Below are 54,413 nucleotides of genomic sequence, written 5' to 3' on the forward strand. Positions count from 1 at the left end.
TCAGCACGAATCGTTCCATCAAAAGCTTGAATCACGACCAAGCCAAGATGGGAATCCTGAATATCAACAAACCTTAAGCCAATAGGCTTTTTCCCCAACGTTTCCCGGATTGCCATGCCCCAGCCAGATCTTGTCATTTTCGATTGCGACGGGGTGCTCGTCGATTCCGAAATCATCGCCGCGCGGGTCGAGGCCGAGCTTCTGACGTCGGCCGGATTCGAGATTTCGGCCGAGGAGCTTGCCGAGACCTATGCCGGTCTCACCTTCAAGGACATCATGCTGCGGGTCGAGGAGAAGTCGCAGATTCCGTTCCAGGCCTCGCTGATCGACCGCGCCGAGGAACTGGTCGACCGCAAGCTGCGCGCAGACGTGCGCATCATCGAGGGTGCCCGCGAGGCGGTAGCCGCAGTCACCGCGCCGCGCGCCGTCTGCTCCAATTCGCGCACCGAACGGGTCGAATTCATGCTGGAGAAGGTGCGGCTGCTGCCGTTCTTCGCCGGCCGCATCTTTTCGGGGCTGGACATTCCCAGCAAGAAGACCAAGCCGGCGCCTGACGTATTCCTCTACGCCGCCGAGCAACTCGGCGCCAACCCGAAGAACACTTTCGTCATCGAGGATTCCGTGCATGGCATCGCCGGCGCCAGGGCGGCCGGCATGCGCGTCATCGGCTTCACCGGCGCGGGACACAGCTATCCGGGCCATGCCGACGCGCTGACCGAGGCCGGCGCCGAGACGGTCATCCGGCGCTGGGCGGAACTGAACGGCACCATCGCCGCGCTGTCGGAGTGGTCCGAGGACGCCTAGGCTAGTTCGTGGCCGGAGCGCGCTTCTTCCTCTTGCCCTTGGACCTTTCGGCGGCCGTAGCCGGCGTGTTCTCGTCATAGCCGGCATAGGCCTGATAGTCGCGCGCGGAAGGCTCCGGCACCACGACATTGCTGTCGACGAAGACGAACTGGGTAGCAGCCGAAGGGTCGGTGACCTGCACCTGGTACTGATGCAGCTGGGAATAAAGCACCTCGTCGCCCCGCTGAACCGCGATGCGGATCGGCATGGTGACGGTGCCGGGCGCGAAGACTGGCCCTGGCACGACCTTGCCGGCGACGGCGATCTTCATCGACATCTGGCCGTTGGCATGGGTGCAATCGCGTGTCACGTCGGTGATCGAGGCCTGGTAGATGACCTTCGACGGATCGTGATCGGGGTCGATCGGCTGGCCGTTTGGTCCGGTCTGGGCGGCCGTGGCGGCTGCCTCGGCCTCGGCTTGCGCCGCGGGATCAAGCTTCTTTTTCTTCGGCTTCGCCGCGGTGCCCTTGGCGTAGGTGTTGAAATAGGCGGTGCCGTCGCGCAGCGTCACTTTCGGGCAATAGGCGCGCAGCTGGCTGGCGAGGATCTTGGGATCCGGCGGCGGTGGCGGCGCGGTCGGATCCGTTTTCTTGCCGAAACCGAGGTCCAGGATGCCATTGTCGCTCGATTGGCAGCCGGCGGCGGCAAGCATAAAGCCGGTGAGCGCCAGACCCGCGACAAAACGACGGTTGACCGAATAAAACGCCATGAAACTGCACTTCCCTCTCACAAAGCCGGTGACGTATAGCAACCGCGCGGCAAAAATGCGACTGAGCCGGCTCGGAAAATTAACCAATTGCCGTGGATGACGCGACCGGCAACAATGGGCCTTTGAAGATGCAATATGTGAGTACCCGCGGGGATGCGCCCGCGCTTGGATTTTCCGACGCGGTGCTGGCCGGCCTGGCGCGCGACGGCGGGCTTTACGTGCCGCGCGAGTGGCCGCAATTTTCGGTCGCCGACATCCGCGCCATGCGCGGGCTTGCCTATCCCGACCTTGCCATTCGCGTGCTGACGCCGTTCCTCGGCGGCGAGATCGCGACGCCCGTCTTCGAGCGGCTGGTGCGGGAGGCTTATGCGACCTTCCGGCATGAGGCCGTCTGCCCGCTGGTGCAGACCGGGAAAAACACCTTCATCCTCGAGCTGTTCCACGGCCCGACGCTGGCCTTCAAGGACGTGGCGATGCAGTTGCTGGCGCGACTGATGGACCATGCGCTTGCCGAACGCGGCCAGCGCGCCACCATCGTCGGCGCGACCTCTGGCGACACCGGTGGCGCCGCGATCGACGCCTTCGCCGGCCGCGACCGCACCGACATCTTCATCCTTTTCCCGCACGGCAAGGTCTCGCCGGTGCAGCAGCGGCAGATGACGACGTCGAGCGCGGCAAACGTCCACGCGCTGTCGGTCGAAGGCAATTTCGACGATTGCCAGGGCCTGGTGAAGGACATGTTCAACGACCACGCCTTTCGCGACCGGGTGTCGCTGTCGGGCGTCAATTCGATCAACTGGGCCCGCATCATGGCCCAGATCGTCTATTATTTCTCGTCGGCCCTCTCGCTTGGCGCGCCGGATCGGCCGGTTTCCTTCACCGTGCCGACCGGCAATTTCGGCGATATTTTCGCCGGTTACGCCGCCAAGCGCATGGGCTTGCCGATCGAGCGGCTGATCATCGCCACCAACGACAACGACATCCTGGCGCGCGCATTGGCGAGCGGCGAATACCGCACCAAGGGCGTGTTCGCCACGACCTCGCCGTCGATGGACATCCAGGTGTCTTCGAATTTCGAGCGGCTGCTGTTCGAGGCGGCCGGTCGCGACGCCGAGACGGTCAGGCGCTATATGAACGGCCTGAAGCAGTCGGGCGCCTTCACCATCGAGGAAGGCCAACTCAAGCGCATCCGCGCCGAATTCGACGCCGGCCGCGCCAGCGTCGACGAGGTCGCCGCCACCATCCGCGCGACGCTGGAGGCGAGCAACTACCTGCTCGATCCGCACACGGCCGCCGCCGTTCATGTCGCGGCCGCCCACGCCTCCGGTCCGGTGCCCATGGTGGTGCTCGGCACCGCGCATCCGGCGAAATTCCCGGCAGCGGTCGAGGCAGCGAGCGGCGTCACCCCTGCCCTACCCGCATGGCTAGGCGGCTTGATGACAGCCGACGAAAAATACACGATACTTCCATCCGACTTGAAAATGGTGGAAGATTATGTGAACCGCCACTCGCGGGCGGCGCGTTAGGGAGTACTTGCCATATGGGTGTTGAGGTAAGCCGTCTGTCGAACGGCCTGACAGTCGCCACCGAAACCCTTCCAAGCATCGAATCGGTTGCCCTCGGAGCCTGGGTCAAGTCAGGCGCCCGCAACGAGCGCGACGAAGAGCATGGCATGGCCCATCTGCTCGAGCACATGGCGTTCAAGGGCACAAAGCGCCGCAGCGCCTTCGAGATCGCCTCGGAAATCGAGAATGTCGGCGGCGAGATCAACGCCGCTACCAGCGTCGAGACGACGTCCTATTATGCAAGAGTGTTGTCCGGCGACGTGCCGCTGGCGGTCGATATCCTGGCCGACATCCTGCAGGAGTCCGAATTCGATCCGGAAGAGCTGGAGCGCGAGCAGCATGTGATCCTGCAGGAGATCGGCGCCGCGCACGACACGCCCGACGACATCGTCTTCGACCGCTTCACCGAAACGGCCTTCCGCCACCAAACCATCGGCCGCTCGATCCTGGGCACGCCGGAGACGGTCAAATCCTTCACTTCCAAGCAACTGCACGACTTCATCGAGCGGCAATATGACGCCGAGCGGATGGTCATCGTGGCCGCCGGCGACGTCAAGCACGACAATTTCGTGCGCGAGGTCGAGAAGCGGCTCGGCGGCTTCCGCGCCAAGGCAGCCGGCAACATCCCGCAATACGCGCAATATGTCGGCGGCGACTTCCGCGAGGACCGCGACCTGATGGATGCGCAGATCGTGCTCGGCTTCGAGGGCCGCGCCTATCATGTACGCGATTTCTACGCCTCGCAGGTGCTGTCGATGATCCTGGGCGGCGGCATGTCGTCGAGGCTGTTCCAGGAGGTGCGCGAAAAGCGCGGCCTCTGCTACTCGGTCTATGCCTTCCACTGGGGTTTTTCCGACACCGGCATCTTCGGCGTGCATGCCGCGACCGGCCAGAGCGACATCGCCAAGCTGGTGCCGGTGATCATCGGCGAGTTGCAGAAGGCCGGCGAAAGCATCCTGCAGGAAGAACTCGACCGGGCCCGGGCGCAATATCGCGCCGGGCTCATCATGTCGGCCGAAAGCCCGGCCAGCCGGGCCTCGCAGATCGCAAGGCAATTGCTGTTGTTCGGACGGCCGATCGCCAAGGAGGAATTGATGGAGCGGCTTTCGGCGCTGACCGTCGAGCGGCTGACCGACCTCTCCTCGCGGCTGTTCTCGACCAAGCCGACGCTTACCGCGGTCGGCCCCGTGGGCACGCTTGCGCCCTACGAGGCGATCCTCGAATCGCTTGCGGGCCCGCAGACGACGGCCCGCCGGCTCGCCGTCTGACCCCTAAGCAGGTTCCGCAAAAGTGTCCCATTTTGCGATCAGAGCCTGCGAAAAACCAGGGAATCTAATCGGATATTCGTGGGGCATCCCACGAATATCCGCTTAGAACAAGCGCCGTGTTCGCGCTCCCTTTCTTTCGCCGTGACCTGCCGGCACTGAAGGGCGACAAGGTCACGCTGCGCGTGCCCTTGACCAACGACTACCGCGAATGGGCGGCGGTGCGCGGCGAAAGCCGCGCTTTCCTCGAACCTTGGGAGCCGCGCTGGCAGCCGGACGAGCTCGACCGCACCGCGTGGCGCCTGCGCATCAGCCGCTACCGCGAGGATTACGCGCAAGGCACGGCGATCGCCTTCTTCATCTTCGAGAAATCGAGCGGCAAGCTTGCCGGCGGCATCACGCTCGGCAACATCCGCCATGGCGTCGCCCAGAGCGGCCATATCGGCTACTGGATCGGCGAACGATTCGGCGGCCGCGGCCTGATGACCGATGCGGTCAAGCTCGTCTCGCGCTTCGCCTTCGATACGCTGCGGTTGCACCGGATCGAAGCTGCCTGTATTCCCGAAAACGCCCGGTCGATCCGTGTGCTTGAAAAAGCCGGATTCCGGCGCGAAGGACTTCTGCGATCCTATCTCAGGATCAACGGCATCTGGCAGGATCACTACCTCTACGCCCGGATCGCGGACGATCCGCCGGGCGATGGAACGAAGGGCTGACTGTGACGAATTTTCCGCGATTAGCGTCGCTGTTCGCCCTCATCATGACGGTCGTCGTCACGCTTTTTTCGGCCATGCCGGCTTTCGCCGTCGAACCGATCAAGATCGCGCGCGACGACAAGGCGCTGGACCTGTCCGGCGCCGTCGAGATCTACCGGAACCAGGGTGAGAATTTCCAGGTCTCGACCGCGCCCGGCCCCGACGGCATCGTGCGGCGCATCGAGGTGGAGGCCAATGACGCGCGATCGAGCGGCGACTGGGCCGTGTTCGCGCTCGCCAACACCACCGACCAGCAGCTCGACCGGCTGATCGTCGCGCCGCATTTCCGCCTGGTGAATTCCGGCATCTTCTGGCCCGACCTCGGCTCGACGCGCATCGCCGCGATCACGCCCAGCGAGGGTTTCGCGCTCGACCGCCAGACAAGCCCGGACGCCGACGTGTTCCGGGTGACGCTGAACCCCGGAACGGTGGTGACCTTCATCGCCGAGCTCGCCTCGCCGAAACTGCCGCAGGTCTATCTCTGGGAGCCGGACTCCTACAAGGACTCGGTCAATTCCTACACGCTGTTCCGCGGCATCGTCATCGGCATTTCGGGGCTTCTTGCGCTGTTCCTGACGATCCTGTTCGTGGTCAAGGGAACCTCGATGTTCCCGGCGACCGCGGCGCTCGCCTGGGCGGTGCTGGCCTATATCTGCGTCGACTTCGGCTTCCTCAACAAGATCATCGAGATATCGCCCGGCAACGAGCAGATATGGCGGGCCGGCACTGAGGTGGCGCTGGCCGCAACCTTCGTGGTGTTCCTGTTCGCCTATCTCAACCTCAACCGCTGGCACGGCCATTTCAGCTATGGCGCGCTGGTCTGGATCTTCGGACTGCTGCTGATCGCGGGCGTGGCCATCGTCGATCCGGCGGTCGCCGCCGGCATTGCCCGCATCTCGTTCGCCGCCACCGCGCTCACGGGTCTCGGCCTCATCATCTTCCTCGGCATTCGCGGCTATGACCGCGCGATCATGCTGGTGCCGAGCTGGGTGATGGTGCTGCTATGGCTATGCGGGTCGTGGATGGCGATCACCGGCATGCTGGACAACGACATCGCCCAGCCGGCGCTGGGCGGCGGGCTGATCCTGATCATCCTCTTGATCGGCTTCACCGTCATGCAGCACGCCTTTGCCGGCGGCGCGCTGCACCAGGGCCTGTTCTCCGACCTCGAGCGGCAGGCGCTCGCCGTCGCCGGCTCGGGCGACATCGTCTGGGACTGGGATGTGCTGCGCGACCGGGTGGTGACCAAGCCGGACATCAGCCTGCAACTCGGCCTTGCGCCCAACAGCCTTGGGGGTGCGGCGCGCAACTGGCTGCCGGTGCTGCATGCCGACGACCGCGACACGTTCCGCACCACGCTCGACGTGGTGCTGGAGCATCGCCGCGGCAAGGTGGCGCAGAACTTCCGCCTGCGCGGCGCCGACGGCCACTACCACTGGTTCTCGCTGCGCGCCCGGCCGGTTATCGGCTCCGACGGCGAGGTGATCCGCTGCGTCGGCACCATGGTCGACGTCACCGAACAGAAGAAATCCGAGGAAAGGCTGCTGCACGATGCCGTGCACGACAACCTGACCGGCCTGCCGAACCGCGAACTGTTCATGAACCGGCTGGAGGCGATCATCTCGATCGCCCGCACCGAGGAGAAGGTGCGCCCCACGGTCTTCATCATCGACATCGACCGCTTCAAGCAGGTCAATGACGGTCTCGGAATTTCGGCCGGCGACACCATTCTGCTCACCGTCGCGCGCCGGCTGCACCGGCTCTTGAAGCCGAAGGATTCGCTGTCGCGCTTTGCCGGCGACCAGTTCGCGCTGATGCTGCTTTCGGAGCAGGACCCTGCCCGCATCGCGGCGATCGCCGACGCCATCAAGCACGCAATCAACAACCCGATCACCTTCGCCAAGCGCGAGATCGTGCTGACCGCCTCGATCGGCCTGATCACCTGGACGACGGCGCAGACCTCGGCCGAGGACATGGTCAAGGACGCCGAGCTTGCAATGCACCAGGCCAAGCGCTTCGGCGGCGACAGGATCGAACCGTTCCGGCCCGCCTTCCGCACCGTCGGCACCGACCGGCTGCAATTCGAATCCGATCTTCGCCGCGCCATCGAGCGGCGCGAGTTCACGCTTGCCTACCAGCCGATCGTGCGGCTGGAGGACGGCAGCGTCGCCGGCTTCGAGGCGCTGCTTCGGTGGGACCACCCGCGCCGCGGCATGATCCCGCCGGGGGACTTCATCCCAGTGGCCGAGAATTGCGGACTGATCGTGCAGCTTGGCCTGTTCGCCATGCAGCAGGCGGCCGAAGACCTGGCCTCCTGGCAGAAGCAGATCGGCGACGCGCCGCTCTCGGTCTCGGTCAATTTGTCGAGCCGCCAGCTCATCCGCCGCGACCTCGTCAGCGACGTCCGCTCCGTCATCGCGCGTGCCAATCTGAAGCCGCGCTGCTTCCGGCTGGAACTCACCGAATCGCTGGTGATGGACAATCCCGAGCAGACTGCGCATGTGCTGAGCAAGCTGAAGCAGCTCGGCATCGGGCTGTCGCTCGACGATTTCGGCACCGGCTATTCCTCGCTTTCCTATCTGACGCGCTTCCCCTTCGACACGATCAAGATCGACAAGAGCTTCGTCGACGACGCCACGCCGAAGCGCGCGGTGCTGCTCAAATCCATGGTCAACATGGCGCATGAGCTTGGGCTTTCGGTCGTGGCGGAAGGCATTTCGGACGAAAGCGACGCGCTGGAGCTGCGCCAGATGGGCTGCGAATATGTCCAGAGCTTCATGTTCGGCGCGCCGATGCCCGGCGACCAGGTGCTGAAGACGCTGAAGGAGCAGTATCCGCTGACGCAGGCTTAAAGCGCGTCGCGCTGAAGCGGATTCAGGCGACGCGCTTTAAGCCCTTTGTTTTCATGCATGTCGTTATCGCAAAACCGCTACACACTTTTACGCGACATGCATTAGAGGCCCATCGCTCGTCATCCTCGGGCTTGACCGAGGATGACGAAGTCGCGAGCGTTCCTGCCAACCGCGAGCGTTGGGCTTCAGGCGTGTCCCGCGGCGGCGCTGAGATGGGCAAGGTCGATACCGATCGAGGCAAGGATACGGCCGTATTTGCGCTCGATGTCGGTGTCGAAGAGAAGCTCGGGCGTCGCCGGACAGGTGAGCCAGCCGTTCTCGGCGATCTCCGTTTCGAGCTGGCCGGCGCCCCAGCCGGAATAGCCGAGCGCCATCAGCGCATGGCGCGGGCCACGGCCGGTCGAGATGGCGCGCAGGATGTCGACGGTTGCCGTCAGGCAGACGTCGTCGGAGACGTTGAGCGAGGATTCCACGCGATAGTCGCCCGAATGCAGCACGAAGCCGCGGCTGCGATCGACGGGTCCGCCGTTGCGCACGACGAAATCGCGCGTATGCGCCGGCAGGCGGATCGCTTCCTGCTCGTTCATGATGCCGAGCTGCACAAGCAGGTCCGGAAACAGCATCTGCTGCGTCTGGTTGATGATCAGGCCCATCGCGCCCTCGTCGCTGTGGGCGCAGATGTAGATGACGGAGCGCGCGAAACGGTCGTCCTTCATGCCAGGCATGGCAATCAGGAACTGGTCGTCGAGAAAACCGCGTCCGGCGGTCGACTTCTTGTGGCGCAGCAAGTCCATGGCTTGAGCGTAACGCGTTTCGGCTGCGCCGAAAAGATGGTGCCAGTCCCCGATGTAACGCAAATATGATACCGGGAGAGCGATGAAGTCATTGCGCGGCCAAGAACGGACGGTCAAATCACCGCCATGCGATACATGAAAATACTGGTTCTCGGCGTCGTTTTCGGGTGGGCTGCAAGCCTCCCGGCAGAGGCCTCCTCCTCAATCTGGTACAACAGTGAAGGCGGCAAGGTTCGGCTGGTGACCACCGGCAAGCCCGACGAGGCCGGCAAGATCCACGGGGTGCTCGACATCGCGCTGAAGCCCGGCTGGAAGACTTATTGGCGCGATCCGGGCGACGCCGGCGTGCCGCCGCAGCTCGACATATCCGGCAGCACCAACATCTCAGACGCCCAATTGTCGTTCCCGCCGCCGCAGCGGCATGACGACGGCTACGGCAAATGGGCCGGGTACGACCGTCCGGTGTCGCTGCCGGTGACCTTCACGCTGTCTTCGCCCGACCAGCCGGCGACCATCGACGCCCATGTCTTCCTGGGCATCTGCGAGACGATCTGCATTCCGGTGCAGACCCGGCTCAGCGTCGATCCTGGGGCCGATCCCGACAACGCCACCGACGCCGCATTGGTGAAAACCGCGCTCGCGACGCTGCCTTCTCCGGCCCGGTCCGATTTCGGCGTCAGCGTGCTGCCCGGCGACCACGAAACCCTTGTCGTCCAGGCGCAGTCGCCAGGCAATCCGGAATCCGTCGACTTCTTCATCGCCGGCGAGCGGGACTACATGTTCGGCGCGCCGGTGCGCAGCGAGAAGGACGGCAAGCTCGTCTTCACCGTGCCGATCCTCGACCGGCCGTCGGCGACGCCGACCGATGGCGGGCTCTATTACACGCTGACCAGCGCCGAGGGTTCGGTGGACGGGCTGCTGCCTTTCCCTTGATCCAGCGCCTCTTTAAGCAGCAACTCCGGACGGAAAACCGCTACACACTTTTCCTGGAATTGCTCTTTGAGCCGCAATTCCGGACGGAAAACCGCTAGACACTTTTCCTGGACTTGCTGTGAGAGGTTGCTGGCCGCCGCGCAGTCCGATATCGAAGGCGTCAGTCCTTTCCCATCTCCCCCAAGCGAGGCTCTCCCCATGACCATTTCGGTTGGCGAAAAACTGCCCGACGTGACCTTCAAGATGATGACCGCTGATGGCGCGAAGGATATAAAGGGCAAGGAGATCTTCGCTGGCAAGAAGGTCGTGCTGTTCGGCGTCCCGGGCGCCTTCACGCCGACCTGCAGCAACAACCATTTGCCGGGCTATCTGGAAAACCATGACGCCATTCTTGCGCGCGGCGTCGACACGATCGCCGTCGTCTCGGTCAACGACGTGCATGTCATGGGCGCCTGGGCGCGCTTCTCCGGCGGCGAAGGCAAGATCCTCTACCTCGCCGACGGCAGCGGCGATTTCGCCAAGTCGGTAGGGCTCGACAACGACCTTTCCGCAGCCGGCATGGGTCTGCGCTCGAAGCGCTTTTCGATGATCGTCGACGACGGCAAGGTCGTCGCGATCAACGTCGAAACCAAGCCGGGCGTCGACGAGAGCGGCGCGGCAAAAATCCTCGAGCAGCTCTAGATCAGGATGACGTTTCGTTGACTCGCCATCCTGATCTCACTCTTTGTTGGAGCATGATCTTGTCCGAAAACCGGTTCCCACTTTTTGCGTGCGCTGACCTCCGGTTCGGGATCATGCTCTGATGCTCGACACAATCTGGCGCGCTGTGGCGATCGGCATCGGCGCCACCGTGTTCATGGATATCTGGGCGATCGTCCTCAACAAGGCGATCGGCCAGCCTTTGCCCAATTGGGGCATGGTCGGGCGCTGGGTTCGGCATCTGCCCGAAAAGGTCTTCCATGACGATATCGGCAAGGCCGCGCCCTATGCGCATGAAAAGGCGCTGGGTTGGGTTTTTCACTACCTGGTCGGCATCCTTTACGGCGTAATCCTTGTGATGCTTGCCGGCGCAAGCTGGCTGGCGGTGCCGACCTTCCTGCCGGCCTTCATCCTCGGCATCGTCACCGTCGGGGCCGGCTGGTTCCTGCTGGCGCCCGGCATGGGCGCCGGCTGGGCGGCATCCAAGCTCCCCAATCCGACGAAGGTGCGCGCGCTCAACCTCGTGGCGCACACGGTGTTCGCGCTCGGCATGTTCTCGACGGCGCTGCTGATAAGGTGATTGGTCAGAAGAGACGGTTCAAATCCCTGCGACCGTCGACAACGCGTACGATCTCCACCAAATCGACCGGACCGCTGTCCGTATCTGGGACCGTTTCGTAAAGGAGCAAAAACGGAGCCGCGACAAGCATTCGCGCCGAAGGGCGAATATCGGGGCGTCTGACGCCCATGCGTGGCTGATCCACGAGTTGTGCAACTCGATCCTCGATCCATTCGTAGTAGTGGTCCGCTGCCTTTAAGTTCTCGGCGCCTATAGTGGTATAGATATCGATCAGGTCGGCTTTTGCCGTTGGCGACCAGACTATCCTAACGACCATTTGGTGAAGCGTCCTTCAGCTTCTGCCGCGCTTCCCTTCGCAAGGTATCGAAGTCCAAAGTCTCCGGTTTTCCGCTTGCCTTCCCTTCGTCCCACAAGCGCTGAAGCCGCCGCACATCCTCTTTCCGAAGTTCGCGCTTGGCCAACCAGTCCCGCATCGCTTCGCGTACGATTTCGCTGGCTGTCGCGTATTCGCCAGCTTCCACAGCTTCGCGCATGACGGCCGCCTGTTGCGTCGTGACGGCTACGCTTAACTTTTCCACGTTTGGCATGGGGTGCTATCCTTGCTCTATGGTAGTAAATAATACTCCCTTTTCGGAGATGCAATCAATGGTGCTGCTGCTTCTCTGAGTTCAGCCGACAATCAGAGGCGCCGCGCTGCTGGCCAGTCGATCGGCAGCCAACCATGGATCAAGCGGCGTGAGCCGATATCCCAGGCGAAGTAATTGCCGCCGCCTGCCGGCTGATCCGCCTCGCGGCTGATTTCCCGTCCACTGAGATGGAGGAGCAACAGCGTTCCGACGCCGCCATGGCCGACGAAGGCGATGTCGGCTTCACCGGTCGTAAGCGCCGCTTCGACCTCGCTGACGATCCGGCCCTGCGCATCGATAGCCCGTTCCCAGCCTCGGATGCTCTCGTGCGGCCTGGCGAAGAACTGATCGGCGACCGCTTCGAATTCCGGCGGCGGCAGGAAGCCGGTTGCCGACCGGTCGTTCTCGTGCGTCCGCTCGCGCACCTCGACCGCAAGATGAAGACGTCCCGCCAGGATTTCCGCGGTTTCGATCGCCTTGCGTTCGGCGGACGACACGATGCGGCCGATCGAGCCAACCCAGGGCTGGTCGAGCATGGCGACCGCCCTCGCCCGGCCGACGTCGGACAATCTCCATCCAGGCACCGGAACGTCGGCGTCGATGCGCACCTGCGGGTGTGTGATGTAATAGGCTATCGGCACGACATGCTTCTCCGGTCAGAGTGCAAGCCAGCCCGCCGAAATCAATAGCTCTGTGTGGAACGACGTGCCCTTGGGGTTGCCGGCTGCCTTGCCGGTGTGGCCGGTTTCGGCGCCGCTGCCGGCTTCGGCGTTGCAGACACTGACGAGCCCTTCTTGAACGGCGCCATGCCTTCGCGCGCGAGTTCGTCGGCGCGTTCGTTTTCGGAATGGCCGGCATGGCCCCTGACCCAGTTCCAGGTCACCTTGTGGCGGCGGTTGGCTGCGTCGAGCGCTTGCCATAGTTCGCCGTTCTTCACCGGCTTCTTGTCGGCGGTCCTCCAGCCGTTTTTCTTCCAGCCATGGATCCATTTGGAAATACCGTCCATGACGTATTTGCTGTCGGTGTAGAGATCGACTGTGCAAGGCTCCTTCAGCGCATCGAGCGCGGTGATGGCGGCAAGCAGCTCCATGCGGTTGTTGGTGGTCTCGGCTTCGCCGCCCGACAATTCCCTGGTAACGCCATTGAAGCGCAGGATCGCGCCCCAGCCGCCCGGCCCCGGGTTGCCGGAGCAGGCACCGTCGGTGAAGATTTCAACGTGCTTGCTCATGTCAGCCCGTATTCGGAAGGAGATCGGATCGCGCGGTGAAAGCGCATGCGGCGGATATATTCGGTCGGATCGCGCTTCATCACCAGCCCGCCATCCGGAATGGTCAGCCAGTCATAGAGGCGGGTCAGCATGAAGCGCAGCGCCGAGCCGCGCGCCAGCATCGGCAGCGCCGCCTGCTCGTCACCCTGAAGCGGCCGCACCGACTGGTAGCCGGCCAGCAGCGCCGTCCCCTTGGTCAGGTTGAAGGAAAAATCCTTCTCGAAGCACCAGGCGTTGAGGCAGGTGGCGACATCATAGGCGTAGAGGTCGTCGCAGGCGAAATAGAAGTCGATCAGCCCGGACAGCTTCTCGCCGAGAAAGAAGACATTGTCCGGGAACAGATCGGCGTGGATGATGCCCCGCGGCAGGCCGGTCGGCCAGTTGCGCTCGAAATCGCCAAAGTCGGCATCGACCTCGGCCGCCAGGCCCGGCTCGACCTCGTCGGCGCAGTCGCGCGAGGCCGTCCAGAGCTTGCGCCAGCCGTCGATCGCCAGCGCGTTCGGCCGTCTCATCTGAAAATCCTGGCCGGCAAGATGGAGGCTGGCGAGCGCCTTGCCGACTTCCGCGCAATGCGCGGCCGTCGGCCGCCGCAACGACAGGCCTTCGAGGAAGGTGATGATGACGGCGGGCCGGCCGGCGAGCGTGCCGATCACGGTGCCGTCATCGGCGGTGACCGGCAGCGGGCAGGAAATGCCCTTCCTAGCGAGATGGCCCATCAGGCCGAGAAAGAACGGCAGGTCGGCCTTGTCGACGCGCTTCTCGTAGAGCGTCAGGATGTAGGAGCCGGTCGAGGCGTGAACCAGGAAATTGGAATTCTCGGTGCCTTCGGCGATGCCCTTGTAGGAGAGCAATTCGCCCACCGGATAGGCTTTGAGGAACGCGCTGAGTTCGTTCTCGTTGACGTCGGTGTAGACGGCCATCCGGTTTCACGCCGCTCCATTGACGAAGGCCATGTCGGCCGCCGTCAGTTCGACATCGCGCAAAACCCGCATCACCGGAAAATCCTCCGTTTCCGTGGCCGTGATGGCCAGATCGATGGTGACGTCGAAACGCTGGCGGAACGCGTCGATGATCTCATCGACGATGATCTCCGGCGCCGATGCGCCGGCCGACAGGCCGAGCGTCCCGATCCCCGCGATCTCATCCCACGGAATTTCAGCGGCGCGCTGCACGAGAAGCGACATCGTGGCACCCGCGCGCTCCGCCACTTCGACAAGGCGACGCGAGTTGGACGAATTGGGAGCACCGACGATAAGGAAAAGATCGGCGCCGGCCGCCGTCTCCTTCACCGCTTCCTGGCGGTTGGTGGTGGCGTAGCAGATCGATTCGGCCGCGGCCGCGTGCAATTCGGGAAACCGCTCCTGGAGCGCCCGGATGATGCCGGCGGTGTCCTCGACCGACAAGGTTGTCTGGGTGACGAAGCCAAGGGCCGAAGCGTCGACCGGCACGAAGCGCGCCGCATCGGCCTCGGTCTCGATCAGCGTCACGGCGCCTTGCGGCAACTGGCCCATCGTGCCGATCACTTCGGGGTGCCCGGCGTGGCCGATCAAAAGCACATGGCGACCGAGCCGCTGGTGGCGCATCGCCTGCTTGTGCACCTTGGAGACGAGCGGGCACGTGGCATCGAGGTAGAAAAGGTTGCGCGCCTCGGCATCCGCCGGCACCGACTTCGGCACGCCATGCGCGGAAAAGACCACCGGCGACTGGCGATGCTCCGGCGGAATCTCGGACAGTTCCTCGATGAAGACCGCGCCCAGGCTCTGCAGCCCTTCGACGACGTAACGATTGTGCACGATCTCGTGGCGGACATAGACCGGCGCGCCGTATTTCTTCAGCGCCAGCACGACGATCTGGATGGCACGGTCGACGCCGGCGCAAAAGCCGCGTGGCTGGCAGAGCCTGATCGTCAGCGGTGGCTTTTTCTCAGTCATTAAAACGGGCCGGTTGGTCGGAATCGATCTCTTTGTTTTGACGCAATTCCGGACGGAAAGCCGCTCACACCTTTCCTGGAATTGCTCAAGGCGAAATGAGGTGCACACCCCTGCCCTGTCAAGAGCAGGAGGCTTCACGCTTCATTCGCTGGGCGGCGAAGCCTGAGGATCAGCACCGCCGCAAGGGCGGCGGCCAAGCCATACCAGGTGACCGCATATTGCAGGTGGTTGTTCGGCAGGTCGATGATGGTGACGCCTCCGACCGGCAGGCCGCCAGGATTCGGCGTCTTGTCGGCATCGATGAAGAACGGCACCAGCACGAAGCCGGCGGGCAGGCCGGCGGTCGCCGCCATGACGTCGCGGTCCTTCCAGTAGAAGATGTTCTTGGCGACGTCATTGTCGGGAAGCATCATCGACGGCTTTCCGGGCAGCGGATTGCGGGCAAGCCCGGTCAGGGTCACCTTGCCGGCAATTTCGCCCTGTCGGCGCTTGGAAGGATCCTTGAGATCGTAGGGAACGAAGCCGCGGTTGACGAGCACGAAGCGGCCATCCTCGAGCTGCAGGGGCGTATAGACGTTGAAGCCGCTGTCGCCTTGCCAGGTGGAAAAGAAGTGCCGCTCGCCCTGGTGCAGGAAAGTGCCGGTCACCGTCACCGGCATGTAATCGACATCATGGGAAGTGGCGAATTCCTTCTCGACGTCCACTAGAGCCAGCGGTGCAGAATGCGTGCGCTTATCGATGGTTGCGAGCAGGCCTTCCTTCCAATGCAGGCGCTGAACCTGCCAGGTGCCGAGCCCGATCAGGACGGCGAACAGGACAAGGCCGAGGCCAAGCAGCAACGCCGTGCGGGGCCGTGAACGGCCGGCAACCAAACTGGTCGTCTCGCTCATTCGTTGGAATCCAGCCTGCCCTCGGAGGCTCTCTTCGAATACTGCAAGGTGATCAGCACGCCCTTGATCAGGCGCAGCGCCGTCAGGCACAGCACCAGCGCCAGCGGTATCCACAACATGAAGTGCAGCCAGAGCGGCGGACTGAACGTCACCTCCATCCACAATGCGAGGCCGACGACGACGAAGCCGATGATCAGGATGACGAACACCGCCGGTCCGTCGCCCGCGTCGGCGAAGGAATAGTCGAGCCCGCAATTGTAGCAGCGCTTGCCGACGGTGAGGAAACTCGAGAACAGCTTGCCTTCGCCGCAGCGCGGGCAGCGGCCATGCAGGCCGGCCGAGATCGGATCTATGGGTGGCCAGATCGCCTTGTCTTCACTCATTTTAGAGATCTTCGCTCATTTCATGATCTCGATCGGTGTGCCCGTCGGCCACCCTTGTCCAGATTTCATCCATCTCGGGGTTCGTAACCGCAATACAGCCGTCGGTCCAGTCGACCATTTGAAGCAGCCTGCCCAGCCAGCCGAAACCATTCGGCTGGCCGTGGATCATGATGAGGCCGCCTGGATCGACGCCCAGCGCTTTCGCCGCCACCTTATCGTCGGCATTTGGATAGGAGATATGGATCGACCTGTGCGCGACGCTGTTGGGATTGCGCCAGTCGAGCACATAGCGCCCCTCCGGCGTTCGCCCGTCACCCTCGCGGTGCTTGTGGCCGACCGGATCGCCGCCGAGCGCGATGCTGTAGCGGCGCAGGATTTGGCCGCCGCCGATCAGTTGCAACTGCCGTTGCGATTTCTCGACACGCACCAGATCGACCGTCTGTCCGGGCCACATACCCCTGTCGAGCAATGAGCCTGTGGTGATCAGATACGCGCAGATGGCCAAGGGAATTTTCGCCCACATGACCTACCGATGGCCGGCCATTGCGCCGAAAAGAAGAAGGCGGCCACGTCGCCGCGGCCGCCTTCAAAACTCCTGAAAGCAAATTCCGGAAAAATCGCTACGCGCTTTCCCGGATTGCTTTTTATCAGTGGCCTTCGATCAGCGCGCCGTTCGAGGCCCAGACATAGATCGCGCTGAACAGGAACAGCCAGACCACGTCGACGAAGTGCCAGTACCAGGCGGCCGCCTCGAAGCCGAAATGCTGCTTCGGCGTGAAGTCGCCGCGCATCGCACGCACCAGGCAGACGAGCAGGAAGATGGTGCCGATGATGACATGGAAGCCGTGGAAGCCGGTCGCCATGAAGAAGGTGGCGCCGTAGATCGAATCCTTGAACGCGAATGGGGCGTGCATGTACTCGTAGGCCTGCACCATGGTGAACAGCATGCCGAGGCCGACGGTCAGCACCAGGCCGTTGATCAGACCCTTGCGGTCGCCATGCAGCAGCGCGTGGTGCGCCCAGGTCACCGTCGTGCCCGACAGAAGCAGGATGATGGTGTTGTAGAGCGGCAGGTGGAAGGGATCGAGAACCTCCAACCCCTTCGGCGGCCAGACGCCGCCGGTGAAGGCAGCGCGGGCATATTGCGAGGCTTCGCCCGGGAACAGGCTGGCGTCGAAAAAGGCCCAGAACCAGGCGACGAAGAACATCACCTCCGAGGCGATGAACATGATCATGCCGTAGCGCAGGTGCAGCGACACGACGCGCGTGTGATGACCCTCATGCGCTTCCTTGATGGTGTCCGACCACCAGGCGAACATCGTGTAGAGCACGATGATCAGGCCGATGAAGAACAGCCATGGATTGGCGATGTTGTGGCCGAAGACCGGGAAGTTGCCGGCCTTCAGATACTGCATCAGGCAGACGCCGCCGATGGCGGTGACCAGCGCGCCGATGGATCCCAGGAAAGGCCACGGGCTCGGGTTGACGAGATGGTAGTCGTGTTGTGGTTTTGCGTGCGCGTCTGCCATATCAACCCCCGAGGCTTGCGTCGGAATCTGGAACTTTGTTGCTGCTGCCAGCGGCCGGCGCCGACGAGGCGACCGGCTGTTTCTTTTCGACCGGGAACATCGTGTAGGACAGGGTGATCGTCTTCAAGTCCTTGAGTTCCGGCACGTTGACGATGTCTGGATCGACATAGAACACGACCGGCATGTCCAGCGTCTCGCCGGGCTTCAGCGTCGTGTCGGTGAAGCAGAAGCACTCCACCTTGTTGAAATAGGCACCGGCCATTTCCGGCTGCACGTTGAACGAGGCGCGGCCGGTGATGGTGCGGTCGAATTTGTTGGTGGCGCTGTAATGCGCCTGCGCCGTCGCGCCGATCTTGATCGTCACCGAGCGGGCGACAGGCTCGAACTGCCACGGAATGCCGTTGGTATTGGCGTCGAAGCGGATGGTTATGTCGCGGTCGAGCACGCGGCCGGCATATTGCTTTTCGGCGCGCTGCGTGGTGCCGCCATAGCCGGTGACCTGGCAGAACATCTTGTAGAGCGGCACCGCCGCATAGGCCATGCCGACCATGCCGGTAAAGAAGGCGAGGCAGACGGCGGCGACGATGCCGTTGTTTACCTTGCGGGGCTTGCTGCCGGTCTCGCCGCCCATCAGCCGCCTCCCAACAGGCCGGAGCCGGTGATGCTGGCCCCGGTGTGGCCGAAGCGCACGATGGTGGCGGCATAGAAGATGACGACCAATGCCGCCAGCGCGACGCCGATGGCGATCGAGCGGTTGCGGCGCGCCTTCTGCTGGCGTTCGGTCAGCGTGACCAGTTCGAGTTTCTTGTCGGCCACGATCATACTCCCCCCATCATAAGGGCGCGCCCGACCACGCAGTCGACGAGATAGGCGGCAAAGATCGCGAAGAGATAGAGCAGAGAGTAGCCGAACAGGGCCTTGGCCGGCTTCATCGCGCGGTCGTCGTCGGCCATGGCAAGCACTTTCCAGGCATACCAGACGAAGCCCGCGCCGAGGACCGCCGAGACGACCCCATAGCCGGCCGTGGTGTAGCCGAGCGCCCAGGGCAGCACGCCGACCGGCGCCAGGATCAGCGCATAGGCAAAGATCTGCCGACGGGTCGAGGCCTGGCCAGCGACATTCGGCATCATCGGGATGCCCGCGCGGGCATAGTCGTCGGACTTGAACAGCGCCAGCGCCCAGAAATGCGGCGGCGTCCACAGGAAGATGATCAGGAACAGGATCACGCTTTCGAGGCTGACCGAGCCGGTCACCGCGGCCCAGCCGATCACCGGCGGGATGGCGCCGGCGGCACCGCCGATGACGATGTTCTGCGGCGTCCAGCGCTTCAGCCACATGGTGTAGACGACGGCATAGAAGAAGATGGTGAAGGCGAGAAGCGCGGCCGACAGCCAGTTGACCAGCACGCCCAGCGTCATCACCGACAGCACCGACAGGACCAGACCGAAGCTCAACGCCTCTCCCGGCGTGACGCGGCCGGCCGGCACCGGGCGCCCGGCGGTTCTGGTCATCACCGCGTCGATGTCGGCGTCGTACCACATATTGAGCGCGCCGGAGGCGCCGGCGCCGATAGCAATGGCCAGGATGGCGATCATCGCCAGCAGCGGGTTGATGGCGACGGGCGCCGCGACCAAGCCGACAAAGGCCGTGAAGACGACCAGCGACATCACGCGCGGCTTCAACAGGGCGAAGAAATCGGCTGCGGTCGCTTCCGACATGCGAAAACCCGCTTCCTCCATCAATCTGTCTTCGGCAAGGGCCATGCGTACTTAAAGTCCATCATTCCGTTGGCCAAGACCGCCGGACAAGCCGGCGGCCTCGTATGCGTCGGGACGCTGCTTACTTGATCTTCGGCAGCTGTTCCCACTGGTGGAACGGCGGCGGCGAAGGCAGCTGCCATTCGAGCGTGGTGGCACCCTCGCCCCACGGATTGGCGCCGGCGACGCGCTTCTTCTGGAAGGCCTCGAACACGCCGTAGAGGAAGATCGCAACACCGACGGCCGAGATATAGGAGCCGTAGGACGAGACCATGTTCCAGCCGGCGAAGGCATCCGGATAGTCGACGGTACGGCGCGGCATGCCGGCGAGGCCGAGGAAGTGCTGCGGGAAGAAGATCAGGTTGACGCCGACGAACGTGACCCAGAAGTGGGTGTTGGCGATCACCGGCGAGTACATGTAGCCGGTCATCTTCGGGAACCAGTAGTACCAGCCGGCGAAGATCGCGAACACCGCGCCCAGCGACAGCACGTAGTGGAAGTGGGCGATCACGAAATAGGTGTCGTGCAGCGAGCGGTCGAGGCCGGCATTGGCCAGCTGAACGCCGGTGACGCCACCGATGGTGAAAAGGAAGATGAAGCCCAGCGCCCACAGCATCGGCGGCTTGAAGGAGATCGAGCCGCCCCACATGGTGGCGATCCAGGAGAAGATCTTCACGCCGGTGGGCACCGCGATGACCATGGTGGCAAACACGAAGTAACGCTGCGTGTCGAGCGACAGTCCGGTCGTATACATGTGGTGCGCCCAGACGATGAAGCCGACGGCGCCGATCGCGACCATGGCGTAGGCCATGCCGAGGTAACCGAACACCGGCTTCTTCGAGAAGGTCGAGACGATATGGCTGACGATGCCGAAGCCCGGCAGGATCAGGATGTACACCTCGGGATGGCCGAAGAACCAGAACAGGTGCTGGAAGAGGATCGGGTCACCGCCATTGTCCGGCACGAAGAAGGAGGTGCCGAAATTACGGTCGGTGAGCAGCATGGTGATGGCACCCGCCAGGACCGGCAGCGAGAGCAGCAGCAGGAAGGCGGTGATCAGCACCGCCCAGGCGAACAGCGGCATCTTGTGCAGCGTCATGCCGGGAGCGCGCATGTTGAAGATGGTGGTGATGAAGTTGATGGCGCCGAGGATCGACGACGCGCCGGCAATGTGGATCGACAGGATCGCGAGGTCCATCGCAGGGCCGGGCTGGCCGGACGTCGAGAGCGGCGGATAGATCGTCCAGCCGCCGCCGACACCGAAGGCGCCCGGCGCGCTCGGCACGAACATCGAGGAGAGCAAGAGGATGAAGGCCGGCGGCAGCAGCCAGAAGGAAATGTTGTTCATGCGAGGGAAGGCCATGTCCGGCGCGCCGATCATGATCGGCACCATCCAGTTGGCGAAGCCGCCGATCAGCGCCGGCATGACCATGAAGAAGATCATGATCAGGCCGTGCGCGGCGCCGAAGGCGTTGTACATGCTCTTGCCGCCGTCGATGGCGGCGTCGCCCTGCATGCCATAGACCATCTGTGCCAGGCCGCTGAAGATCTGGATGCCCGGCTCCTGCAGCTCCATGCGGATGGCGACCGAGAGCGCGCCGCCGATGATGCCGGCAATGATCGCGAAGATCAGGTAGAGCGTGCCGATGTCCTTGTGGTTGGTCGAGTAGACCCAGCGGACCCAGCCATGCGGCCTGTGGTCGCCGTGATCGTGAGCTGCAGCCTCTGCCATGTTCCGCTCCGTTCCCTAAATCTTGCTAACCCGCGGCATCAGTTGCCGGCGGCCGCTACCTTGTTGGTACCATCGATCTCGGCCATCAGCGCCTTGTTGGCAGCCGGCACATCGGTCTTGGCCGTATCAAGCCAGGTCTTGAACTGCGCGTCGGACACGACGCGGACGGCGATCGGCATGAAGGCATGGTCCTTGCCGCAGAGCTGCGAGCACTGGCCGTAGTAGAGGCCTTCCTTCTCCGCCTTGAACCAAGTCTCGTTGGTGCGGCCGGGCACGGCGTCCATCTTGATGCCGAAGGACGGCACGGCGAAGGAGTGGATGACGTCGGTGGCGGTGATCAGCACACGGGTCAAGGTGTTGACCGGCACGACCAGCTCGTTGTCGACCGCGAGCAGGCGCGGATAGAGGCCGCGATCTTCCTTGCCGGCCTTGGCGCGGTCGGCATCCTGGAGAACCGCCGAGTTGAAGGAGAAGGTCTTGTCGACCTGGTATTCATAATCCCAGTTCCACTGGTTGCCGGTCGCCTTGACGGTGAGCTTGGCTTCTTCCGGCGGGGTGTATTGCGCGGTGAGCAGCTGGAAGGAGGGAATGGCGATAAGCAGAAGCACGATCACCGGCCCGACCGTCCAGATCACTTCGATCAGCGTGTTGTGGCTGGTCTTGGACGGCACCGGATTGACGCTGGCGCGGAACTTGACGATGCAAACCAGCAGCAGCAGCAGAACGAGGATGGTGATCGGGACGATGAACCACATGGTGTAGTTCCCGAACCGCTCGATCTGCCGCATCATGTCGGTGGCCGGAGCCTGGAAGGTCATCTCCCATGGCCGCGGCTGGTCGGCATGGGCCGACGCGCTGGAGAAGAGCACGGCCGAAGCTGCCGCACCTGCCAAGAATTCAGCGCTTGCCAGGAATTTCCTCATCGCCCTCTCGTCTCCCACTTCCCGCGATCCGATCGCACCAATAATCGACGATGCCGGGATTGGGAATCCCGGTCTGTCCCTAGGGTGGTTCAAACCATACTCTATTTCCCTCCGCAAGGAAGGAGCGGAGGAAACCGTGCGGCATTTTTGCGCGCAAGCCGAAGGCCGTGTTCGGCGCTCGCCGCGCTATATGCGCCACGGTCGCAATTCGGGCGAATTTGCTTTGGAAAAGCATGGAATTGCCGGTATCGGGGCGGACCGGCGGCGGTCTCGTCCTTTACTTGGCCCCGGCGCGGCTTAAAGTGCCGTGATTCGCAATGGAGCCGTTATGACTTCCTGGCTTTCGAGAACCCTGGCGAAGGTCGTCCTTGCCATCGCCTTGCTCGGTGTCGGCGTAGCCGTTGGCGCCGCTGCCTCGCCGAACAACGCCACGCCGCCGAGCGGCACGGTGAAGTCGACGCATGGCGCGTGGTCGATCATCTGCGATACGCCTGCAGGCGCTACCTCCGAGCAATGCGTGATGATGCAGAACGTCGTCGCCGAGGACCGCCCTGAAATGGGGCTTTCGGTCGTGGTGCTGCGCACCGCCGACAACAAGGCCGAGATTCTGCGCGTGCTGGCGCCGCTCGGCGTGCTGCTCCCCAACGGCCTCGGTCTCAATGTCGATGGCAAGGATATCGGCCGCGCCTATTTCGTGCGCTGCTTCCAGGATGGCTGCTATGCCGAGGTGATCCTCGAAAAGCCGCTGCTCGACACGTTGAAGAGCGGCACCTCGGCCACCTTCATCGTCTTCCAGACGCCCGAGGAAGGCATCGGCATTCCCGTCGACCTCAAGGGCTTTGCGGAAGGTTTCGCCGCCCTACCTTGATCTTCTTGCCCATGCGCCGCTCCTGACGCTGAGGTCGGTGGCGAATGCGCATTTGGCGGCAGGAGGCTCAATGCGCGCGAATTTATCCGCTTTCATTATCGGTCTGGCGCTGATCGGCACGGTTTCGGCCGTACGGGCCGAGGATGCCGAAATCCTCCAGACGCCCGACCCGGCGGCGATCCTCGACATCGCCAAGGGCTTCGGCTCGGCCAGGATGGACAAGGATGACAATGGCGATCCGATGCTTTCCGGCCGGATCGAGGGCGTCAAATACGTGATCTATTTCTATGGCTGCGAGGATCACGACAACTGCAAGTCGCTGCAATTCTCGACCGGCTACACCGACCCGCTGACCGCCGACCAGGCCAATGTCTGGAACGCGAAATACCGCTGGGTAAAGGCCTATGCCGGCGACGGTTCGAATTTCAGGATGGATGTCAGCTTCGCCGGCGGCATCACCAGGGCCAATCTCGAGGAGCAGTTTTCCAACTGGAACGCGATGGCCGCCAACATCAAGGACTTCGTCAACGGCAAGTGATGGCGGGGTAATCGCCGACTTGGCCTTGTTGACGATTGTGCGACGGCGGCTTCGCGCCTACATGCCGAGGAACGATTTGTTTCCAAGAATGGATTTGCCATGAACAGCCTGATCGGCCAATTCGACATTTCCGACGATCGCGTCAAGGAGATCGTCGCCGAGACCATCAAGGGCGCCGACGACGGCGAGTTGTTCCTCGAATACAGCGAAAGCGAAGCGCTGATGTTCGACAATGGCCGGCTGAAGACGGCCAATTTCAACACCGACCAGGGGTTCGGCCTGCGCGCCGTGGCCGGCGAGGCCAGCGGCTATGCGCATTCCAGCGATCTCTCCGAAGCCTCGCTGCTGCGCGCGGCCGACGCCGTCTCGGCGGTCAAGGGCGGCTATTCCGGCACATTGGCCGGAGCGCCCGCCCGCACCAACCGCCACCTCTATGGCGACGAGAACCCGATCCCCTCGCCTTCCTTCGAGGCCAAGGCCAAGCTCTTGCAGGAAATCGACGGCTGGCTGCGTGCGGAGGACCCGCGCGTGCGCCAGGTGACGGCCTCGCTCGCCGCCTCGTGGCAGCATGTTGAGATCGTGCGCGGCGACGGACAGATCGTGCGCGACATCCGCCCGCTGGTCCGGATCAATGTTTCCGTCGTGGTCGGCGATGGCGACCGGCAGGAGAGCGGCTCCTACGGCATGGGCGGCCGCAAGAGTTTCGGCGAGTTCGTCAGCGAGGAGAGCTGGAAGCATGCGGCAAACGAGGCGCTGCGGCAGGCACTGGTCAATCTGGAAGCGGTCCCGGCGCCGGCGGGCACCTTCGACATCGTGCTGTCCAGCGGCTGGCCGGGGGTGATGCTGCACGAGGCCGTCGGGCACGGGCTCGAAGGCGACTTCAACCGCAAGAAGACATCGGCCTTCGCCGGCCTGATGGGTAGCCAAGTGGCGGCGAAGGGCGTCACCGTGGTCGACGACGGCACCATCCCCGAGCGACGCGGCTCGCTCACCGTCGACGACGAAGGAACGCCTTCGGCGCGCAACGTCTTGATCGAGGACGGCAAACTGGTCGGCTATATGCAGGACCGCCAGAACGCGCGGCTGATGGGCATGAAGGCGACGGGCAACGGCCGACGCGAGGGCTATGCGCACCAGCCGATGCCGCGCATGACCAACACCTACATGACCGCGGGCGACATGGAGCCGGAAGAGATCATCGCCTCGGTCAAGAACGGCATTTACGCCGTCTCCTTCGGCGGCGGCCAGGTCGATATCACGTCGGGCAAGTTCGTGTTCGGCTGCACCGAGGCCTACATGATCGAGAACGGCAAGGTGACGCAGCCGATCAAGGGCGCGATGCTGATCGGCAACGGGCCGGACGCCATGCACCGCGTCAGCATGATCGGCAACGACATGAAGCTCGACAGCGGCATCGGCATGTGCGGCAAGGCCGGACAGGGCGTGCCGGTCGGCGTCGGCCAGCCGCATCTGCGGATGAACCAGATGACGGTGGGCGGGACGAGGGTTTGAGGGGTTGGCGCCGTTCCGGTAGAATCGTCTGCCAAAGACATTTCACTCGAGCGTGTAGCCATCATGTCCAAATCCGAGAACGCGCCAGAGGGCGTTGATTTGAAATCGACGCCGGCCTTTGCACCGATGCGGCCGCAGGACGTGTTTGGAATCCTACAGCGTGCTAGCGGGCCAAAAACACTTGAAGATATGGACGCGAGCGTACTCGCCGAAGCGCGGCAGTGCCACGCTCGGATTGATGCCAACTCGTGAAGAGGGGCAGCCTCTGCCTTACGCCAGACACAATCGTGTTAGGACATTATTAATTGTTTAATTGGCGAGGCGGGCGTTTGCGCATTAGCTTCTCGCCAGTCTTCTCGTTGCGGTGGTGTCGGCAATGCAGCGTTCCCCTGGCGTCCTGACCTCTTCCCTCCTCCTTGGTTTTGTTTCGTTGATAGGTGCGACTTCGCTGCAAATAGGCCCTGCAGCGGCGCAGTCGTCGCTGTTCAAGCTAACGACGACACGACCTGCTGCGAGCTACGCCACGGTCGGCGCAAGCACCAGTGTCCCCTACGGCTGGCTCGATTTCTGCCATCGCCGGCCGAAAGAGTGCAAGGTGCGCGCTTTGCCTGCCACGAGCGTCAAGCTGACCGCGCAGAACATGAGCATCCTCAAGCGGATCAACCAGAAGGCGAACCGCTCCATCAAGCCCGTCAGCAATTACGACCACTGGGGCACGATGATGGACCACTGGGACTATCCGGTGGACGGCAAGGGCGATTGCAAGATCTACGCGCTCTACAAGCGCAAGCTTCTCCAGGAAGCGGGATTTCCCCGGCAGGCGCTGCTGATGACGGTGGTGCGCGACCTTCACGATGAGGGCCACACCATCCTGACGGTGAAGACCGACAAGGGCGATCTCGTCCTGGACAATCTGGTCGACGAGATCCGCCCCTGGAACGCCACCGGCTATTATTTCCTGAAACGGCAGTCGCAGCAGAACCCGAACAGCTGGGTTTCGATCAACCAGCGCGGCGGCACGGCGAAACGTTTGCCGAGCTCGTAAGGTAAGTCGCCATTTGAGTGAAGTCAGCTGCAACCGGCAAGGCTATCTACGCCGCTTCGGCTTCTCCAAAAGCGCCACGGCCTCGACATGCGACGACCACAGAAACTGGTCGATTGGGGTGACAGTCTTCAGCGTGTAGCCGCCATCGAGAAGAATCCGCAAATCCCGCGCCAGCGTCGCCGGATTGCAAGACACGGCGGCGACCAGCGGCACGTCGGAACGGGCGATCTGCTTCGACTGGTCCTCGGCGCCGGCGCGCGGCGGATCGAAGACCACTCCGTCGAAAGCGTTCAGCTCCTTGAAGGTCAGCGGTCTGCGGAAAAGGTCGCGGCGTTCGCTGGTCACCCGCTTCAGGCCACCGGCGAAACGAAAGGCGCGGTCGAGTGCGGCGAGCGCCGGCGCATCGCCTTCGACGGCATGGACCTCCGACTTCACGCCAAGCCGCAGCGCGAAGCTGCCGCAACCGGCAAACAGGTCCGCGACTTTCCTGGCGCGCGACAGGTGCTGGCCGACAAGGTCCGCCATCGCCTGCTCGGCGGCTTCCGTCGCCTGCAGGAAGGCGCCGGGCGGCAGGGCGACGGCGACGGATCCGAACTGCACCACCGGCTTCTTCGGTTCGACGACGATCTCGCCGTCGACGGAAAGCCGCGCCAGGCCCTCGGCCATGACGAAATTCGACGCGATGCGGCGCTGGTGGTCGCCGAGCTTGCCGGCATCATGGACGGCAATGTCGAGGCCCGAAGCCGTGACGGTCACCGTCATACGGAACGCTTTCGGCGTGGCGCAGACCAATCCGGCCAGAGCACGCAATTTATCGAGCGCCGAAACAATCGCCGGCAGCGAGATCGGGCATTCGTCGATCGGGATGATCTCGGAGGACAGGGCGCGCACGAAGCCGAGCAGCATGCCGGCATCGGTGCGCCTGGCGCTGAAGGTGACGCGGCGGCGGGTGTGCGGCGCGCACGGCACCAGCGCAGCGATCTCGCAAGCTATGCCCTTGGCCTTCAGCGCCTGCACGACCTTCTCGCGCTTCCATTGCCGGTAGGCTTCGGCTTCGAAATGCTGCAGCGCGCAGCCGCCGCATTCGGTGAAATGGCGGCAGGCCGGGTCGATCCTGAGCGGCGAGGCTTCCAATACCGACATCAGCGCGGCGCGGTCCTTCTGGCGCGCGGCCGTGACCGTCTCGCCCGGCAGCGTGAACGGGATGAAGACCTCCCCGCCTTCGGCATTGGCGATACCGTCGCCCTGCGAACCGAGCCTTGCAATGGTGAAGCGTGTGCTCATCGCGATCCCGCCTCCTTTACGGCGGCGAGCAGGAACTCGCGGTTGCCGTCGCCGCCTTCGATCGGCGACGGTTCGAGTCCCAGCACGCCCCAGCCGGGAACGCCAGCCAGCCAGTCGCGCAAATTTGCGGCAATCCGCTCGGCATCGCCCGGATCCTTGAGCAGGCCGCCCTTGCCGATGGCCGCGCGGCCCGCCTCGAATTGCGGCTTGACCAGCAGAACTGCCTTGGCGCCCGCACCCGCCAATCCCAGCGCCGGCGGCAGCGCCAGCTTCAGCGATATGAAGCTGACGTCGCAGACAAGGAAAGCGGGAACGCGGCCGCCGAGATCGGCTGTCGTCAGATCGCGGGCGTTCAGCCCTTCGATCACCGTCACACGCGGGTCGCCGGCAATGTCGGGATGGATCTGGCCGTGACCGACATCGATCGCCGTGACATGGGCCGCGCCGCGCTCGAGCAGCACCTGGGTGAAGCCGCCCGTCGAGGCGCCGATATCGAGCGCCTCGCTGCCGGAAGGATCGAGGCCGAAACGGTCGAGGCCGGCGATCAGCTTCAGCGCGGCGCGCGACACATAGGCCTGCGCCGGATCATCGATGGCTATCAGGCAGTCCGGCGCGACAGGCTGGCCGGGCTTGCGGGCAACGGCGCCGTCAACCGTCACCGTGCCGCGCTCGATCGCGTCGCGAGCGCGCGAGCGGCTGGCAAACAGACCGCGCCCGACGAGCAATTCGTCGAGCCGCTGGCGCCGGCTGGCTGGCAAAGGGGAACTCATCGGCCTTCATTGGCGAAAGCCGGGCGCGAACGCAATGGTTGAATATGGCGCAAGAGGCTGCAGAATGCCGACAGGAACAGGCGGTTCGTCAGCCGGTGGAGGTGGCAATGCTGAGGGGTACCTGTCATTGCGGCGCGGTTCATTGGACGCTGGAAGGCGATCCCGGCGCAATCACCGCATGCAATTGCACGCTTTGCCGCCGCTACGGCACGCTCTGGGCCTATGACTATGTCGACGAGCGCATTCGCGTCGCCGGGCCGCTGAAATCCTACACGCGCGCCGGGGTGGCCGAACCCTCGCTGGAGATCCTGTTCTGCCCGACCTGCGCCTGCGTCGTCGCCTGGCGCGGCCTGCGTTCCGGCAAGAGCGGCCGCACGCGCATCGCCGTCAATGTCAGACTGGCGCCGCCCGAGGACGTCGCCGACCTGCCGATCGACCATTTCGACGGCCTCGATACGTATGACGACCTGCCGCGCGACGGCCGCTGCGTGCGCGATATGTGGTTCTAAAATACGGTTCGCGAAACCCGGCGCTCGACGGCCGGCGTCAGGCCATCATTGCCGGAAGCTTCCTTGCGCGGCGGCTCGACCGGCGCCGGCACAGCCGGCGTCGTCGCTTCCGGCACCATGACGAGTTGAGGAACCTGCCTGTAGGAGAAGGCGCCGCGGATGTTGCCCATCTTGCCGGCGACGATATCCAGCACCGCCTTTTCAAGGTTGCGGTCGTAACGCGTTTCGGCTGTCACCGGCGCGGCCATGGCAGCCAAAAGGGCCACGCCGCACAGAAGCGTTTTCATTTCTGTTGTCTCCCTGCCTGGCTCGAGCTTTTAGCAGGGCGCCGTTGAAAATCGGCCAAGAGACAGGGTAAGCGAACCGCCAAATGGGAGCGTTAACAGATAGTTACATCCGGAAGCCGGCAAAACGATTCAGGTCTTGAAGTCCTGATTCAGGCACGCTGCGCCTGAACGCCACGGCCGAGCGTCGCGAAGACCGTGCGCACGATACCCACCGAATCCAGGCCGGCATCGGCATACATCTTTTCGGGTTTCGCATGGTCGGCGAACATGTCCGGCAAGACCAGCGGGCGCACCTTGAGGCCGCTTTCCAGCAGGCCTTCATGGGCGAGGAAATGCAGCACCTGGCTGGCGAAACCGCCAATCGCGCCCTCCTCCACGGTCACCAGCACTTCGTGCGAGCGGGCGAGGCGCCGGATGAGATCTTCGTCCAGCGGCTTGGCGAAGCGGGCGTCGGCAACCGTAGTGGAGAGACCAGCCGCGCCGAGTTCCTCGGCGGCCAGAAGACAATCCTGCAGCCGTGTGCCGAAGGAAAGCAGGGCGACCTTGGTCCCTTCCTTGAGAATACGACCCTTGCCGATTTCGAGCAGCGAGCCGCGCTCCGGCATGTCGACGCCGACGCCGTTGCCGCGCGGATAGCGGAAGGCGATCGGGCCGTCATCATAGGACGCAGCGGTACGCACCATATGGCGCAGTTCCGCCTCGTCCGCGGCGGCCATGACGACGAAGCCCGGCAGCGTAGCGAGGAAGGTGGTGTCGAAAGCGCCGCAATGGGTGGCGCCGTCGGCGCCGACGAAACCGGCGCGGTCGATGGGAAAGCGCACCGGCAATTTCTGGATCGCAACGTCGTGGACGACCTGGTCGTAGGCGCGCTGCAGGAAGGTGGAATAGATGGCGGCGAAGGGCTTGTAGCCTTCGGTGGCCAGCCCGGCGGCGAAGGTCACCGCATGCTGCTCGGCGATGCCGACATCGAAAGTCCGCTTCGGGAACACCTCGCCGAACAGGTCGAGGCCGGTGCCGCCCGGCATGGCGGCGGTGATGGCGACGATACGGTCGTCCTCACGTGCTTCCTGGATCAGGCTTTCGGCGAACACCTTGGTGTAGGCGGGGGCGTTGGCCGGCGCCTTGGCCTGCGCGCCGGTGATGACGTCGAACTTGTTGACGCCGTGATATTTGTCGGCCGCGGCCTCCGCCGGCGCGTAGCCCTTGCCCTTCTGGGTCACGACATGGACCAGAACCGGGCCTTTGCCGTTGTCGCGCACGTTCTTCAGCACCGGGATCAGATGTTCGAGATTGTGCCCGTCGATGGGGCCGATGTGATAGAAGCCGAGTTCTTCGAACAGGGTGCCGCCGGTGACGTAGCCGCGCGCATGCTCGACCGCCCGGGTGATGGCGCGGTCGGCGCGCTTGCCGAGATAGGATGTCAGCTTCTTGCCGAAATCGCGCAGGCCGAGATAGGCCTTGCCGGAGGCGAGCCTGGCCAGATAGGCGCTCATGGCGCCGGTCGGCGGCGCGATCGACATGTCGTTGTCGTTGAGGATGACGATCAGCCGGGCATCGAGCGCGCCGGCATTGTTCAGGGCCTCGAAGGCCATGCCGGCCGACATCGAGCCGTCGCCGATGACGGAAATCACATTGTTGCGGCCGTCCGACAGGTCGCGCGCCATGGCCATGCCGAGGCCGGCCGAGATCGAGGTCGACGAATGCGCCGCGCCGAACGGGTCGTATTCGCTCTCGGCGCGCCGGGTGAAACCGGAGAGGCCGCCCTCCTGGCGCAGCGTACGGATGCGGTCGCGGCGGCCGGTCAGGATCTTGTGCGGATAGGCCTGATGGCCGACGTCCCAGATCAGCCGGTCTGCCGGGGTGTTGAAGACATAATGCAGGGCAACCGTCAGTTCGACGACGCCGAGCCCGGCGCCGAGGTGGCCGCCCGTCTGCGAGACGGCGTCGATAAGCTCGGCGCGCAGTTCCGCGGCAAATTGCGGCAGCGCGCCCTCATCGAGCGTCCGCAAATCCGCCGGAATGCGGACCTTGTCGAGCAGCGGCGTGTCTGGCTTCACTCGGGCGCGTCCTGCCTTATCGATCGAACACGGCGCTATCAACAGATTGCGCCATAATCATGCGCGGAATAGGCCGCCGGCGGACGAATGTAAATGCGCGCCAGTGACGCGCAAGCGGACCCTAATTCTCCGGCAGCGGGATGAACTCTTCTTCATCGCCGGGAACGATATCGAAGCGGCCTGTCTTCCATTCCTGCTTGGCCTGCTCGATGCGTTCCTTCGAGGACGACACGAAATTCCACCAGATATAGCGCTTGGAGCCCAGCGAAGCGCCGCCGAACAGCATGAAATGCGCGCCGCGCTCGGAGGAAACGACGATCTCCTCGCCCGGCTTGAACACCAGGAGCCGCTCGGCCGGGAAAATATCGCCGGCGATCGACACGTCGCCCTCCAGCGTGTAGATGGCGCGCTCCTCGGCATCGGCCGGGATCTTCACGCTCGCGCCCGCCGCCAGCCTGAGATCGGCGTAAAGCGTGTCCGAAGCGGTCGCCACGGGCGAGCGCAGGCCTGAGAATTCGCCGATGACGACGCGGCCGCTGACGCCCTCGGCATCGATCTGCGGCAAGCGGGCCACCGACGTGTTCGCGAACACCGGGGCAATTTCCTCCTTGCCGTCGGGCAGCGCCAGCCAGGTCTGCAGGCCGGAGACCGACATCGGTGCGCCGCGCAACTCCTCCGGCGTGCGCTCGGAATGGACGATACCGCGCCCGGCGGTCATCAAATTCACGTCGCCCGGCGCGATCACCATTTCAGTGCCGAGCGAGTCGCGATGCCTGATCTTGCCGTCGAACAGGTAGGTGACGGTGGAAAGCCCGATATGCGGATGCGGGCGCACGTCGAGCGCATGGCCGGCGCGCAGGATCGCTGGCCCCATGCGGTCGAAGAAGATGAACGGCCCGACCAGACGGCGTTTTGCCGTCGGCAAGGCGCGGCGCACCTCGAAGCCGCCAATGTCCTTGGCGTTGGGGACGACCATCAGTTCGATCTGGTCGCAGGCGAAGGCATCGCCCGGTTCAGGATCGTTTCCCGGAAAGAAGCTCATGTCGGATCCTCAGGCGAAACGCAGCGCCGACCTGGCCTTCGCCTTGGCAGCTTCTTCCTCGCGATTGCGCGGTTCCTGGTTGGTTTCGAGCGAATCGATCAATTCGCGCGCGACAGCTGTGATCGCCTCGACCGCATGGTGGAAGGCATGCTCGTTGCGCTTGGAGGGCTTGGTCGAGCCGCTCAGTTTGCGCACGAATTGCAGCGCTGCGTCATGCACTTCGTCATTGGTCGCCGGCGGCTCGAAATTGGCCAGGGTCTTGATGTTGCGGCACATAGCTTGAACTCCTTACCTGCTTTGTCTGCCTCACCGTCGTCCAAATTACTCTGCGTCGTTACTCTGCGTCGAGCGGCTCCGTTCCTACCGGCTTGCCGTCGCGCGACAGCCTGATCTTCTCGACCTTGTCCTCGGCCGCTTTCAGCAGCCGGTCGCAATGCGCCTTCAGCGCTTCGCCGCGCTCGTAGATCTTGATCGACTGGTCGAGCGGGACGTCGCCGCGCTCAAGATCATCGACGATCTTCTCCAGCGCGTCGAGCGCCTGTTCGAAGCTCATCGCCTTGACGTCCTCATTGCCTTCCAATGCCATAGCCTATCCCTTCATCAGCCGCCCGACATGGGCGGCGACTGAAAATGCCAGTCCCTGCAGATCGTAGCCGCCTTCCAGCAGGCTGACGAGCCTGTTGGAGCTGTGGCGGCCGGCGCGCTCCATCAATTGCCCGGTCGCCCAGTCGAAATCATCCTCGGTCAGGTTGATCTCCGCGAGCGGATCGCGGTGGTGCGCGTCGAAGCCGGCTGAAATGATGATCAGGTCCGGCGCGAACGCATCGATCGAGGGCAGCACGCGCGACAGGAAGGCATCGCGGAACAGGTCGCTGCCGGTCTGCGGCGCGAGCGGCGCATTGACGATGTTGCCGGCGCCGGTTTCGCTTTTCGCTCCGGTACCGGGATAAAGCGGCATCTGGTGCGTCGAGCAATAGAGAACCGACGGGTCGTCCCAAAAAATGTCCTGTGTGCCGTTGCCGTGGTGGACGTCCCAGTCGACGATGGCGACGCGCTCGGCCTGATGCTTCTTCTGCGCGTAGCGGGCGGCGATCGCGGCCGTGTTGAACAGGCAGAAGCCCATCGCGGTGGTCTTTTCGGCGTGGTGACCCGGCGGACGGGCGGCGACGAAGACGTTGGCGGCACGGCCCTCGAAGACGTCGTCCACCGCCGCGTTGGCGCCGCCGATCGCCGTCACCACGGCCTGCCAGCTTTTCGGGCTGGCGCTGGTATCGGCGTCGATCGAGACGATGCCGTTCTCAGGGATCGCCGCGCGCACGCGCTCGACGAAATCCTCGGGATGCGCATAGAGGATCGTTTTCTCGTCGCCTTCGGGCGCCTTGACGCGGTCGAGCGCCGAAAAAGCCTCGTCGTCGAGCACGCGTTCGATGGCGCGCAGGCGGTCAGGCCGCTCGGGATGGCCGGGCGGCGTGAGGTGTTCCAGAAAGATCGGGTGCGTGTAGAGACGGGTGTCCATGGCGCCTAATCTAGGCACCGGCGGCGCGGATGACCATGTTTGAAAGCCGAATGGCTGGGGAAAATTGCGCCAGCCCATGTCGCTGGCGCCATTGGCGCGGCGCAAGCTTCGCGGTAAGGTTCTTCGCTGCCTGGTGCCCGCGACGCGGGAGAATCGGGAACACGGTTGAACTCCGTGGCGTGCCCAACGCTGTGAGGGGGACCGCGCCGGCAAAGCCACTGTCGATGACGGGAAGGCGCCGGATGCGGGAGGATCCCGAGCCAGAAGACCGGCCCGGCAGACATGGTTTTCCGCTTGGTCAGGCGGGGGACTGCTTGTCGCAAGGGGAAAAGCGATGACGGCAGCAGCGATCGCCGCGAGCGGCGACGACTTTGACCAATTGGCGCGCGACGCGGTCTATCGGGCGATGTTCACCAGGCGTGACGTGCGCAGCCATTTTATCCCCGACGATCTCGACGACAGCGTGTTGGCGCGGCTCATCACCGCCGCGCATCATGCGCCGTCGGTCGGCTACATGCAGCCGTGGAACTTCATCGTCATCCGCGATCCAGGCAGGCGTCAGCAGGTGCGCGACCTGTTCCTCGCCGCGCGCGAGCAGGAGCTGCCGGCGATCGAGGCGGAACGGCAGGCGCTTTACCGCAAGCTGAAGCTCGAGGGCATCTGCGAAAGCGCGCTCAATCTCTGCATCACCTGCGACCGGCAGCGGTCGAAGGACTCGCCGCTCGGGCGTTGGCACAATCCGGAGATGGATCTCTACAGCACCGTCTGCGCGGTGCAGAATTTCTGGCTGGCGGCGCGGGCCGAGGGTGTCGGCGTCGGCTGGGTCAGCATCATCGAGACGGAAGCGCTGAAGCAGCTCTTGTCGATCCCGGAACATGTGACGCCGATCGCCTATCTCTGCGTCGGCCGCGTCTCTGCCTTCGCGCCGAAGCCCGATCTCGAGGCGCATGGCTGGGGCAAGCGCCTGCCGCTGCCGGAGCTGGTGATGAGCGAGACTTTCCGCGGCGCCGGCGAGGCGCCGCTCAAATCGGCAATCGCCAGGCTTGGCGGCCCATCAAAGCCATGATCAGGCGGCTCTCGGGGTATCCCAGCGCGAGCCGCCGCCGAAAGAGCCCAGCGCCTTGTCGCGCAGTTCCCCGAACTTGGACGAGGCCTCGGCCAGCCGGTGGTCCCATTCGGGATTGGGCACCTGGCCCTCGATGGCTTCGAAATAGACCTGCATCAGCGAGGCAATGGCGAAGGGCTCGATGAAGGCCGCCTTGAAGGCCCAGGCAAAGACGATGGCCAGCACGAAAGCCCAGCCGGCAAGCTGGCCCGGCATGACCCAGAGGATCGCGGCCGCGGGCGCCAGCATCAACAGGAAGATGACGAAGGACACGCCCCACATGATCGCCGCCAGCCAGACGGCGTTCTTGACCATGTGCTTGCCGTTCTGGGCGTAGAGGACGACGCCTTGCCTGGCCGTCTCGAAGGGCGAGTTCGAATTGATGCGGATGTTGTAGCCGAGGATGATCTCGTCGACATAGGTCAGCGAGATACGGATGACGGTGTTGATGAAGCCGACCAGGCCGCTCAGGCCCGGGATCGGCAGGAAGGCGGCTATGCCGCCGATCAGGCCGGTGATGGCGCGGATGGCGCCCTTGACCAACTGGTCGACGACGAAAAGGATGTTGGCCTCGGCGAAACGCTGGGTGACCACTTCCTTGGCATAGGCGATCTGGTTCTGGCCGTCAGGGACATCGTGGCCGTCGATCAGATGCACCATGACGGCGATATGGCCCGCCTTCAGCACGTAGAGGATGTATTCGCGGATCCAGTAGACGGCGATCGACACGACGCCGAAGCCGACCACGCCGCCCCACAGAGCGAAGGACATCGGCCCGTCGGGATCGGTCGAGATGTGGCCGACGCCGTAGCCGACGCTGGCCCCCGTCCCAGTCGCCATGATGTAGGCAACCGTGATGCCGAAATAGACGATCATGCGAAAGACGATGAACGGCCATGTCCGCATCATGATGGACACCGACCTGGCGATGCTGAAGTCCCACATGCCCCGACTCTCCACACCCCCGCGCATGATCCCGAAAATCGGAATCGATTTTTGGGAAGGGCCATGCGCTGAATCAAAGTTTTTACAGCGTCCTTTGCGCGTTCAAAGAACGCGCGGCGCTGTAAGAGTTGGCGGTGGAGGATGCGCTCGCCCCATTGATTGTCAATCGCGGCGGGGTTGCGGCGGCCGGAAAGCGGTGCACAACCCGGTGGCTTGGTTACCCAAGCGTGCCGTCAACCCTCTTGCGCAAGCCTTCGAGCAGTTGCTTGAATGCCGCGATCGCCTTCTTCGACGTCGCTTCGGGATCCTTCGAATTGGCGATGCGCTGCGCGGCCTGGCTGCTGGCGCCATTGATCAGCCGTGAGGTGGTCTCGGGATCAAGCTCTGGAACGACCACCCCCTCGTCCTGCAGCTTCGTCAGATGGTCGGTCATCGAGGCGATGCAAGCGCTGGCATTCGGCCACTGCGCCGGGTCGCCGAGCACCGCCGGACCGTCGCGGAACATGATGCGCTGGATTTCCGGCTCCAGCGCCATTTCGATATAGCTGGTGCATTCATCGACGAAATGCTGCCAGCGGGTCGGCGCCTTCGAAGCCACCTCGTTCACCCGCTCGGCCATTTCGCCGTCGATCTCGGCGATCACCGCCTGCAGCAGCCCCTTCTTGTCGCCGAAATGATGGTAGAGCGCGCCGCGCGTCAGGCCGGCCGACGCGGTGAAATCGTCCATCGAGGCCTCGGCGTAGCCGACCGTGCCGAAGGCGTGGCGGGCGGCCGCGATCAGCTTGGCGCGCGTTTCGGCGATCATCTCCTTGCGCGGTCTGTGCATGGCTCTGGCCCTACTCACATACGTTTCGTATGCCAATTGACATACGCTGCGTATGAACTATCTCACATTCATACGCAGCGCATGTAGTTTTAGTATGCAACCTTGTCGAGGAGCAGGATCATGCGAAACCCCTATGCGGACATCTTTCGGGCTCCCGGCACGAAAGGCTTTGCCGCGGCCGCCTTCATCGCGCGGCTGCCGATCGCCATGGCGCCGATCGGCATCGTGGCGATGCTCTCGCAGACGCATGGCGAATATTGGCTGGCCGGGGCGGTCTCCGCGACCTACGCCCTTGTGAATGCTGTTTTGTCACCGCAGATCTCGCGATGGGTGGATCAGCTTGGCCAAAGCGCGATTGCCCTGCCGACCACGCTTGTCTCGGTGCTTGCCTTCACGACATTGATCGTGGCGGCCAACCAGCACTGGCCGGCCTGGACCCTGTTCGGGTCGGCGCTGCTTGCCGCCGCCATGCCCAACATCCCGGCGCTGGTCAGGGCTCGCTGGACCGAGATTTTTCGCGATCGTCCCGAGTTGAGCACCGCCTTCGCGTTCGAATCGGCTGCGGACGAATTGGTTTATGTCGCCGGAGCCTCGCTGTCAGTGGGCTTGAGCGCGGCGCTGTTTCCCGAAGCCGGCATGGTGGTCAGCACGTTGCTGCTCGCGCTCGGTTCGGCGGCATTCCTGCTGCAGCGCTCGTCCGAGCCACCGGTACGTCCGGCGGAACATGGCGCGGCCGGTTCGGCGATCCGCCTGCGGCCGGTGCAGATCATCACCTTCGCGCTGATCTTCGTCGGCGCGACCTTCGCCACCACGGAAGTCACCACCGTCGCCATCACCAAGGCGCTCGGCCAGCCCGAGGCTGCAAGCCTCGTCATCGGCGTCTATGCGCTTGGATCCTTCGTGCTCGGCATCATCGTCGGCGCGCTCAGCCTGAAGGCGCCGCTGCAGCGGCAACTCGCGGTCGCGGTCACGGTGATCGCGCTCACCACGCTGCCATTGCTTTTCGCCGACACGGTGCCGACGTTGGCGCTGGCGGTCTTCGTCAGCGGCGTCGCGATCTCGCCGACCTTCATCACAGCCTTCGGCCTGATCGAGCGCCACGTGCCGCCGGCAATGCTCACCGAAGGCGTCACCTGGGTAACCACCGGCATCGGCATCGGCATGGCGCTGGGCTCCTTCGCCGCCGGCTGGATGGTCGACAATTTCGGTCCGCAGAACGGGTTCTGGGTGTCGGTGGCGGCCGGGGCGATCGCGCTGGCCACCGTGCTTGCCGGGCAGTGCCGGCTGGCGACGGGCGATTGCGACGCGGACAGGGGCGAAGCGGTGGTACCTGCGGAGTGACGATTATTCGGCCGTCCGATCATCATCGCAGACGTTGGAAGTTAGCCGAGACCTACGCGACTTCGTCATTCACGGGCGGAGCGACTCGAAGCGGGGCATAGACCCGAGATGACGACGTCGCGGAGGCCCCGGCCAATCGCCTCCGTCGCGGAGGCTCTGGTCAATCAGCAACGCCGGCGGGGCTGCCGCCAGGACCTTCGGCGCCCCGGCAGCCTAAAGAATCTCGGTCTTGGCGATGTGGATGCCAAAGCCTTCGAGGCCGACATAGTGGCGCTCGCGAGAGGCGATCAGGTTGATCGAGGAGATGCCGAGATCCTTGAGGATCTGGGCGCCGAGGCCGATCTCGCGCCATTCGTTCTCGCGGCGGCGGGCTTCCTCATGGTCCTCGCGCTCGCCACTCGCGGGCCGCTTGCGCTCCTGGTGGGCGACGCCGACCGAGCCTTCGCGCAGATAGACGATGACGCCGCGCCTGCGCTCGCCCATCGCCTTCATGATGCCGTCGAGGCGATGGCTGGTGCCGAAGACGTCGGTGACGACATCTTCCGAATGCAGGCGCACCGGCACATCCTCGCCGTCACGGATATCGCCGAAGACGACCGCGACATGGTGCATGGAATCCCAGGGCAGCGTGTAGGTGAAGACCTGCGCCTTGCCGCCGGGCGTGTCGATGTCGGAGCAGGCGACGCGCTCGACCAGCGTTTCCTTGCGCTGGCGGTAGGCGATGAGGTCGGCGACCGAAACCTGCTTCAGGCCATGCTGTTCCGCGAAAGCCTGCACCTCCGGGCCGCGCTTGACCGTGCCGTCGTCGTTCACCAGCTCGGAGATGACGCCGACCGGCGGCAGGCCGGCAAGCTTGCAGAGATCGACAGCGGCCTCGGTGTGGCCGGAGCGCATCAAGACACCGCCTTCGCGCGCGATCAGCGGGAAGATGTGGCCGGGACGCACGAAATCGGACGGGCCGACATTGCCGTTGGCAAGGTTGCGCACGGTCAACGTGCGGTCGTCGGCGGAAATGCCGGTCGTGGTGCCGTGCTTGAAATCGACGCTGACCGTAAATGCGGTGGTGTGGGCGGAGTCATTGTCCGCCACCATCGGCGCGAGGTTCAGCCGCCTGGCATCGTCACGCAGCATCGGCGTGCAGACGATGCCGGAGGTGTTGCGGACGATGAAGGCCATCTTCTCCGGCGTGCAGTGGACGGCGGCGACGATCAGATCGCCTTCGTTCTCGCGCCCGTCGTCGTCCATGACGACGACGATCTCGCCGCGCTCGAAGGCGCGGATCGCTTCGACGATCTTCTTCTGGTCGTATGGCATGGCGCGCTCGCTTCGCTCGCAGGAATTAGGCAGTAGGCAGTAGGCAGTAGGCAGTAGGCAGTAGAAGAAAGAAAACGGCTGTGTCGGGCGGTCTACTGCCTAATCCCTACTGCCTACTGCCTTCCCTGTCTGTCCTCTGTGCCGCAGATAATGATCGGCGACCGCGCAGGCAACCATGGCCTCGCCGATCGGCACGGCGCGGATGCCGACGCAAGGGTCATGGCGGCCCTTGGTCATCACCTCGACATCCTTGCCGTCCTTGTCGATCGACTGGCGCGGGGTCAGGATCGACGAGGTCGGCTTGACGGCGAAGCGGGCGACGATCGCCTGTCCGGTCGAAATGCCGCCCAGGATGCCGCCAGCATTGTTGGATAAAAACACCGGCTTGCCGTCATTGCCCATGCGCATCTCGTCGGCGTTCTGTTCGCCGGTGATGCGGGCCGCCTCGAAGCCGTTGCCGATCTCGACGCCCTTGACGGCGTTGATCGACATCAGGCCGGACGCGATGTCCTGGTCGAGCTTGGCGTAGATCGGCGCGCCGAGGCCCGGCGGCACGCCATCGGCGACGATCTCGATCACCGCGCCGACCGAGGAGCCGGCCTTGCGGATGCCGTCGAGATACCGGGTGAAGACAGGCACCGAAGCAGGATCGGGTGTGAAGAACGGGTTTTCGGCATCGCCTACGAAATTCCAGTTCCAGTTGGCGCGGTCGATCGATTTCTCGCCCATCGAGACCAGCGCGCCGCGCACCGTCATGCCGGGCACTATCCTGCGCGCCAGGGCGCCCGCCGCCACTCTGGCCGCCGTCTCGCGCGCCGAGGAACGGCCGCCGCCGCGGTGATCGCGCAGACCGTATTTGACGTCGTAGGTGTAGTCGGCATGGCCCGGCCGGTACTGGCGGGCGATCTCGCCATAGTCCTTGGAACGCTGGTCGACATTCTCGATCAGCATCGAAACCGGCGTGCCTGTGGTGATCATCGTCTCGCCGTCCTCGTCGAGGATGAAGCCGGACAGGATCTTGATCTCGTCCGGCTCGCGGCGCTGGGTGACGAAGCGCGACTGTCCAGGGCGGCGGCGGTCGAGCTCGGCCTGGATATCCTCGCGCTTGAAGCGAATGCCAGGCGGGCAGCCATCGACAACGCAGCCGAGCGCGGCGCCGTGGCTTTCACCCCAGGTGGTGACGCGGAAGAGATGGCCGAATGTGTTATGAGACATGGAAAACGCCCTGCCCGGCGGCGGAGCCGGCAACCTGAAGTGGTGCAGCATCCCCTGCGCATCTAAAAGCACGCGCGGCGCTGCCGGCTTGCCTTCTATTGGCGTTTTCCACAGTGGTCAAACGGCTGCATCAAACTGTGATCTGGCGGATTTAGTTTTGACACATTCGGTTGGTTTCTGCTCTCTTCCCATCCGCCGTTGAGGATCCGCCGCTGACCAGCCGGCGCAATGACCAAAGAGGACGACGATGCGTACCCTGATTGGCGCCGCCTGCGCCATGTTGCTGATTTCCACCGCCGCCGCGTTCGCCGGCCAGACCGAAGGCCTGATCAAGAAGGTCGACAAGGACACGCTGACGCTGACGCTTGACGACGGCAAGGCCTACAAGCTCAACGCCGAGACCGATATCGATTCGCTGAAGCCCGGCATGGACATCGTCATCGCCTATGACGTGACCAATGGCGAGAATGTCGTGACGGACATGCAGTTGCCGGACAGCGACCAGAACTGAATTCAGGTGAGGCCGGCCTGCGAAGGGCGGCTTCCTGCGCTTCCGGTGCTCACGTACTGAAAGTACGCTCCGCTCCGGTTCTCGGAATCCACCCTTCTCGACTCGGCCTGACCTGAATTTGCCAGGGCGCGATTTGTTAAAGCCACTCCAAGCTCCGGCCTTCCAGTCGCAGCAGGCGGTCCTGCGGCACCTCGAGGCCGGCGGCTTCCTGCTTGGAAAAGCCCGCGACGAAGCGGAAGAAGCAGCGGATGACGCCGCCGTGGGTGACGCAGACGGTCGGCTGACGCAGCGCGTCGAGCCACGGCTTGATCCGCTCGAGCAGCATCTCGTAGCTTTCCGCGCCCTCGCCGGGCGGCTGGAAATCCCATTTGGCGTGGCGACGGCCGTTGGTTGAACCGGGGGCGCGTTCCTCGAGCTCGGCGAAGGTAAAACCTTGCCAATCGCCGAAGCTTATCTCCACCAGGCGCGCATCGGTGCGGTAGGCGGAGGGATCGAGCCCCATCGCTTCGCGCATCAGCTCCATCGTCTCGCGGGTGCGCCGCATCGGGCTGGCGACGAAGTCGAAATCCGCAGGATTTCTGACGAGCTCCGCCAGCCGCTGGCCGTTGAGCCTCGCCTGCTCGCGGCCAAAGTCGTTGATGTCGGTGTCGGCCTGGCCCTGCAGGCGGTGCTCGGCATTCCACTCGGTCTGGCCGTGGCGCGCGATGTAGACGAGCGGGTACATCAGGTCTTCCGTAGGTCGGGCCAGGGCCTGGACGGATGATAAGCGGAGGCGATTATTCCTTGACGGTCGAGATATCCGGCGCGTCGACCGCCTTCATGCCGACGACATGGTAGCCGGAATCGACATGATGGACCTCACCGGTCACGCCGCGCGACAGATCCGACAGGAAGTAGACGCCGGAATCGCCTACCTCCTCCTGCGTGACCGTCTGCTTGAGCGGCGAATTGTACTCGTTCCACTTCAGGATATAGCGGAAATCGCCGATGCCGGAGGCGGCCAGCGTCTTGATCGGACCGGCCGAGATCGCGTTGACGCGGATCTTCTTGGCGCCGAGGTCGACGGCGAGATAGCGTACGCTCGCTTCGAGCGCCGCCTTGGCGACGCCCATGACGTTGTAATGCGGCATCACCTTCTCGGCGCCGTAATAAGTCAGCGTCAAAAGCGAGCCGCCATCGGTCATCAGCGGCTCGGCGCGCTTGGCGATGGTGGTGAAGGAATAGACCGAAATGTCCATGGTGCGCAGGAAATTGTCGCGCGTCGTCTCGACGTAGCGGCCGGTCAGTTCGTCCTTGTCCGAGAAAGCAATCGCGTGGACGAGAAAATCGAGCTTGCCCCAATGCCCGGCGATGTCGGCAAAGACGGCGTCGAGGCTTTCCGGGTCGGTCACGTCGCAATGGCCCGCGACATGCGCGTTGAGCTCGGCCGCCAGCGGCTCGACGCGCTTCTTGAAGGCCTCGCCCTGATAGGTCAGCGCAATCTCGGCGCCATGATCGACGCACGCCTTGGCGATGCCGAAAGCGATCGACCGATTGTTGGCAACGCCCAGGATAAGGCCCCGCTTACCGGCCATCAGGCCCTGTCCACCTGCCATGTGCAAGCTCTCCGCAAGAATATCTGCTTTGTGGAGAGCCCTATCGCACAGGCACAAGGCCCCTTCAAGCGCCCAAAAGACACTGCAACAGGAACAAAATTCCGCCGATCAGCCTTTTTGACGGCGCATAAGGGCCTCAAGCTCCGCATCGCCGCCTTCCGGCAGCATCAGCCGCACATGGGCATAAAGATCGCCATGGCCGCCGGCCTTTTCCGGCAGGCCCCTGCCCTTGAGGCGCAGCACCTTGTCGGAACTCGACCACGCCGGAACGTTGACCGCGAGCTTGCCGGTCGGCGTCTCGACCGCCACCTTGGCGCCGAGCACGGCGTCGGCCAGATCGACAGGCAGATCGACATGCAGGTCGCGCCCTTCGATGCGGTAGCGGGTGTGGCGGCGGATGTGGATCTTGACCAGCGCGTCGCCCGGCTGGCCCGGACCCTGCTCGCCCTGGCCCTTCAGACGAATCGTCTGGCCGTCCTCGACATAGGCCGGCAGCTTGACCGCCACCTTGCGGCCGTCCGGAAACATCGCCGTCACCTTATCGGCGCTGGCTGCCTCCTCGATGCTGATGTCCATGGTGACGTTGAGATCGGCCGCCTGGACAGGCTGGCGGCGATCGCCCCGGCCGGCGCCGCGGGCGCCGGAAAAGGCATCGCCGAAGATCTGGCTGAAGATGTCGCTGTTGCCGTCGAACGGATCGCCGCCCGGACGTCCGCTACGGAACTCGAAATGCGCGCCGCCCGGGCCCTGCTGACGGCGGAACCCGGCGAATGGATCTCCGCCGGCCGCGCCTTCAAAACCCTGGAATTTCGGCTTGCCCTCGGCGTCGATCTCGCCGCGATCGTAGGCGCCGCGCGCCTTCTCGTCGCCGACGACTTCGTAGGCCTGGTTGACGGCGGCAAAACGGTCCTTCGCCTTGGGATCATTCGGATTCTGGTCCGGATGATGCTTCTTGGCGAGCTTGCGATAAGCCGATTTTATGTCCTTGGCCGATGCGTTCTTGGCAACGCCCAGCACCTCATAGGGGTCGCGCATGCTTCCTGCCTGCAAGAGAGATTGAATTCACGGGTCGCCTCCTATATGCGCTCGCATAGGAAGAAATTCCAGTGGCGCAAGGGGAATTGGCGCCCGAAAATCAGAGTGCCCGAAATCAGAGCGCCTTGAATTCCTGCATGCGCCAGCCGCCGGCGCCGGCCAGGCACAGCTCGCCCTTGTAGAGGGCAACGCCGTCGAAGCTCTCGCGCGTGGCGCTGAAACGGCGACAGGTCAGGCCGCCATCCTTCAGTTCCAGCAATTCGGTGATGGCGCCGCGCGAGCCGGTGTCGGCATTGGCCCATGGCACGGACTGGCCGCCCAGTTCCTTGATGTCGGCGGAGGAAACGGCGTTGCCGATGGTGGTCTGGTCGGAGTCCTTGTCGGCCGCCGCCGGAGCCGCGGGCGAGGACGGCGCGCTGGAGGTGATGATCGAGCGATCGACCTCTGCCTTTTCCAGGCTGAAGCCGCCGGCGCCGCAGGCGGCAAGAGGAAGCGCCAACGTCAACAGCGCAGCCTTGGCACTGGCCGAAGCGATAACGCTCCATTGCCCGCTGTCAAAAGCTGGCGCGATACGCGACAATCGGCGAACTCCTCCCGCAATATTAAAAATTTGGAAAACTATGAACGAAACCGAGTTAACAAGCAGTGACTTCACAGAGGCTGCGGAGCCGTTCCGGCTCTTTGCCGCATGGCTGGAGGACGCAACCAAAAGCGAGATCAACGACGCCAATGGCGTCGCCCTGGCAACCGTCGATGCCGACGGCATGCCGGATGTGCGGATGGTGCTGCTCAAGGGGTTCGACGAAAAGGGGTTTGTCTTCTATACGAATTTCGAGAGCGCCAAGGGCCGCGAGATTCTTGGCAGCATGAAGGCGGCGATGTGCTTCCACTGGAAATCGCTGCGCCGCCAGGTGCGGGTGCGCGGGCCGGTGGAGATCGTCAGCGACGCCGAGGCCGACGCCTATTATGCGACCAGGCCGCGCGGCAGCCGCATCGGCGCCTGGGCCTCGAAACAGTCGCGGCCGCTGGAGGGCCGCTTCGCGCTGGAGAAGGCGGTGGCCGAATACACGGCGCGCTACGCGATCGGCGAGATCCCGCGGCCGAAGCACTGGTCGGGCTTCCGCATCCTGCCGCAAACGATCGAATTCTGGCACGACCGCCCGTTCCGCCTGCATGACCGCGTCGTCTTTTCGCGCAACGCGCAAGGCGGTTGGGACAAGGTCAGGCTTTATCCCTGAAGCACTGTGGCATTGCCCCTATGTGTTGCCAGCCGCCTGCGGCACATTGAAGGGCGTGATGATCTGGATGTTGGCCATGCCCGAGACCGGCGATTTCGGCAGCAAACCATGCGCGCGCATGACATGCAGGCAGGCGTTTCGCATGTCGTGACCGAGATCGTGATGCAGCACGGCGCTGATGCGCCCGGCACGCAGGAGCGCGAGATTGTCGGCATCAAGGTCATGGCCGACGAAGGCGCGGCAGGACCGGCCAAGCGAGGCGAAGGCTTCGACGATCGCTCGATTGCCGCCGCCGATCGAATAGACGCCGGCAATGTCGGGGTTAGCCCGCAAGGCCGCGAGCGCGAGCATGCCGGTGTTGCGGTCGAGGCCATGGCCCTCGCTGACCTCGACGATGCCGAGCGCCGGATAGCGCTCGCGAAGCGCTTGCCGGAAGCCTATCTCGCGCTCCTCCTCGCCGCGAAACCGGTTGCTGCTGATGGTGACGAGGATGCGCGCCGGTCCGCCGCCAAGCCACTCGCCGAGAAGATAGGCCGCGGTCTCGCCGGCCGCCCGATTGTCCATGCCGACATAGGCCTGTCGCCCGGTGTCGGGAAGATCCGTCACCAGGGTGACGACGGGAATCCCGGCGGCGATGAGCCCGGCCGTCGCGCTCCTGACCTCCGCGACATCGGGCGCCTTGAGGAACACGCCGTTGCTGCCGCGCCGCCGCAAGGTCTCGATGATGGCGACCGTGTCGCCGACGCCGCGCGTCTCGGCGAAATGGTAGCGCGCGCGAAAGATCACCGGCTGCAGCGACGGCATCGCCTGCTCGAGCCCCTGGCGCACCGCCTCGCTGAAGCGCGACGGCGCTTCCATGACGACGTCCAGGACAAGCTTGCGGCCGGAAAGGCCGATCTGGGCGCGCTGCTTTTCAAGCTCGCCGATAGCCTGCCTGACCCGCCGTACGGTGTGCTCGCGCACGCCCGGCCTCTCGTTGAGGACGCGGTCGACCGTCGCCAGGCTGAGCCCGGCCTGGAGAGCGATATCCTTGACGAGAAAGGGGCGAGACATCTTCTGAGGTGTTTTTGAGGTGTTTTGGAGGCAACCGGCGCCGCAGATTGCGGTATACGGCAACGACAACCGGGATCGCAACAGGAGGATGCGTCATGAAGGCCGACAACCCAGCCAAGGTCAGGTCCGAACGGGTCTGGCTGACCAAGGACCAGTGCGACATCGAAGGCTTCCGGGCGATCGTCGAGCAAGCGACCAAGCTCGCCGACTACCCCTTCGCCGCCGGCGTCGAAAAGAACGTGCTCGTCTATGACGGCGATGCTGTCCGCAAGGCGGCGGCCGAGCCCGAGACACGCAAGGCGCTGCTGGCGGAGTGGGTCGAGGCGATGACCAGCGGGCCTGGCGTCGTGGCCTTCAAGAAAGCGTTCGCCGACACGGCGCCGATCGATAGGGCGACCAGGCTTTTCAACGAGATGATCGCCGAGCAGCACGCCATCGGGACCGGCGGCGGCGACCATTTCGCCAAGCCGGGCGCCAATGATCGCATCTGGAATGCGCTGGAGAAATTCTGCCTGCGCGATCCGCAAGCCTTCGCCGCCTATTACGGCAACGACATCATCGCATTGATCTCGGAAGCCTGGCTCGGGCCGGCCTATCAGATGACCTCGCAGATCAACTGCGTTAATCCCGGAGGCGCCGCGCAATTGGCGCATCGCGACTATCATCTGGGCTTCCAAACCCCCGAAGTGATCGAGCGCTATCCGGTGCATGTGCACTCCATCTCGCCGGTGCTGACGCTGCAGGGGGCCGTCGCCCATTGCGATATGCCGCTGGAGAGCGGCCCAACGCTCTACCTACCCTACTCGCAGGCCTATCTGCCCGGATATCTCGCCACCGGCCTGCCGGAGTTCAAGGCGTATTTCGCCGAGCATCACGTGCAGCTTGCGTTGGAAAAGGGCGATGCCGCTTTCTTCAACCCGGCGCTGTTCCATGCCGCCGGCAACAATCGCTCCGCCGACATCCGGCGCATGGCCAATCTGCTGCAGGTGTCTTCGGGTTACGGCCGCGCGATGGAGAGCGTGGACCGCACCAGGATGAGCCGCGCGCTCTATCCCGCGATCCAGACGATGCTGGCAGAAGGCGCGATCTCGAAGGCAGCGGCCGCCAACGCGATCGCCTCGACGGCGGAGGGCTATTCCTTCCCGACCAATCTCGATCGCGATCCGCCGATCGGCGGGCTGGCGCCGGAAACGCAGCAAGCGCTGTTCCACCGCGCGCTCGAAGCCGGATGGACAGCAGAGGCTTTCGGCAAGGCGCTAGATGAACAGGCGGCCAAGAAGCTAACGTGACAAGTCCGCGGGCGTCCGCCACAGAGGGCGCCCCTTTCCGGATGGGCTTCGCGCCTATCCCTTCTTGCGCATCATGAAGGCAGTCAGCGCGGCGCGCGCCTCCTCGGATGTCAGCCGTTCGCGGAAATGCTCGCTCTCGACCTTGATGCGGGCGATCAATTCCTCGCGCGGCTCGCGCATCAGGTCGCGCGCGATCTTCAGCGCCTGCGGCGGCTTGGCGGCGATGCCGTTGGCCGCGGCCAGCACCGCGCCTTCCAGCGCGTCTACCGCGACGACGTCGTAGATCAGACCGGCCGCCTTGGCGCGCTCGGCCGAAAAGCCTTCGCCGAGGCCGAGCAGCGCGAAGGCGCCCTGCCGTCCCAGGAGCCGCGGCGCGATCAGGCTTGAGCCGGCCTCCGGTACAAGGCCGAGATCGACGAAGGGCGTGCGGAACAGCGTGCGCGGCGTAGCGAAGGTCAGATCGCAATGCAGGTTGAGCGTGGTGCCGATGCCCACCGCAATACCGTCGACGCCCGACACAATCGGCTTCTCGGACTTGGCCAGCGCCATCAGGAAATCCCAGACCTCGTTGCCGCCCTCGCCGCCAGTGGCGATGACCAGGAAATCGGCAAGGTCGTTGCCGGCGGAAAAGGCGCCCGGAACGCCGAGGAACACGTGCACGCGGACCGCCGGATCGGCATCGCCTTCGGCAAGCGCGGTCGACATCTTCGCGTACATGGCGCGCGTCAGCGCGTTCTTCTTGTCCGGGCGGTTGATGCGGATGATCTGCACGGCGCCCTGGCGCTCGACGAGGATATGGTCGGTCACTATCGGTTCCTTCGAGTATCGGGCTATTCAGGCGGAGATCAGCGCCTTGCCGGCTGCAGCGAGGCTTTCGGCGCCGTCGATGACGCGCTCCTTCAGCGCGCGCGTCTCGCCAAGCAGGTTTTCTGCAAAGAAGCGGCAAAGCGCGATGCGGCCACGGTCGGCGAGCCCGCCTTGCGCCAGATAGGCGCCGCCGGCGGCGAGCGAGATCAGGCGCAGATAGGGCGTGGCGCCGGCCATGGCGGCGTCCGCCTTGCCGCCGGCAAGCAGCTTCTGCAAGAAGCGGGTCGCTTCGTCGAGATCGGACAGCGCGCGGTCGAGATTGTCTGCGGTGCGGCCGAAGCCTTCGATGTTGGACGTGCGCACCGCATCGGCCATCGCTTTCAACTCGCCGATATAGGAATGCACATGCTCACCGCCGCCAAGCGGCAGCTTTCGCGCCACAAGGTCGATCGCCTGGATGCCGTTGGTGCCTTCATAGATCGGCGCGATACGAGCATCGCGATAAAGCGCCGCGGCACCGGTTTCCTCGATGAAGCCCATGCCGCCATGCACCTGGACGCCAAGCGAGGCGACCTCAACGCCGACATCGGTCGAGAAGGCTTTGGCAAGCGGCGTCAGCAGGTTGGCGCGGTCGCGCCAATTGGCGGCGGCCTCGCCCTCGCCGAGGCGCGCGCGATCGAGCGCATGCGCGCAGGAATAGCTGATCGAGCGGGCGATCTGGGTCAGCGCCCGCATGGTGAGCAAACTGCGCTGCACATCGGGATGATGGACGATCGGCGCCATGCCGGAGCCGGAATAGTTCGAGGCCTTGCCCTGGCGGCGCTCATTGGCATAGGCGATCGCCTTCTGCGTGGCGGTCTCGGCCACCGCCACGCCCTGCATGCCGACGGCAAGGCGGGCGTTGTTCATCATCGTGAACATGCAGGCCAGGCCCTTGTTCTCCTCGCCGATCAGCCAGCCGATGGCGCCGGGCTTGGCACCCTGGAAACCGTCGCCATAGATCATGGTGCAGGTCGGCGAGGCATGGATGCCTAGCTTATGCTCGAGGCCGGAACAGAAGACGTCGTTGCGGGCGCCGAGCGAGCCGTCGTCGTTGACGAAGAACTTCGGCACCAAAAACAGCGATATGCCGCGCGTTCCGGCCGGCGCGTCGGGCAACCTGGCCAGCACCAGATGCACGATGTTGTCGGTGAAATCGTGCTCGCCATAGGTGATGAAGATCTTCTGGCCGAAGATGCGGTAGGTGCCGTCGCCGACCGGCTCGGCACGGCTGCGCAAGGCCGCGAGATCCGAGCCCGCCTGCGGCTCGGTCAGGTTCATCGTGCCCATCCACTCGCCGGAGACGAGTTTTGCGAGGTATTTGGCCTTGAGTTCCTGCGAAGCGTGCTTGTCGAGCGCCTCGACCGCGCCCATGGTGAGCGTCGGGCCGATGCCGAAGGCCATGGCGCCGGAATTCCACATTTCGAGCGCGGCGACGCCGAGCATGGTCGGCAGGCCCTGGCCGCCGAATTCTTCCGGCCCGGACAGCGCGTTCCAGCCGCCGTCGATCCAGCGCCGGTAGAGTTCCTTCCAGCCGGGCGGCGTGGTGACGGCGGCGTCCTTGAGCACAGCACCTTGCTCGTCGCCGATCTTGTAGAGGGGAGCGACCTCCTCGCTGGCGAAGCGCCCGGCCTCGGCCAGGATCGCATCGACCAAGTCTTCGCCGAGATCGCCGAAGGTGCCGGCATCCAGTGCCGGCTTCAGCCCGGCCACCTGCTTCAGCGTGAAGGCGATGTCCTCGACCGGCGCGCGATACATGTCTGCTCCTCCTGGTTCCAGCCAATCCTAGTGCATGGCCGAAGCGAAACCCATGCGTCGATCTCGCATCTGCTTTTTACGTAAACGTCAAACTTTGTCACGCGGATTTTGCAAGGGTGGACTTCGTCATCCACGGGCGGAGCAAGGAGCGAAGCGCCGCGCGCAGACCCGAGGATCCATTCCGTGATCTCGCGCGAGGGATGCAGCGGAGCAGAATTCTGGACCGTGGTAACGCCTCAACGTCACGGAATTGATTCTATGGTCTGCGCCGCGTCGCTTCGCTCCTTGCTCCGCCATAGAATGACGAAATCGCGATGGCCATGGCCAATTTTCGAGGCTGCAATTACGTCTCAAATTTCCGCAAAAAGGAATTACATGCTGCGATATGATCCGTTAGGCAATTCGTAGACAAACCGGACAACCATCCATGCTTGCCAGACCCGACGCCTATCGCTGCATCGAATGCGGCCTGCCTTACCGGGCGCCCGGGTTCTCGTACTATCACGGCCTGATCGAGGAAGGCCCCGCCTACTGGACCGATCGCGGCATATTGTGCTCGCCGCAATGCTCGCTCGCGCATCACAAGAAGCGCAAGGCGGAAGGCACGCTGCCGCAGGAGCCGGCGCCCGATCCGTTCGAAGTCCCGTCGCTGTTTAGGCGCTGATCGATCCCTCAGCGTATGCTGCGACCCACCGCCTGCAGCGCCAGAAAGGCCTCGTAGCGGCGATCGTGCCACGTCCGCATGGCGTCGGCCGCCGGCCTGAAAACATCACCAAGCCGGGACATGGCAGGCATGGCGGTCGAAAGGTCCGCATACCGGCCGGATGCCACCGCTCCGAGCATCGCGGCGCCCAGCAGCACCGGTTCGGGGGATTGCGGGGCGGCGACCGGCAAGTCGGCAGCGTCGGCAAGCAGCTGGCGCACCAGCGGCGACTGCCCGGCGCCACCGCTGATGACGATGGTGTCGACGGCAAGACTGGATGAGGCCATCGCCGCCACGATCTGACGCACGCCATAGCCGAGGCCGCAAAGCCCGGCGACATAAAGGCCGACGAGACTTTCGACGGAACGGTCGGTGCCGAGCCCGGCGATCAGGCCGCGCGCGTCCGGATCGGCCAAGGGCGAACGATTGCCGAGGAATTCGGGTACGACATGGATGCTTCCCGCGAGCGTGGCGGCAGCCGACAGGTCGGGCGAAGCCGCCGTGGCGGCAGCGGCCAGCCAATCGACCAGCGATTTGCCTTCGGCAACGGCACGCGCGGAAGCCTCCGCTGCGGCCGGATGGAAACGCACCAGGAGATCGATCGCCGCGCCGGCCGCCGACTGACCGCCCTCGCTCAGCCAGAATCCCGGCACCATGGCGGAATAATAGGGTCCCCATACGCCCGGCACGAAGGCCGGACCTTCGCTGCTTGCCATGGTGCAGGCCGAGGTGCCGAGCACATAGGCCATGCGTGAGGCGATGGTACCGGCATCGCCGGCAGCGCCCACCGTGCCGACGCCGCCGGCATGGGCATCGATCAGCCCGGCGGCCACGATTGTGCCCGCAACCAGTCCCAGTTCGGCCGCAGCCTTCTCCGTCAGCCCGGCGCCAAGCGCCGTGCCGGGATCGACCACTTCGGTGCCGATGCGGGCAAAGCCCTCGTCGGCAAGCTCGCCGAGCCCGACGGCATGGAAATAACTGTCGTCCCAGCGCCGCTCATGGCCGAGATAGGTCCATTTGCAGGCCAGCGTGCAGACCGAGCGGGCAAGGCTGCCCGTGGCGCGCCAGGTCAGGTAATCGGCGAGGTCGAAGAAATGCCGCGCCCCGGCGAAGGTCGCGGGCAGGTTCTCCTTGAGCCACAAAAGCTTCGGAGTCTCCATCTCCGGCGAAATGACGCCGCCGACATAGTCGAGGACCGGATGCCGCAGGGCGTTGATGCGCCTGGTCTGGTCGAGGGCGCGATGGTCCATCCAGACGATGATGTTTCGATCGCTGTCTCCCGAACGGCCGACCGGCAAGGGCTCGCCATCGTCGCCGGCCACCACCAGGGAACAGGTCGCGTCGAAGCCGATGCCGCCGATTTCCCGGGGATCGACGCCCGCCTTCCCGACCGCCTCGCGCACGCTGGCGCACACCGCCTGCCAGACGTCGCGGCTGGATTGCTCGGCGATCTCGCCGGGCTCGATGAAGAGAGCAATGTCGCGCTTGGCGGAGGCGAGGAGCTCGCCGCGCTCGTCAAAGACGCCGGCGCGCGCGCTGCCGGTGCCGACATCGATGCCAAGGAAGTGGGAAGGCATGGGAACCTCGAAGGTAGGGCAGTAGGCAGTAGGCAGTAGGCAGTAGGCAGTAGGCAGTAGGCAGTAGGAGATGGTCAGTGTTGAATGGCCGGACCCAAGGGCCTCTTTCCCTATTCCCTACTGCCTAATTCCTACTGCCTACAGATCGTTGCTCTGCGGCAGGATCACCAGATCGCGAATGGTGATGTTTCTCGGGCGCGTGAGCATGAACAGGACGGCGTCCGCGACTTCGGTGGGCTGCATCAGGCCACCGGCCGCCAGCTCGTCCTCTAGCTTCTGCTTCGGCCAGTCGCTGATCAGCGCCGTCACCACCGGCCCTGGCGCGACTGCGCCGACGCGCAGCCCGTGCTTGGCCACCTGCCGGCGCAGCGTATGGACGAAGGCCTGTATGGCGTGTTTCGAGGCCGTGTAGACCGGCTCCCAGACGACGGGGACGAGGCCCGCAATCGAACTTGTGACAATGATGTCGCCGGTCTTGCGCCCGACCATGTGCGGCAGCACCGCGTGCACCGAGCGGAACACCGAATTGATGTTGAGGTTCAGCATGCGGTCCCACGCGTCCGGATCGCCGTTGAGGATCTCACCGCCGACATAGGCGCCGGCATTGGCGTGAAAGATGTCGAGCTGGCCGGTCTTTTCGAGGATACCGGGCAGCATGGTCGCCACGCTGGCGGGGCTGGTGAGGTCGACCACCAGCGGGATCGCGCCGGCCCCGAGCTCGCCGACGACCTCCTTCAGCCTGTCCTCCGCCCGGTCGACCAGCACGACGCGGGCGCCGGCGGCAAGCATCGCCCTGGCGCATTCGAGGCCGATGCCCGATGCCGCGCCGGTGACCGCGGCGACTTTTCCCGAAAGATCTTGAGCCATGTGTACCCTTCTCGTTTGAACTGTTCAGGCGCGGCCGTGCGAAGCACGGGAACGGCGCGCGAGGGAGTCGACGATCACGGCGATGGCCAGAACGGCACCGGTGATCATGTAGCGAAGCGACGAGGACAGATCGAGCAGCGTCAGACCGCTGGCGATCGACTGGATGACGATGATGCCGAGCAGCGCGGAATAGGCGCTGCCGCGGCCGCCGAACAGGCTGGTGCCGCCGATGACCGCGGCCGCGATCGCGTTCAGGTTGACGTCACCGGTGCCGGCCTGCTGGCTGGCGGAAGCGAGCCGCGCGGCGGCCAGCACGCCGCCCAGCGCGGCGAAGAGCGAGCACAGCGCGAAGGCGCTGAGATAGATGGCGCGCACCTTGATGCCGGCGCGCCGCGCCGCCTCGCGGTTGCCGCCGACGGCGGTCATCGATCGCCCCCATTTGGTCCGGGTGAGCGCATAGTTCATCGCCACGACGAGGCCGACGAACAGGCCGAACATCCATGGGATGCCACGCGACTGGTTGAGGTAGGCGACGATCAGCTCGAGGCCGATGGTTATGGCGGCGACGCGCAGGATGAGCCCGGCGGCGGACGGGGTCGACAGGTTGGCCGCCCGGCGACGCGCGAAGGTGCGAAGCCCGCTGACCAGCAGCGCCAGGCCAGGGATCGCCGCCAGCAAGTGCGAGACCCATTTCGGCATCACCATCAGCTGGCCGAAATCCACCAAAGCGGAGCCATAGGGCAGGTTGATCGAGCCGGTGGAGCCGAGGATGTAGAGCTGCATGCCCAGCACCGCGAGCAGGCCGGCAAGCGTCGAGACGAAGCTCGGCATGCCGAGCCGGTTGAACAGCAAGGCATAGAGCGAGCCGATCAGGGCGCCGAAGGCCAGCGCCGCGAGGATCGCCAGCGCGACCGGCCAGCCCTGATTGACCCAGAGCGTGCCGACCATCGCCGAAGCAAAGCCGCTGATCGAGCCGACCGAGAGGTCGATCTCGCCGACCATCAGCACGCAGACGATGCCGAGCGCGATGACGCCGACCGTCGAGCAGTCGAACAGCAGATTGACCAGGTTGCTGCTGGAAACGAAGACCGGATTGAGACTGGTGAACACGGTCCAGATGACCACGAGGCCGACGATGACCGGCAGCGAGCCGAGATCGCCGCTGCGCACGCGGTCGAGGAAGGCGCGGACCGCTCCACTGAGGCCTGCCTCATGCTTCACGCGCGCATCGGCGCGGTCGAGCGCCATCGGGGCGGAGGTGCTTTTCTCTGCCGTCACGGGCGTTGCTCCCCAGCTTGTGCGCCGCCGCTGTGATCGCGCTCCATGCGCAGGCGCTCGGCGCGCCGCGACACCGCGTTGTTGGACGCGCCGGTGATGGCGCTCACCAGGTGCTGGTTCGAGGCGTCGGGCTCGAAGACGCCGTTGTTGCGCCCCAGCCTGAGCACCACGACACGGTCGGCGACGGCGCGGACATCTTCCATGTTGTGGCTGATCATCACGACGCCGAGACCGCGCGCGCGGACGCGGTCGATAAGGTTGAGCACCTCCGCCGTCTGGGCGACGCCAAGTGCGGCGGTCGGCTCGTCGAGCAGGATGAGTTTCGGTTCGAGCAGCAAAGAGCGCGCGATGGCGACGGTCTGGCGCTGGCCGCCGGACAGCGAGGCGACCGCCTCGCGCACGCTCGGAATGCGCGCCGACAATTCGTTGAGCAGCGTCCAGGCGCGCATCTCCATC

The 54,413-nt window shown here is 64.4% G+C and carries 59 protein-coding genes and 1 riboswitch (1 of these 60 running past the window's edge); of the genes, 19 read left to right on the plus strand and 40 right to left on the minus strand.

Annotation, left to right across the window (positions count from 1 at the left end; genetic code table 11):
* The first annotated feature begins 114 nt into the window (after positions 1–114).
* Positions 115–804, plus strand: coding sequence for an HAD family phosphatase (locus tag FJ418_RS24195; protein ID WP_140659162.1), 690 nt, complete (start codon positions 115–117; stop codon positions 802–804).
* A 1-nt stretch (position 805) separates the two neighbouring features.
* Here FJ418_RS24195 and FJ418_RS24200 read toward each other — a convergent pair whose 3' ends face one another.
* On the minus strand, positions 806–1,552 hold the full coding sequence (locus tag FJ418_RS24200; RefSeq protein WP_140857292.1) for a hypothetical protein: 747 nt from the start codon (positions 1,550–1,552) through the stop codon (positions 806–808).
* A gap of 128 nt (positions 1,553–1,680) precedes the next feature.
* Between FJ418_RS24200 and thrC the strand changes: the two genes are divergently transcribed.
* From thrC to FJ418_RS24220, 4 genes are all read left to right on the plus strand, one after another.
* Positions 1,681–3,078, plus strand: a complete 1,398-nt coding sequence (thrC, locus tag FJ418_RS24205) for a threonine synthase (protein ID WP_140870075.1) — start codon at positions 1,681–1,683, stop codon at positions 3,076–3,078.
* A 14-nt stretch (positions 3,079–3,092) separates the two neighbouring features.
* Entirely contained in the window at positions 3,093–4,385 is a 1,293-nt protein-coding gene (locus FJ418_RS24210; RefSeq protein ID WP_140705350.1) for a pitrilysin family protein, read from the plus strand.
* Positions 4,386–4,501: 116 nt separating this feature from the next.
* A complete protein-coding gene (locus FJ418_RS24215; protein ID WP_140647297.1) occupies positions 4,502–5,098 on the plus strand; it encodes a GNAT family protein in 597 nt (198 codons plus the stop codon).
* 44 nt (positions 5,099–5,142) lie between these two features.
* Positions 5,143–7,989: an EAL domain-containing protein gene (locus FJ418_RS24220; RefSeq protein WP_140705348.1), complete on the plus strand. Its 2,847-nt coding sequence runs from the start codon at positions 5,143–5,145 to the stop codon at positions 7,987–7,989.
* Between the two features lie 185 nt (positions 7,990–8,174).
* Here FJ418_RS24220 and FJ418_RS24225 read toward each other — a convergent pair whose 3' ends face one another.
* The gene (locus FJ418_RS24225) at positions 8,175–8,783 is read right to left on the minus strand and encodes a YqgE/AlgH family protein (RefSeq protein ID WP_140647296.1); all 609 of its coding nucleotides are present in this window, start codon (positions 8,781–8,783) and stop codon (positions 8,175–8,177) included.
* Between the two features lie 126 nt (positions 8,784–8,909).
* Between FJ418_RS24225 and FJ418_RS24230 the strand changes: the two genes are divergently transcribed.
* The 3 genes from FJ418_RS24230 (at position 8,910) to FJ418_RS24245 (ending at position 10,995) form a co-directional block, all read left to right on the plus strand.
* The gene (locus FJ418_RS24230) at positions 8,910–9,716 is read left to right on the plus strand and encodes a protein-disulfide reductase DsbD domain-containing protein (protein ID WP_140647295.1); all 807 of its coding nucleotides are present in this window, start codon (positions 8,910–8,912) and stop codon (positions 9,714–9,716) included.
* Between the two features lie 198 nt (positions 9,717–9,914).
* On the plus strand, positions 9,915–10,397 hold the full coding sequence (locus FJ418_RS24235) for a peroxiredoxin (protein ID WP_140869923.1): 483 nt from the start codon (positions 9,915–9,917) through the stop codon (positions 10,395–10,397).
* Positions 10,398–10,518: 121 nt separating this feature from the next.
* Entirely contained in the window at positions 10,519–10,995 is a 477-nt protein-coding gene (locus tag FJ418_RS24245) for a DUF2938 domain-containing protein (RefSeq protein ID WP_140869926.1), read from the plus strand.
* Between the two features lie 4 nt (positions 10,996–10,999).
* Here FJ418_RS24245 and FJ418_RS24250 read toward each other — a convergent pair whose 3' ends face one another.
* The 15 genes from FJ418_RS24250 to coxB all read right to left on the minus strand — a co-directional run bounded on the left by FJ418_RS24250 (position 11,000) and on the right by coxB (position 22,033).
* Entirely contained in the window at positions 11,000–11,311 is a 312-nt protein-coding gene (locus tag FJ418_RS24250) for a type II toxin-antitoxin system RelE/ParE family toxin (RefSeq protein WP_140647292.1), read from the minus strand.
* Complete coding sequence (locus FJ418_RS24255) at positions 11,301–11,582, minus strand: type II toxin-antitoxin system ParD family antitoxin (protein ID WP_140647291.1); 282 nt, start codon at positions 11,580–11,582, stop codon at positions 11,301–11,303. The genes FJ418_RS24250 and FJ418_RS24255 overlap by 11 nt, the downstream gene beginning before the upstream one ends.
* Positions 11,583–11,674: 92 nt before the next feature.
* On the minus strand, positions 11,675–12,262 hold the full coding sequence (locus tag FJ418_RS24260; RefSeq protein WP_140869928.1) for a histidine phosphatase family protein: 588 nt from the start codon (positions 12,260–12,262) through the stop codon (positions 11,675–11,677).
* 41 nt (positions 12,263–12,303) lie between these two features.
* Positions 12,304–12,849: a ribonuclease HI gene (rnhA, locus tag FJ418_RS24265; RefSeq protein WP_140705338.1), complete on the minus strand. Its 546-nt coding sequence runs from the start codon at positions 12,847–12,849 to the stop codon at positions 12,304–12,306.
* Positions 12,846–13,808 (minus strand): homoserine kinase, encoded by a 963-nt coding sequence (locus FJ418_RS24270; protein WP_140869931.1) that lies wholly within the window; start codon positions 13,806–13,808, stop codon positions 12,846–12,848. The genes rnhA and FJ418_RS24270 overlap by 4 nt, the downstream gene beginning before the upstream one ends.
* Positions 13,809–13,814: 6 nt before the next feature.
* Positions 13,815–14,819: a 4-hydroxy-3-methylbut-2-enyl diphosphate reductase gene (ispH, locus tag FJ418_RS24275; protein WP_140647287.1), complete on the minus strand. Its 1,005-nt coding sequence runs from the start codon at positions 14,817–14,819 to the stop codon at positions 13,815–13,817.
* Positions 14,820–14,953: 134 nt separating this feature from the next.
* Positions 14,954–15,709: an SURF1 family protein gene (locus tag FJ418_RS24280; protein ID WP_181167075.1), complete on the minus strand. Its 756-nt coding sequence runs from the start codon at positions 15,707–15,709 to the stop codon at positions 14,954–14,956.
* Positions 15,706–16,092, minus strand: a complete 387-nt coding sequence (locus FJ418_RS24285; RefSeq protein ID WP_140647286.1) for a DUF983 domain-containing protein — start codon at positions 16,090–16,092, stop codon at positions 15,706–15,708. Before FJ418_RS24285 ends, FJ418_RS24280 begins: the two co-directional genes overlap by 4 nt.
* Before the next feature lies 1 nt (position 16,093).
* Entirely contained in the window at positions 16,094–16,597 is a 504-nt protein-coding gene (locus FJ418_RS24290) for a L,D-transpeptidase family protein (protein WP_246683200.1), read from the minus strand.
* A 142-nt stretch (positions 16,598–16,739) separates the two neighbouring features.
* Positions 16,740–17,621, minus strand: a complete 882-nt coding sequence (locus tag FJ418_RS24295; protein ID WP_140647284.1) for a cytochrome c oxidase subunit 3 — start codon at positions 17,619–17,621, stop codon at positions 16,740–16,742.
* Position 17,622: 1 nt separating this feature from the next.
* Complete coding sequence (locus tag FJ418_RS24300; RefSeq protein WP_140869936.1) at positions 17,623–18,252, minus strand: cytochrome c oxidase assembly protein; 630 nt, start codon at positions 18,250–18,252, stop codon at positions 17,623–17,625.
* Positions 18,252–18,443, minus strand: a complete 192-nt coding sequence (locus FJ418_RS24305; RefSeq protein WP_140647282.1) for a hypothetical protein — start codon at positions 18,441–18,443, stop codon at positions 18,252–18,254. The genes FJ418_RS24300 and FJ418_RS24305 overlap by 1 nt, the downstream gene beginning before the upstream one ends.
* Positions 18,440–19,384, minus strand: a complete 945-nt coding sequence (locus FJ418_RS24310) for a heme o synthase (RefSeq protein WP_140659152.1) — start codon at positions 19,382–19,384, stop codon at positions 18,440–18,442. The genes FJ418_RS24305 and FJ418_RS24310 overlap by 4 nt, the downstream gene beginning before the upstream one ends.
* 76 nt (positions 19,385–19,460) lie before the next feature.
* Positions 19,461–21,110: a cytochrome c oxidase subunit I gene (gene ctaD / locus FJ418_RS24315; RefSeq protein WP_140647280.1), complete on the minus strand. Its 1,650-nt coding sequence runs from the start codon at positions 21,108–21,110 to the stop codon at positions 19,461–19,463.
* A gap of 38 nt (positions 21,111–21,148) precedes the next feature.
* Positions 21,149–22,033 (minus strand): cytochrome c oxidase subunit II, encoded by an 885-nt coding sequence (coxB, locus tag FJ418_RS24320; protein WP_140869939.1) that lies wholly within the window; start codon positions 22,031–22,033, stop codon positions 21,149–21,151.
* A 328-nt stretch (positions 22,034–22,361) separates the two neighbouring features.
* Here coxB and FJ418_RS24325 point away from each other — a divergent pair, with 328 nt between their 5' ends.
* From FJ418_RS24325 to FJ418_RS24340, 4 genes are all read left to right on the plus strand, one after another.
* A complete protein-coding gene (locus tag FJ418_RS24325; protein WP_140783421.1) occupies positions 22,362–22,901 on the plus strand; it encodes an invasion associated locus B family protein in 540 nt (179 codons plus the stop codon).
* A gap of 70 nt (positions 22,902–22,971) precedes the next feature.
* A complete protein-coding gene (locus tag FJ418_RS24330) occupies positions 22,972–23,439 on the plus strand; it encodes a YbjN domain-containing protein (protein ID WP_140783422.1) in 468 nt (155 codons plus the stop codon).
* A gap of 99 nt (positions 23,440–23,538) precedes the next feature.
* Positions 23,539–24,951: a metalloprotease TldD gene (tldD, locus tag FJ418_RS24335; RefSeq protein WP_140869942.1), complete on the plus strand. Its 1,413-nt coding sequence runs from the start codon at positions 23,539–23,541 to the stop codon at positions 24,949–24,951.
* 376 nt (positions 24,952–25,327) lie between these two features.
* Positions 25,328–25,996, plus strand: a complete 669-nt coding sequence (locus FJ418_RS24340) for a transglutaminase-like cysteine peptidase (RefSeq protein WP_181167076.1) — start codon at positions 25,328–25,330, stop codon at positions 25,994–25,996.
* A gap of 42 nt (positions 25,997–26,038) precedes the next feature.
* Here the strand turns inward: FJ418_RS24340 and FJ418_RS24345 are convergent, their stop codons facing one another.
* Together FJ418_RS24345 and FJ418_RS24350 are read right to left on the minus strand one after the other, a co-directional pair.
* Positions 26,039–27,280, minus strand: a complete 1,242-nt coding sequence (locus FJ418_RS24345; protein WP_140869945.1) for a class I SAM-dependent RNA methyltransferase — start codon at positions 27,278–27,280, stop codon at positions 26,039–26,041.
* Positions 27,277–28,050: a TlyA family RNA methyltransferase gene (locus FJ418_RS24350; protein WP_140869948.1), complete on the minus strand. Its 774-nt coding sequence runs from the start codon at positions 28,048–28,050 to the stop codon at positions 27,277–27,279. Before FJ418_RS24350 ends, FJ418_RS24345 begins: the two co-directional genes overlap by 4 nt.
* A gap of 107 nt (positions 28,051–28,157) precedes the next feature.
* On the opposite strand from FJ418_RS24350, the gene FJ418_RS24355 reads away from it, so the two are divergent.
* Complete coding sequence (locus FJ418_RS24355; protein WP_140869951.1) at positions 28,158–28,559, plus strand: GFA family protein; 402 nt, start codon at positions 28,158–28,160, stop codon at positions 28,557–28,559.
* Here the strand turns inward: FJ418_RS24355 and FJ418_RS24360 are convergent.
* From FJ418_RS24360 to FJ418_RS24385, 6 genes are all read right to left on the minus strand, one after another.
* Positions 28,556–28,846: a hypothetical protein gene (locus FJ418_RS24360; RefSeq protein WP_140783428.1), complete on the minus strand. Its 291-nt coding sequence runs from the start codon at positions 28,844–28,846 to the stop codon at positions 28,556–28,558. The genes FJ418_RS24355 and FJ418_RS24360 overlap by 4 nt on opposite strands.
* 149 nt (positions 28,847–28,995) lie before the next feature.
* Positions 28,996–30,903, minus strand: a complete 1,908-nt coding sequence (dxs, locus tag FJ418_RS24365) for a 1-deoxy-D-xylulose-5-phosphate synthase (protein WP_140869954.1) — start codon at positions 30,901–30,903, stop codon at positions 28,996–28,998.
* A gap of 121 nt (positions 30,904–31,024) precedes the next feature.
* Complete coding sequence (locus FJ418_RS24370) at positions 31,025–31,945, minus strand: pirin family protein (RefSeq protein WP_140869957.1); 921 nt, start codon at positions 31,943–31,945, stop codon at positions 31,025–31,027.
* Between the two features lie 9 nt (positions 31,946–31,954).
* Positions 31,955–32,221, minus strand: a complete 267-nt coding sequence (locus FJ418_RS24375) for a DUF2277 domain-containing protein (protein WP_140647268.1) — start codon at positions 32,219–32,221, stop codon at positions 31,955–31,957.
* A gap of 58 nt (positions 32,222–32,279) precedes the next feature.
* Positions 32,280–32,531 carry an exodeoxyribonuclease VII small subunit gene (locus tag FJ418_RS24380; RefSeq protein ID WP_140647267.1) on the minus strand — a complete coding sequence of 84 codons (252 nt, stop codon included), beginning with the start codon at positions 32,529–32,531 and terminating at the stop codon, positions 32,280–32,282.
* 3 nt (positions 32,532–32,534) lie between these two features.
* Positions 32,535–33,461, minus strand: coding sequence for a histone deacetylase family protein (locus tag FJ418_RS24385; RefSeq protein ID WP_140869960.1), 927 nt, complete (start codon positions 33,459–33,461; stop codon positions 32,535–32,537).
* A 114-nt stretch (positions 33,462–33,575) separates the two neighbouring features.
* Positions 33,576–33,753: riboswitch (cobalamin riboswitch) on the plus strand.
* A 42-nt stretch (positions 33,754–33,795) separates the two neighbouring features.
* On the opposite strand from FJ418_RS24385, the gene bluB reads away from it, so the two are divergent.
* Complete coding sequence (gene bluB, locus FJ418_RS24390; RefSeq protein ID WP_140869963.1) at positions 33,796–34,527, plus strand: 5,6-dimethylbenzimidazole synthase; 732 nt, start codon at positions 33,796–33,798, stop codon at positions 34,525–34,527.
* Here the strand turns inward: bluB and FJ418_RS24395 are convergent, their stop codons facing one another.
* Positions 34,528–35,511 (minus strand): hypothetical protein, encoded by a 984-nt coding sequence (locus tag FJ418_RS24395; RefSeq protein ID WP_140869966.1) that lies wholly within the window; start codon positions 35,509–35,511, stop codon positions 34,528–34,530. It abuts the gene before it with no gap.
* 217 nt (positions 35,512–35,728) lie between these two features.
* Positions 35,729–36,337 (minus strand): TetR/AcrR family transcriptional regulator, encoded by a 609-nt coding sequence (locus tag FJ418_RS24400; RefSeq protein WP_140869969.1) that lies wholly within the window; start codon positions 36,335–36,337, stop codon positions 35,729–35,731.
* 120 nt (positions 36,338–36,457) lie between these two features.
* Between FJ418_RS24400 and FJ418_RS24405 the strand changes: the two genes are divergently transcribed.
* Positions 36,458–37,678 carry an MFS transporter gene (locus FJ418_RS24405; RefSeq protein WP_140783435.1) on the plus strand — a complete coding sequence of 407 codons (1,221 nt, stop codon included), beginning with the start codon at positions 36,458–36,460 and terminating at the stop codon, positions 37,676–37,678.
* A gap of 213 nt (positions 37,679–37,891) precedes the next feature.
* On the opposite strand, the gene ribB is transcribed toward FJ418_RS24405, so the two are convergent.
* Positions 37,892–38,992 (minus strand): 3,4-dihydroxy-2-butanone-4-phosphate synthase, encoded by a 1,101-nt coding sequence (gene ribB, locus FJ418_RS24410; protein WP_140869972.1) that lies wholly within the window; start codon positions 38,990–38,992, stop codon positions 37,892–37,894.
* Positions 38,993–39,091: 99 nt separating this feature from the next.
* Positions 39,092–40,207 (minus strand): chorismate synthase, encoded by a 1,116-nt coding sequence (gene aroC / locus FJ418_RS24415; RefSeq protein ID WP_140869974.1) that lies wholly within the window; start codon positions 40,205–40,207, stop codon positions 39,092–39,094.
* 247 nt (positions 40,208–40,454) lie between these two features.
* Here aroC and FJ418_RS24420 point away from each other — a divergent pair, with 247 nt between their 5' ends.
* Positions 40,455–40,718 carry a DUF1344 domain-containing protein gene (locus FJ418_RS24420; protein ID WP_041002438.1) on the plus strand — a complete coding sequence of 88 codons (264 nt, stop codon included), beginning with the start codon at positions 40,455–40,457 and terminating at the stop codon, positions 40,716–40,718.
* Between the two features lie 136 nt (positions 40,719–40,854).
* Here FJ418_RS24420 and FJ418_RS24425 read toward each other — a convergent pair whose 3' ends face one another.
* The 4 genes from FJ418_RS24425 to FJ418_RS24440 all read right to left on the minus strand — a co-directional run bounded on the left by FJ418_RS24425 (position 40,855) and on the right by FJ418_RS24440 (position 43,928).
* Positions 40,855–41,442 (minus strand): histidine phosphatase family protein, encoded by a 588-nt coding sequence (locus tag FJ418_RS24425; RefSeq protein WP_140869977.1) that lies wholly within the window; start codon positions 41,440–41,442, stop codon positions 40,855–40,857.
* A gap of 52 nt (positions 41,443–41,494) precedes the next feature.
* On the minus strand, positions 41,495–42,313 hold the full coding sequence (fabI, locus tag FJ418_RS24430) for an enoyl-ACP reductase FabI (RefSeq protein ID WP_140869980.1): 819 nt from the start codon (positions 42,311–42,313) through the stop codon (positions 41,495–41,497).
* Between the two features lie 108 nt (positions 42,314–42,421).
* Complete coding sequence (locus FJ418_RS24435; RefSeq protein WP_140869983.1) at positions 42,422–43,348, minus strand: J domain-containing protein; 927 nt, start codon at positions 43,346–43,348, stop codon at positions 42,422–42,424.
* A gap of 115 nt (positions 43,349–43,463) precedes the next feature.
* Positions 43,464–43,928: an RT0821/Lpp0805 family surface protein gene (locus FJ418_RS24440; protein WP_140869986.1), complete on the minus strand. Its 465-nt coding sequence runs from the start codon at positions 43,926–43,928 to the stop codon at positions 43,464–43,466.
* A 40-nt stretch (positions 43,929–43,968) separates the two neighbouring features.
* On the opposite strand from FJ418_RS24440, the gene pdxH reads away from it, so the two are divergent.
* On the plus strand, positions 43,969–44,586 hold the full coding sequence (pdxH, locus tag FJ418_RS24445) for a pyridoxamine 5'-phosphate oxidase (RefSeq protein WP_140647254.1): 618 nt from the start codon (positions 43,969–43,971) through the stop codon (positions 44,584–44,586).
* 18 nt (positions 44,587–44,604) lie between these two features.
* Here the strand turns inward: pdxH and FJ418_RS24450 are convergent, their stop codons facing one another.
* On the minus strand, positions 44,605–45,639 hold the full coding sequence (locus FJ418_RS24450; protein WP_140869990.1) for a LacI family DNA-binding transcriptional regulator: 1,035 nt from the start codon (positions 45,637–45,639) through the stop codon (positions 44,605–44,607).
* Between the two features lie 95 nt (positions 45,640–45,734).
* Here FJ418_RS24450 and FJ418_RS24455 point away from each other — a divergent pair, with 95 nt between their 5' ends.
* The gene (locus FJ418_RS24455) at positions 45,735–46,928 is read left to right on the plus strand and encodes a phytanoyl-CoA dioxygenase family protein (protein ID WP_140869993.1); all 1,194 of its coding nucleotides are present in this window, start codon (positions 45,735–45,737) and stop codon (positions 46,926–46,928) included.
* A 54-nt stretch (positions 46,929–46,982) separates the two neighbouring features.
* On the opposite strand, the gene FJ418_RS24460 is transcribed toward FJ418_RS24455, so the two are convergent.
* Positions 46,983–47,735 (minus strand): crotonase/enoyl-CoA hydratase family protein, encoded by a 753-nt coding sequence (locus FJ418_RS24460; protein ID WP_140869995.1) that lies wholly within the window; start codon positions 47,733–47,735, stop codon positions 46,983–46,985.
* A gap of 27 nt (positions 47,736–47,762) precedes the next feature.
* Positions 47,763–49,532 carry an acyl-CoA dehydrogenase family protein gene (locus FJ418_RS24465; protein WP_140869998.1) on the minus strand — a complete coding sequence of 590 codons (1,770 nt, stop codon included), beginning with the start codon at positions 49,530–49,532 and terminating at the stop codon, positions 47,763–47,765.
* Between the two features lie 427 nt (positions 49,533–49,959).
* On the opposite strand from FJ418_RS24465, the gene FJ418_RS24470 reads away from it, so the two are divergent.
* Positions 49,960–50,196 carry a hypothetical protein gene (locus tag FJ418_RS24470; RefSeq protein WP_140870001.1) on the plus strand — a complete coding sequence of 79 codons (237 nt, stop codon included), beginning with the start codon at positions 49,960–49,962 and terminating at the stop codon, positions 50,194–50,196.
* 8 nt (positions 50,197–50,204) lie between these two features.
* Here the strand turns inward: FJ418_RS24470 and FJ418_RS24475 are convergent, their stop codons facing one another.
* From FJ418_RS24475 to FJ418_RS24490, 4 genes are all read right to left on the minus strand, one after another.
* Complete coding sequence (locus FJ418_RS24475) at positions 50,205–51,812, minus strand: FGGY-family carbohydrate kinase (RefSeq protein WP_140870003.1); 1,608 nt, start codon at positions 51,810–51,812, stop codon at positions 50,205–50,207.
* A gap of 138 nt (positions 51,813–51,950) precedes the next feature.
* Complete coding sequence (locus tag FJ418_RS24480; protein ID WP_140870006.1) at positions 51,951–52,679, minus strand: SDR family oxidoreductase; 729 nt, start codon at positions 52,677–52,679, stop codon at positions 51,951–51,953.
* 24 nt (positions 52,680–52,703) lie between these two features.
* A complete protein-coding gene (locus FJ418_RS24485) occupies positions 52,704–53,927 on the minus strand; it encodes a sugar ABC transporter permease (protein ID WP_140870080.1) in 1,224 nt (407 codons plus the stop codon).
* A 26-nt stretch (positions 53,928–53,953) separates the two neighbouring features.
* Positions 53,954–54,413, minus strand: the 3' portion of a protein-coding gene (locus tag FJ418_RS24490) for an ATP-binding cassette domain-containing protein (RefSeq protein WP_140870010.1). Its footprint extends 377 nt past the window's final position; 460 of the gene's 837 nt are visible here — the last part of the coding sequence; its start codon lies beyond the right edge, outside the window; its stop codon occupies positions 53,954–53,956.

Source organism: Mesorhizobium sp. B2-8-3, assembly GCF_006440815.1.
In the GTDB taxonomy this organism is placed as follows: domain Bacteria; phylum Pseudomonadota; class Alphaproteobacteria; order Rhizobiales; family Rhizobiaceae; genus Mesorhizobium.

Bases quoted from the DNA above. Each gene is read 5' to 3' on its own strand.
- FJ418_RS24195 (WP_140659162.1), top strand. From the start codon at position 115: ATGCCCCAGCCAGATCTTGTCATTTTCGATTGCGACGGGGTGCTCGTC.
- FJ418_RS24200 (WP_140857292.1), bottom strand. From the start codon at position 1,552: ATGGCGTTTTATTCGGTCAACCGTCGTTTTGTCGCGGGTCTGGCGCTC.
- thrC (WP_140870075.1), top strand. From the start codon at position 1,681: ATGCAATATGTGAGTACCCGCGGGGATGCGCCCGCGCTTGGATTTTCC.
- FJ418_RS24210 (WP_140705350.1), top strand. From the start codon at position 3,093: ATGGGTGTTGAGGTAAGCCGTCTGTCGAACGGCCTGACAGTCGCCACC.
- FJ418_RS24220 (WP_140705348.1), top strand. From the start codon at position 5,143: ATGACGGTCGTCGTCACGCTTTTTTCGGCCATGCCGGCTTTCGCCGTC.
- FJ418_RS24225 (WP_140647296.1), bottom strand. From the start codon at position 8,783: ATGGACTTGCTGCGCCACAAGAAGTCGACCGCCGGACGCGGTTTTCTC.
- FJ418_RS24230 (WP_140647295.1), top strand. From the start codon at position 8,910: ATGCGATACATGAAAATACTGGTTCTCGGCGTCGTTTTCGGGTGGGCT.
- FJ418_RS24235 (WP_140869923.1), top strand. From the start codon at position 9,915: ATGACCATTTCGGTTGGCGAAAAACTGCCCGACGTGACCTTCAAGATG.
- FJ418_RS24245 (WP_140869926.1), top strand. From the start codon at position 10,519: ATGCTCGACACAATCTGGCGCGCTGTGGCGATCGGCATCGGCGCCACC.
- FJ418_RS24250 (WP_140647292.1), bottom strand. From the start codon at position 11,311: ATGGTCGTTAGGATAGTCTGGTCGCCAACGGCAAAAGCCGACCTGATC.
- FJ418_RS24255 (WP_140647291.1), bottom strand. From the start codon at position 11,582: ATGCCAAACGTGGAAAAGTTAAGCGTAGCCGTCACGACGCAACAGGCG.
- rnhA (WP_140705338.1), bottom strand. From the start codon at position 12,849: ATGAGCAAGCACGTTGAAATCTTCACCGACGGTGCCTGCTCCGGCAAC.
- FJ418_RS24270 (WP_140869931.1), bottom strand. From the start codon at position 13,808: ATGGCCGTCTACACCGACGTCAACGAGAACGAACTCAGCGCGTTCCTC.
- ispH (WP_140647287.1), bottom strand. From the start codon at position 14,819: ATGACTGAGAAAAAGCCACCGCTGACGATCAGGCTCTGCCAGCCACGC.
- FJ418_RS24280 (WP_181167075.1), bottom strand. From the start codon at position 15,709: ATGAGCGAGACGACCAGTTTGGTTGCCGGCCGTTCACGGCCCCGCACG.
- FJ418_RS24285 (WP_140647286.1), bottom strand. From the start codon at position 16,092: ATGAGTGAAGACAAGGCGATCTGGCCACCCATAGATCCGATCTCGGCC.
- FJ418_RS24295 (WP_140647284.1), bottom strand. From the start codon at position 17,621: ATGGCAGACGCGCACGCAAAACCACAACACGACTACCATCTCGTCAAC.
- FJ418_RS24300 (WP_140869936.1), bottom strand. From the start codon at position 18,252: ATGGGCGGCGAGACCGGCAGCAAGCCCCGCAAGGTAAACAACGGCATC.
- FJ418_RS24305 (WP_140647282.1), bottom strand. From the start codon at position 18,443: ATGATCGTGGCCGACAAGAAACTCGAACTGGTCACGCTGACCGAACGC.
- FJ418_RS24310 (WP_140659152.1), bottom strand. From the start codon at position 19,384: ATGGCCCTTGCCGAAGACAGATTGATGGAGGAAGCGGGTTTTCGCATG.
- ctaD (WP_140647280.1), bottom strand. From the start codon at position 21,110: ATGGCAGAGGCTGCAGCTCACGATCACGGCGACCACAGGCCGCATGGC.
- coxB (WP_140869939.1), bottom strand. From the start codon at position 22,033: ATGAGGAAATTCCTGGCAAGCGCTGAATTCTTGGCAGGTGCGGCAGCT.
- FJ418_RS24325 (WP_140783421.1), top strand. From the start codon at position 22,362: ATGACTTCCTGGCTTTCGAGAACCCTGGCGAAGGTCGTCCTTGCCATC.
- FJ418_RS24330 (WP_140783422.1), top strand. From the start codon at position 22,972: ATGCGCGCGAATTTATCCGCTTTCATTATCGGTCTGGCGCTGATCGGC.
- tldD (WP_140869942.1), top strand. From the start codon at position 23,539: ATGAACAGCCTGATCGGCCAATTCGACATTTCCGACGATCGCGTCAAG.
- FJ418_RS24340 (WP_181167076.1), top strand. From the start codon at position 25,328: ATGCAGCGTTCCCCTGGCGTCCTGACCTCTTCCCTCCTCCTTGGTTTT.
- FJ418_RS24345 (WP_140869945.1), bottom strand. From the start codon at position 27,280: ATGAGCACACGCTTCACCATTGCAAGGCTCGGTTCGCAGGGCGACGGT.
- FJ418_RS24350 (WP_140869948.1), bottom strand. From the start codon at position 28,050: ATGAGTTCCCCTTTGCCAGCCAGCCGGCGCCAGCGGCTCGACGAATTG.
- FJ418_RS24355 (WP_140869951.1), top strand. From the start codon at position 28,158: ATGCTGAGGGGTACCTGTCATTGCGGCGCGGTTCATTGGACGCTGGAA.
- FJ418_RS24360 (WP_140783428.1), bottom strand. From the start codon at position 28,846: ATGAAAACGCTTCTGTGCGGCGTGGCCCTTTTGGCTGCCATGGCCGCG.
- FJ418_RS24370 (WP_140869957.1), bottom strand. From the start codon at position 31,945: ATGAGCTTCTTTCCGGGAAACGATCCTGAACCGGGCGATGCCTTCGCC.
- FJ418_RS24375 (WP_140647268.1), bottom strand. From the start codon at position 32,221: ATGTGCCGCAACATCAAGACCCTGGCCAATTTCGAGCCGCCGGCGACC.
- FJ418_RS24380 (WP_140647267.1), bottom strand. From the start codon at position 32,531: ATGGCATTGGAAGGCAATGAGGACGTCAAGGCGATGAGCTTCGAACAG.
- FJ418_RS24385 (WP_140869960.1), bottom strand. From the start codon at position 33,461: ATGGACACCCGTCTCTACACGCACCCGATCTTTCTGGAACACCTCACG.
- bluB (WP_140869963.1), top strand. From the start codon at position 33,796: ATGACGGCAGCAGCGATCGCCGCGAGCGGCGACGACTTTGACCAATTG.
- FJ418_RS24395 (WP_140869966.1), bottom strand. From the start codon at position 35,511: ATGTGGGACTTCAGCATCGCCAGGTCGGTGTCCATCATGATGCGGACA.
- FJ418_RS24400 (WP_140869969.1), bottom strand. From the start codon at position 36,337: ATGCACAGACCGCGCAAGGAGATGATCGCCGAAACGCGCGCCAAGCTG.
- FJ418_RS24405 (WP_140783435.1), top strand. From the start codon at position 36,458: ATGCGAAACCCCTATGCGGACATCTTTCGGGCTCCCGGCACGAAAGGC.
- ribB (WP_140869972.1), bottom strand. From the start codon at position 38,992: ATGCCATACGACCAGAAGAAGATCGTCGAAGCGATCCGCGCCTTCGAG.
- aroC (WP_140869974.1), bottom strand. From the start codon at position 40,207: ATGTCTCATAACACATTCGGCCATCTCTTCCGCGTCACCACCTGGGGT.
- FJ418_RS24420 (WP_041002438.1), top strand. From the start codon at position 40,455: ATGCGTACCCTGATTGGCGCCGCCTGCGCCATGTTGCTGATTTCCACC.
- FJ418_RS24425 (WP_140869977.1), bottom strand. From the start codon at position 41,442: ATGTACCCGCTCGTCTACATCGCGCGCCACGGCCAGACCGAGTGGAAT.
- fabI (WP_140869980.1), bottom strand. From the start codon at position 42,313: ATGGCAGGTGGACAGGGCCTGATGGCCGGTAAGCGGGGCCTTATCCTG.
- FJ418_RS24435 (WP_140869983.1), bottom strand. From the start codon at position 43,348: ATGCGCGACCCCTATGAGGTGCTGGGCGTTGCCAAGAACGCATCGGCC.
- pdxH (WP_140647254.1), top strand. From the start codon at position 43,969: ATGAACGAAACCGAGTTAACAAGCAGTGACTTCACAGAGGCTGCGGAG.
- FJ418_RS24450 (WP_140869990.1), bottom strand. From the start codon at position 45,639: ATGTCTCGCCCCTTTCTCGTCAAGGATATCGCTCTCCAGGCCGGGCTC.
- FJ418_RS24455 (WP_140869993.1), top strand. From the start codon at position 45,735: ATGAAGGCCGACAACCCAGCCAAGGTCAGGTCCGAACGGGTCTGGCTG.
- FJ418_RS24465 (WP_140869998.1), bottom strand. From the start codon at position 49,532: ATGTATCGCGCGCCGGTCGAGGACATCGCCTTCACGCTGAAGCAGGTG.
- FJ418_RS24470 (WP_140870001.1), top strand. From the start codon at position 49,960: ATGCTTGCCAGACCCGACGCCTATCGCTGCATCGAATGCGGCCTGCCT.
- FJ418_RS24475 (WP_140870003.1), bottom strand. From the start codon at position 51,812: ATGCCTTCCCACTTCCTTGGCATCGATGTCGGCACCGGCAGCGCGCGC.
- FJ418_RS24480 (WP_140870006.1), bottom strand. From the start codon at position 52,679: ATGGCTCAAGATCTTTCGGGAAAAGTCGCCGCGGTCACCGGCGCGGCA.
- FJ418_RS24485 (WP_140870080.1), bottom strand. From the start codon at position 53,927: ATGGCGCTCGACCGCGCCGATGCGCGCGTGAAGCATGAGGCAGGCCTC.